The following is a 56,659-nucleotide window of genomic DNA, read 5'->3' on the forward strand; positions in this document are numbered from 1 at the left end:
TGGACGCCGGGCGCGGTGGGCGATCGCGAGATCACGGACAAGAACCTCCGCAAGCGCGCGCGAGAGGCCGGGAAGGCGGCTGAGGGCGCGCGGCTGGCGGCGGCATCGCGCGAATCCGAGCACACGACGGAATAGACTGGAGCGCGTGCGTAAAACGTCCGCCGTTCTGGCCTCCCTCAGCCTCGCCGCCCTCGCTCTGACGGGGTGCAGCGTGACCTCTTCGTCCGCCGACGCCGCGTGCGATCGCGGCGGACACGCCAACGGCATCGACAGCGCCGTCACGGTCTCCGGTGAGGTCGGCTCCGAGCCCGACGTCGAGATCTTCGCGCCGGTGCGCCTCACGGAGACGTCCTATGCGGACGTCGTCACGGGGGACGGCCGTGCACTCGTCGACGACGCCCAGCCGCTCGTCACCCAGATCTCCATCTACGACGGGGCGACCGGCAAGCAGGTTTTCGCGACCACGTACGACGAGGACACCACGCGCGCCTCGACCATCGGGTCCTGGGCCGCGCAGTCTCCCGGACTCGCCGAAGTCCTGGAGTGCGCGACCGGCGGCAGCCGCATCGTGGCGGGTCTGACCCCGGAGGACTTCGGGGAGACGAATCTCGGCGGCTTCGGCATGGGCCAGGACGACATCGCGGTGTTCGTCATCGACGTCGTCGACGCGTTCCTCCCGAAGGCCGAGGGCACGCTGCAGTTCAACGACGCGCAGGGCATGCCCACCGTCGTGCGCGCCGACGACGGCACTCCCGGCATCATCGTCCCCGACAGCGCCGCCCCGGACGAGCAGGTCGTCCAGACACTCATCCGCGGCGACGGCGAGGAGCTGACCGAGGAGCAGACGCCGCTCGTGCACTTCACCGCGGTGAACTGGGACGACAAGACCGTCGTGCAGAGCACCTGGGGCCAGTCCGCCACCGACGGCATCCGACAGATCGCCGCGCCGGTCGCGGATGCGCTGGTCGGGAAGCCGGTCGGCTCGCAGGTCCTCGTCGTGCTCCCCAAGACCGAGAGCTCCCCGGCCATGGCCGTCGTGGTCGACATCCTCGGCGTGTCCCCGGTCGCCGCACCCTGATGGCCGCCCGGATCCCTGCCGAAGAGCGCCTGACGAATCTCGTCGTGGCGCTGATGGCCACGGAGATCGGGCTCACCAAGCAGCAGATCCTCGACAACGTCTCCGGCTACCGCCAGCGCGCCGACGCGGGGACGCGGTCGGATGCGCTCGAGAAGATGTTCGAGCGGGACAAGGACGAGCTCCGCTCGCTGGGTGTCCCCATCGAGACCATCGGCGACGCGGCGGACCCGAACGACCTTCGTGAGGCGAGGTATCGCATTCCGCAGGCGGAATACGATCTCCCAGGGGACATCGAGTTCTCGCCTGCCGAGTTGGCCGTGCTCCGCCTCGCGGGCAGCGTCTGGAGTGCGGAGTCGGTCTCGGGAGACGCACAGTCCGGTGTCCGCAAGATCCGGGCCCTCGGCATCGACGGCGACGAACCGATCATCGGCTTCGCGCCGCGGATCACCGCCCGCGACCCCGCGTTCGCCCCGCTGCAGGACGCGATCGAACGCAGCAGGGTGGTGTCCTTCGACTACGTGAAGCCGGGCGAGGACGCTCCTCGACGGCGTCGGATCCGGCCCCTCGCCCTCGTGGACTACGAAGCGCGCTGGCACGTGTACGGCGTCGACGTCGACATCGACGAGGACCGGACGTTCCTGTTGAGCCGCATCGTCGGCGACGTCGTCGTCAGCACGAGCACCTTCGACCCCGCGTTGCGCGAAGGGGCGGGGGAGCGGGCTCTGCGAGGTCTGGAGCGCGTCGCCGCGGAGAACTCGGCACTCCTGGAGGTGACGCCCGGCACTGAGGCCGCGTTGCGGCTCGGGCGGCGGGCGACGCCCGCGGCGCAGGGTATCCACGTCCCCTTCGTCGATCTGCACATCTTCGCGGACGAGCTCGCGTCCTACGGTCCCGAGGTCCGCGTCGTCGAGCCCGCACGACTCCGCGATGCCGTGATCGGCCGCCTGCGCGCGGTGGTCGAAGCCCACACCGATGCGGAGGTGTCCGCATGAGCGCGGCTCCCAAGCCTCTCCTCGCCGCGGAGCGCGTGCGTCTCTACCTGACGCTCGTCCCGTACCTGCTCGAGCACGGACAGGTCTCGCTCGCCGAGGCCGCCGAGGAGTTCGGCGTGACTCCGCGGGAGATGCGGGCCATGGTCGAGAAGCTGACGGTCATCGGCCTGCCGGGCGAAGCGGGCTACTGGCAGCAGCCGCAGGAGATGTTCGACATCAACTGGGATCTCCTCGACCTCGAGGACGTCATCGAGATCACGAACGACGTGGCCCTCCGCCGCGTGCCGCGCTTCACCGCACGAGAGGCGGCAGCCCTGCTCGCCGGTCTGCAGATGGTCGCAGCCGTCCCGGCCGTATCCGACTCCGGCCTCGTCGCCGGCCTCATCTCGAAGCTCTCGCGCGGTGCCGCCGATGCGCCGGCCGACGTCGTCGTCGCCCCGACCGCGGTGGACGAGGTGCGTGAGGTCGTCGCGCGCGGTCTGCAGAACGGGGTGGCCGTGTCGTTCACGTACCAGGCTCCCGATGCCGAGCCCACCACCCGCACCGTGGACCCCGTGCAGATCCTCATCACGAACGGACAGTGGTACCTGCAGGGCTGGTGCCATATGCGCGAGGCGATGCGCACGTTCCACCTCGATCGCGTCAGCGCGCCCACCCTCACCGACATCCCCAGCACTCACGGCGGCGACCGGGTACCGGAGGCGTTCGCCGGGCTGGAGGAGGAGCGCGAGGTCACCGTCCGCGTCCCGGAGCGCCTCGCTCCGCTGCTCAGCGGTTTCGTGCCCACGGAGACGCTCCGCGCCGGCGACGGGATGGTGACGACGCAGCTCCACCTCGCGGACCCCCGCGGCATCAAACGGCTCGCGGCCCGTTTCGGCGGTGCGATGGAGGTCACGGATCCGGGGATCGCGCGGACCGCCACCCGGGAGTGGGCCGCCGCAGGACTCGCGCTCTACCACCGACCTGACGCCGAGGTTTGATCTGTAGACTGGGGCGGAAAGCCCCCCTACGACGGGATTGTCGATATGTTCGCTGGAATGCAAGGCTGGCACCTGCTCATCGTGCTGGCCGTTATCCTCCTCCTCTTCGGCGCTGCCAAGCTGCCGGCTCTCGCGAAGAGCATGGGCCAGTCGGCCCGCGTCTTCAAGGGTGAGATGAAGGCCATGAAGGAAGAAGACGCGGTTCGTGCCGAGTCGGCTCCCGCGGAGCCGACGACGGTGAAGGACTCGGGCACCGACCCTGAGACTCCGCCTCGCGCCTGACCGGCCGTGGCAGCCATCGAACCGACCGTGATGCCGACGGCGGATCGGGATCGGCGGATGTCGCTGGGCGCACATCTCGTCGAACTGCGCAAGCGCCTCATGTATGCGGCGATCGCTCTGGTCGTCGGCATGGTCGTGGCGTTCATCATCGCGGACCCGGTCATCCACTTCATCACCGGTCCCATCCGCATCATCTCGGAACAGCGAGGTGATGACTTCAGCGCCCTGAACTTCGCGACAGTGACGTCCGCGTTCGACATGCGTATGCGCATCGCCTTCACGATCGGCCTGTTCCTCTCTGCACCCGTCTGGCTGTGGCAGATCTGGGCCTTCATCATGCCCGGCCTCACCCGCAAGGAGATCCGCTACACCGTCGGCTTCGTCGTCGCCGCGGTGCCGCTGTTCTTCGCGGGGTGCTATCTCGGGGTGCAGATCATGCCGCACGTCATCGAACTCATGTGGAGCTTCACGCCGGAGGGCGGCACCAACTTCTACTCCGCGCAGGAGTACTACGACTTCGTGTTCAAGCTGATGATCGTCATCGGCATCTCGTTCGTCCTCCCCGTCTTCCTCGTCGCGCTCAACCTCGCCGGCGTGATGTCGGGCCGCGCCATCCTCAAAGGGTGGCGGGTGGCGATCCTCATCGCGACGATCTTCGCCGCGCTGGCGACCCCGGCAGCGGATGTGGTGAGCATGCTCATGCTGGCCGGCATCCTCATCGTCCTCTTCTTCGCAGCGGCAGGACTCTCCCTCCTCTTCGACCGACGCAAGCGCAAGCGGGACACCGCCGCCGGACTCGTCCCGGACGCCACATGAGTTCGCCGTCCGAGCGGTACGCGCAGGCTCAGGAGAGCGCCGCGCACCCGGAGACGGCGGCGTTCGCCGCGCGCCAGCGCTTCCAGCTCGATCCGTTCCAGCTCGCCGGCTGCCACGCCCTGGAGAACGGACGCAGCGTTCTCGTGGCCGCCCCCACGGGTGCCGGGAAGACCATCGTGGGGGAGTTCGCCATCCACCTGGCGATGCAGACCGCGACGGACAAGGCGTTCTACACCACGCCGATGAAGGCGCTGTCCAACCAGAAGTTCCGCGAACTCGTCGATGTGTACGGTGCGGACGACGTCGGTCTGCTGACGGGCGACACCAACATCAACGGCAACGCACGCATCGTGGTCATGACCACCGAGGTCCTGCGGAACATGATCTATGCCGACTCCGCGGCTCTGCGCGACCTGCGCTACGTCGTGATGGACGAGGTGCACTATCTGGCCGACCGCTTCCGGGGTGCCGTGTGGGAAGAGGTCATCATCCACCTCCCGCCCCGCGTGCGCCTGGTCTCGCTGAGCGCGACGGTGTCGAACGCCGAGGAGTTCGGCGACTGGCTCGACACGGTTCGCGGTGACACCGAGGTCATCGTCTCCGAGATCCGTCCGGTGCCGTTGGAGCAGCACGTGCTCGTGCGCGACGACCTGCTACCGCTCTTCGACGACCGTGCCGGCATCGCCACGGCTCAGGTGAACCAGGAGCTCATGCGCATCCGGTCGTTCACCGGCTCCACCTACGAGAGCAACCGTCAGGCGCAGTCGTATCGCAGCAACCGGCACGCCGGGCGGCAGGCCCCCCGACCGCCGCGGGGCGGGCGTCGCCCCGTGCGCGCGGCGAACGCGCGCCGGATCGAGCGCATGGACCGCCCGGACGTGGTCGAGCTACTGGAACGCTCGAACCTGCTCCCCGCCATCTTCTTCATCTTCAGCCGCGTGGGCTGCGACGCCGCGGTGCAGCAGGTACGGCGCTCCGGGCTCCGCCTGACCTCGGCGGAGGAGCGCGCCGAGATCCGGGCCATCGTCGAGGAGCGCACGCGCACTCTGCAGGACGAGGATCTCGGGGTGCTGGGCTACTGGGAATGGCTGGACAACCTCGAACGGGGCGTGGCCGCCCACCACGCCGGCCTCCTGCCGGCCTTCAAAGAGGTCGTCGAGGAGCTGTTCCAGCGCAAGCTGCTCAAGGTCGTCTTCGCGACCGAGACGCTGGCCCTCGGCATCAACATGCCGGCGCGGACGGTGGTGCTCGAGAAGATGGAGAAGTTCAACGGAGAGGCTCGCGTCGCGATCACCTCCGGTGAGTACACACAGCTCACGGGCCGCGCCGGGCGCCGCGGCATCGACGTCGAGGGGCACGCGGTCGTGCAGTGGAGCGAGGGCATGGACCCGCAGGCCGTCGCCGCCCTCGCGTCGCGGCGGACCTATCCGCTCAACTCCAGCTTCCGGCCGACGTACAACATGGCCGTCAACCTCATCGACCTGTTCGGCCAGGCGAGAGCCCGGGAGATCCTGGAGTCGTCGTTCGCCCAGTTCCAGGCGGACCGCGCCGTGGTCGGGCTGGCCAGACAGGTGCGGGAGGCCGAGGAGTCGCTGGCCGGCTATCAGTCGGCGATGGCGTGCGAGCACGGCGACTTCCCGGAGTACGCCGCCATCCGCCGCGAGCTGAGCGACCTCGAGAAGAAGAACCGGCAGGACACCCAGGCCCCGCGCGCTGCTCGGGACAAGCGGATGAAGCGGATCCAGACGCTCCGCACGCGGATGCAGCGCCACCCCTGCCACCGCTGTCCTGACCGCGAGAAGCACGCCCGGTGGGCCGAGCGCTACTGGAAGCTCAAGCGCCAGACCGATCGCACGCGCCGTCAGATCGAGACCAGGACCGGCACGGTGGCCCGCGTCTTCGACCGTGTCGTCGAGGTGCTGGAGACACTGGACTACGTCCGTCGCGACGAGGACGGGATGCACCTGACCGACGCCGGGCGCACGATGCGGCGGATCTACGGTGAGCGCGACCTGCTCGTGGCCGAATCGCTGCGTCAAGGCCTCTGGAAGGGGCTGGACGCGCCGTCGCTGGCCGCGATGGCATGCTGCCTCGTGTACGAACCGCGCCGCGACGAAGCGAATGCGGGGGAGCGGGGCCTCCCGAGGGGCGCCTTCCGAGCGGCATACGAGAAGACGACCGCTCTCTGGGCCGAGCTCGACGACCTGGAGCAGGACCATCAGCTCCCGGGAAGCGAGCCGCTGGCCGCCGGGCTCGCGGGTGCGATGCACGCCTGGGCGCGCGGCGGGATGCTCGACCGCGTCCTCATCGATGCCGACATGGCGGCCGGCGACTTCGTGCGGTGGGCGAAGCAGACCATCGACCTCCTGGATCAGCTGTCCATCGTCGCGGAAGACGCCGCGCTCGCACGCACCGCCCGGGCTGCCCTCGACGGTGTGCGCCGTGGCATCGTCGCCTACTCCTCGATGTGAGATCCGCCCGCATGACCGAAGCCTCCGTACGTCGACGCGCCCTCCTGCCCCTCTGGGCCGCCGTTCCCCTGGCCGGCCTGGCTGCGCTGCTCATGGACCTCGCGTTCCCCGAGGCGGCGATCTGGATCCTGGCCTTCCCTGCCACCGCCCTGCTTCTGCTCGCGCTGATCGGCCGTCGGGCCGGGGGAGCGCTGCTCGTGGGTCTCGTGTACGGCGTCGTGTTCTTCGCGCTGCTCGTGTCGTGGACGTCTCGATACCTCGGGCCGCTGCCCTGGGCGGCTCTGAGCGTCGTCGAGGGTGTCCTCACGGCCGTCGGACTCATCCCCGTGACCCTCGCGTACCGGTGGCTGCCCCGAGCCTGGCCGGGCGTGGCGGGACGTCTGCTGACCCTCCCGGCCGTCGTCGCGGCGCTGTGGGTGGGGCGGGAGCTGTTCCTCGGCTGGTGGCCGTACGGCGGCTTCCCCTGGGCTCGTCTCGGGATGAGCCAGGCCGAGAGCCCCCTCGCCGCGCTCTCCTCCTGGATCGGCGTGAGCGGGCTGAGCTTCCTCATGGTCTTCCTCGTCGCGATGGTGATCGAGATCATCCGGATGGGGCTCTGGCGGCGACCGATCACCCTGCTCGCGCCGGCCGCCCTCGTCCTGGTCCTCTTCTTCACGCCGCTGTTCCCGACCACGCCGTCCGGCTCGATGCGCATCGCTGCGGTGCAGGGGAACGGGCCGACCGGCTACTTCGACGAGCGCGAGCCCTTCGCCGTGATCCAGGCGCAGACGGAGGCGACCGATCCGCTGTACGGCGAGGACGTCGACCTGCTCGTGTGGCCGGAGGGCGGGCTCGATACGGATCCCTTCGCGAACTCCGCCATCGCGCGACGGATGACCCTGGTGTCGAACCGCATCGATGCGCCGCTGCTCGCCAACGCCGCCACCGGCCGCGGGAACCTCTACTACAACACCTCGATGCTCTGGCTGCCGGACGGCACAGCGCCGCAGAAGCACGACAAGCGTCATCCCGTGCCGTTCGGCGAGTACGTGCCGGATCGGCCCTTCTTCAACGCCCTGGTCCCGGATCTCATCGGGCTGATCCAGCGCGAATACACCCCGGGCACCAACCCGCCGATCGTCGAGGTGGGCGATGTCCGCGTCGGTCTGGCGATCTGCTTCGACGTGATCTACGACGACGTGATCACGGAGGGGTTGAACGGCGGCGCCGAGGTCCTGGTCTTCCAGACGAACAACGCCGATTTCCGCGGCACGGACGAGAATCTCCAGCAGCTCGCGTTCGCACGGATGCGCGCGATCGAGACGGGCCGGAGCGTCGTCAACATCTCCACGGTCGGCACGAGCCAGGTCATCCTCCCGGACGGGCGGACCGTCACGAGCCTGGACGCGGATGAGGCCGGAGCGATGCTCGAGGATGTCGAGCTCCGCTCCGGCCTCACGGCGGGAATCGTCCTGGGCCCCTGGCTGCAGCAGGTGCTGCTCTGGGGCGGTCTGGGCGCGCTCGGTCTCGGGTGGTGGCGCGCCCGTCGGCGCTAGGCGCCGATCTTCTCGCGGGTGGGGTCCTCGCCGGCACCGCGCCGGGCTCGGATGTACGCGAGGCGCTCTTCGAGAAGCTCCTCCAGCTCCGCACGGGTACGGCGCTCCATGAGCATGTCCCAGTGGGTGCGGGCGGCCTTCTCGTCGGTGACCTCGAGGGTGACGGCCTCGCCGTCGACCTTCAGGCGGGCTTCCGCTCCGCAGGAACGGCACTCCCAGGTCTGAGGCGGTTCGGCATCGGCGGCGAACATGAGCGTGGTGTCGTGTCCGCAGGTGTCACAGGTGTAGGTGGTTTCACGGCGCTCCATGAAAACGACGCCCTCTTCGCTCTGTAGGCTCTGGGCGCCGAGTCGGATGCCGCGCAGGCTGCGATCTGCCATTGTGTGGTCCTCTCGTCGCTGTCAGGTATAACGTTCGAGCCTGTGCGCTTCATCCACGTCGGGGCGTTCTGCGCGGTATTCACAGGGGAATCCCAGCGCCGGAGGATATGGGGCGCTCAGGGCTTCCGGAACGTGGCGACGGCGAGGTCGGCGCGGTCGGTCACGACGCCGTCCACACCCGCGTCGATGAGGCGCCGCATCTCGTCCGCGTCGTTCACGGTCCAGACGTGGACCTCGGTGTCGGCCCGGTGGGCGGCGCGGAGGAGTGCGGGCGTCAGCACCCTGATCGCGCCGTGACGCTCGGGGATCTGCAGGGCGTCGATCTCCCGGAGCAGTCTGCCGGGGGAGAGGCGCACCGCGGAGAGCGAACGCAGGGCCGCGATCGTCCGACTCCCGCCGGAGGTGGCGGGACGGAGCGCCGTGCCGGTCTGCCGTACGGCCTCCAGAGTCGCCCGCCGGTTGGCATCCGAGAAGCTGGTCACGAGGACACGATGCGTGTGCGCGGCGAGGATGGGGCCCAGCGGCGCCGCGGCGGCCGGTGTCTTCACGTCGATGTTGAACCGGGTCTCCGGGAATGCGGAGAGCGCCTCGGCCACCGTGAGCAGACCGCCGTGCTCGGCGAACAGCGCGCTCAGCTCCCGCGTCCTGACCTCGTGGACGGCGCGCGGATCGTCCACGAGACGGCGCAGATCGTGATCGTGGAAGAGCACGACGTCACCGTCGGCGGTGACCTGGCAGTCCGTCTCGATGTACTCGGCCCCGGCGGCATGCGCCGCGGCGAAGGCGGCCGCGGTGTTCTCCCAGACGCCGGATTCCCGCCCCTCGGCGGTCACCAGGCCCCGATGGGCCAGGATGCGGGGCTGCTCGGCCTTGACGAAGTACGGGTGCGTCACGCGCCGGCGGGGGGAGTGGTCGAACCCGGGCCCGTCTTGGGAGTGAAGGCCGTGCCGATGCCCTTGAGTGCCTCGGTCAGCTCGCTCGGGATGATCCAGAGCTTGCTGGACGGGCTTTCGCTGATCTTCGGGAGCATCTGCAGATACTGGTAGGCGAGGAGCTTGTCGTCCGGCGCGCCCTGGTGGATCGCGGTGAAGACGCTCTGGATCGCCTCCGCCTCACCCTGGGCGCGCAGGACGGCCGCCTGCTTGTCACCCTCGGCTCGGAGGATCTCCGCCTGACGAAGGCCCTCCGCTTCGAGAATCGCGGACTGCTTCGTCCCCTCGGCGGTGAGGATCGCGGCGCGGCGGTCCCGCTCGGCGCGCATCTGCTTCTCCATGGAGTCCTGGATGGACACGGGCGGGTCGATGGCCTTGAGCTCGACACGACCGACGCGGATGCCCCACTTGCCGGTCGCCTCGTCGAGGACCACGCGGAGCTGCCCGTTGATGTTGTCGCGGCTCGTCAGGGCCTCTTCGAGGTTCAGACCACCGACGACGTTGCGGAGAGTCGTGGTGGTGAGCTGTTCCACGGCGCCGAGGTAGTTCGCGATCTCGTACGTCGCGGCGCGGGCATCGGTCACCTGGAAGTAGACGACGGTGTCGATGGAGACGACGAGGTTGTCCTCGGTGATCACGGGCTGCGGCGGGAAGGACACCACCTGCTCGCGCATGTCGATCAGCGGCCGCAGGCGGTCGATGAACGGCACCAGGATGTTGAGGCCGGGGGAGAGGGTCTTGTGGTACCGGCCGAGCCGTTCCACCACGCCGGCTGTCGCCTGCGGGATGATGCGGATCGCCCGCGCGATCGTGACGATCACGAAGATGATGACCGCGATCACCAGGATCCAGATGATCACGGTCGGGATGATCGATGCGTCGTCCACGCGTGCTCCTAGTCGTTGAGGGGTCGGACGATGGCGGTCGCGCCGTTGATCGCACTGACGGCGACAGGCGCCCCCGCGGGGATGGCCATCGGGGTGGTCGTCCTGGCTGTCCAGGTGTCGCCGTTCGCGAGCTTCGCCTGGCCGGAGATCTGCGTGATCTCACTGAGCGCGATGCCGCGGAGGTCGACCAGCGCCTCGACGTTCGAGCGCGTGGGATCGGCTCCGCGGTGCAGGCGGCGCAGGAGGGGCGGCCGCAGGAAGAGGATGAACAGGGCGGATGCCAAGGCGGCGATGAGGATCTGGATCCAGACCGGGAGGCCGACGAAGTCGGTGACGAGACCGATCACGCTCCCGAAGCTCAGCATCAGGAAGGTGAAGTCGAGGGAGAGCATCTCGATGACGAGGAAGACGGCGATGAGGACCAGCCATCCGATCCATGCCCAGTGGTCGATGAACGTGACGAACGTCGAGAAGTTGTCCATGCGGCCTCCTTTGCCGTCAACGTACCACGCGCGGCGACAGCCGACCGGCCGCCACCGCGCCCCCTTGGTAATCTGTGAGAGCCGTGCGCTCACGGCGTTCCACGCACCATGAGGAGTCACCCGTGACCGACGTTCTTCCCGCAGGATCCCTCGACGGCAAGGTGGCCCTCGTCACCGGCTCATCGCGGGGGATCGGCGCCGACACCGTGCGGTACCTCGCCGAGGCCGGCGCCGACGTCGTGATCAACTACCGGAACAAGGCGCCGCGCGCGGAGAAGCTCGCGGCGCAGCTGCGCGAGCTCGGCCGTCGGGCGCTGGTCGTCGGTGCGGACCTCACCGACCCCGCATCGGTCGCCGAGATGTTCGACGCCGTCCGCGCCGAGTACGGGCGCCTCGATGTGCTCGTCCTGAACGCGTCGGGAGGCATGGAGTCGGGCATGGCCGAGGACTACGCCCTGAAGCTCAACCGTGACGCGCAGCTCAATGTGCTCGACGCCGCGACGCCGCTGCTGTCGGACGGCGCACGCGTCGTGTTCGTCACCAGCCACCAGGCGCACTTCATCCGCACGACGCCGACGATGCCCGAGTACGAGCCCGTCGCGCTCTCCAAGCGCGCCGGTGAGGACGCGCTGCGGGAGCTCATCCCCGGTCTCGCGGAGAAGGGGATCGGCTTCACGGTCGTCTCCGGCGACATGATCGAGGGCACGATCACCGCGACGCTGCTCGAGCGCGCGAACCCGGGTGCCATCGCCGAGCGCCGCGAGTCCGCCGGCCGCCTCTACAACGTGTCCGAGTTCGCCGCGGAGGTCGCCAGGGCCGTGATCGATCCCGTCCCCGCGGACAACACCCGCCTCGTCGGCGACGTGAGCGCCTTCGCCGCGGAGTAGTCGTCAGACGCCAAACGCCCCGGACCCGCTGCTGCAGGTCCGGGGCGTCTCGCGTCTGCGGATCAGACGGCGGCAGCGCCCGTGGTGAAGGCCTTCTCGTCCTTGCCGAGGGTGATCGCGCGGATGATCTGCACGATGCCGAGCACGACGAGCGAGATGCCCAGGAGCAGCCAGAGCGCGAAGCCGGCGATGACCGGCGAGAAGAGGACGATGATTCCGGCGATGATGCTGAGGATCGCGTAGATCAGCGTCCAGACCCGCGATCCGTCGCTGCCGAGCAGCGAGAGCGCCACGACGCCGTCGACGATCCAGCTCACGCCGATGAAGATCACGACGACCAGCGCGAGGGTGGCGGCGGCGACGTTCAGGTTGAAGAACGCGATGACGCCGGCGACGATGTAGAGCAGGCCGAGCACGATGTGTCCGACGCGCGACCAGCCGCCCTTCGCGCGGGAGAAGATGCCGAGGCCGATGTACACGACTCCCGCGACGATCAGGTAGGACGCGAAGATCGCCGTCACGATGACGGCCGACTTCACCGGCCAGACCAGCAGCGCGATGCCCGCGAGCAGCGCGAGAACGCCGGAGACCGCGAGAGCGACGCGGATGGATTTGAAGAACGACTTCGTTTCAGCGAGTGCTTCAGACATGGCGGGGAACCCCTTCTGAGAGAATCCTGTGAGGATGCCCCCAGGGTAGCGCCGGATCTCCGGCAGCGGGGGAGGAGGGCCTCCGCGCGTCGCGGATAGTCATTCCGCGTCTTCCGGCGTCATGGCAGGATCATGACGTGACACCGGTGGATGATGCTCGCCTGCGGGAGCTGGTCGTGATGCGGAAGGTCCGCGACCGCATCGATCGCGAGTACGCGAAGCCCTTGGACGTCGAGGCTCTGGCGCGGGGCGTGCACCTGTCGGCCGGCCATCTCAGCCGGCGGTTTCGCGAGACGTACGGCGAATCCCCGTACTCCTATCTGATGACCCGCCGCATCGAGCGTGCCATGGCGCTGCTGCGTCGCGGCGACCTCAGCGTCACCGAGGTGTGCTTCGCGGTGGGCTGCTCCTCGCTGGGAACGTTCAGCACCCGGTTCTCGGAGCTGGTCGGTGTCCCACCCAGCGTGTACCGTGAACGCGCCGCGAACGTCGAGGGCATCCCGTCGTTCCACGCCAAGCAGGTCACTCGACCGATCAGGAATCGAGAAGCGCCGCGCCCTGAGGCGCACCTAACGTGAGCATCATGAAGATCAGCATCCACTACGCTTTCCTCCCGCACACCGACGCCGACGCCGCCCTCGGCTTCTATCGCGACGCCCTCGGCTTCGAGGTGCGCAACGACGTCGGATACGACGGGTTGCGCTGGCTCACGGTCGGCCCGGTCGGCCAGCCCGAGACCTCGATCGTCCTCCACCCGCCGGCCACCGATCCCGGCATCACCGAGGCGGAGCGGCAGACCATCCTGGAACTCATCGCGAAGGGCAGCTATGGCGCTCTCACCCTCGCGAGCGATGACCTGGACGCCCTGTTCGAGCGGCTGGTCGCTGTCGGCGCCGATGTCGTCCAGGAGCCGATGGACCAGCCCTACGGCGTCCGCGACTGCGCGTTCCGCGACCCCGCCGGCAACCTGCTCCGTATCAACCAGGCCGCCTGACGGCGCCACCACCACGAAGGACCCCGCATGACCGCTGCCGAGCACCCCGCGGACACCCACGACCTCATCCGCGTGCAGGGCGCGCGCGAGAACAACCTCAAGGACGTGAGCGTCGACATCCCGAAAAGACGTCTGACGGTGTTCACCGGGGTCTCCGGGTCGGGGAAGAGCTCTCTCGTCTTCGACACGATCGCCGCCGAATCGCGTCGGATGATCGACGAGACGTACAGCGCCTTCGTGCAGGGCTTCATGCCATCGGTGCCGCGCCCCGACGTCGACGTGCTGGAAGGGCTCACCACGGCGATCATCGTGGATCAGGAGCGTCTCGGCGCGAACCCGCGGTCGACCGTCGGCACCGTGACGGATGCCAACGCCATGCTCCGCATCCTGTTCAGCAAGCTGGGCCAGCCCTACATCGGCGGTCCGACGGCGTTCTCGTTCAACATCCCGACGCAGAAGGCCAGCGGCGTCATGACCGGGCCGGGTGGCGAGAAGAAGATCGTGAAGGACGCGATCTACCTCGGCGGCATGTGCCCGCGATGTGAAGGCAGGGGAGTGGTGTCGGACCTCGACCTGTCCCAGATCGTCGATGAGTCCAAGTCCCTCGACGAGGGCGCGATCATGGTGCCCGGCTACACCGCCGACGGCTGGATGGTGAAGGGGTTCTCGCAGTCCGGGTTCTACCCGGGGGACAAGCCCATCTCGTCCTTCACCGACAAGCAACGCCACCTCTTCCTCTACGGAGAGGTCACGAAGGTCAAGATCTCGGGTATCAACATGACCTACGAGGGTCTGATCCCGAAGATCACGAAGTCCATGCTCTCGAAAGACCTCGATGCGCTCCAGCCGCACATCCGTGCCTTCGTCGAGCGCGTGGCCACCTTCGCGGTGTGCCCGGAGTGCGACGGTACTCGTCTCACCGAGGGCGCGCGATCCTCGAAGATCGACGGCGTGAGCATCGCCGACGCGTGCCGTATGCAGGTGACGGATCTCGCCGCGTGGGTCCGCGGCCTGGATCTCCCGGGAGCCGGGCCGCTGCTCCAGGCGCTGAGTGCCAACCTCGACGCCTTCGTGACCCCCGGCCTGGGGTACCTGAGCCTGGACCGGCCCTCGGGGACGCTGTCCGGGGGAGAGGCGCAGCGGATAAAGATGCTGCGGCACCTGGGGTCCTCGTTGACCGACGTCACCTATGTGTTCGACGAGCCGACCATCGGGCTGCATCCGCACGACATCCAGCGGATGAACGGCCTGCTGCTCCGACTCCGCGACAAGGGGAACACGGTACTCGTCGTCGAGCACAAGCCGGAGACCATCGCGATCGGCGATCACGTCGTGGACCTGGGGCCGGGTGCGGGAAGCGCAGGGGGAGAGATCTGCTATCAGGGGAGCGTCGAGGGCCTCACAGCCAGTGGAACACTGACCGGGCAGCACCTCGACGACCGTGCACAGCTGAAGGACGCCGTGCGTGGCCGCACCGGCGCGATCGAGGTGCGCGGCGCATCCACGAACAACCTCCAGAACATCGACGTCGACATCCCGACCGGCGTCCTGACCGTCGTCACCGGTGTCGCCGGCTCCGGTAAGAGCTCGCTCATCCACGGTTCGGTGACCGGACGCGAGGGCGTGGTGGCGATCGATCAATCCGCCATCAAGGGCTCGCGTCGCAGCAACCCCGCGACGTACACGGGGCTGCTCGAACCCATCCGGAAAGCCTTCGCGAAGGCGAACGGCGTGAAGCCCGCCCTGTTCAGTGCGAACTCCGAGGGCGCCTGTCCTACGTGTAAGGGCGCCGGTGTCATCATCACCGAGCTCGGGTTCATGGACACGATCGAGACCCCCTGTGAGGACTGCGGCGGTAAGCGCTTCCAGGCGGCGGTGCTGGAGTACAAGCTCGGCGGCAAGGACATCACAGAGGTGCTCGACCTTCCGGTCTCCGAGGCTCGTGTGTTCTTCAGCGAGGGCGAGGCCAAGCTCCCGGCCGCGGCTGCCATCCTCGGACGCCTGGAGGACGTGGGGCTCGGGTACCTGTCGCTCGGCCAGCCGTTGTCGACTCTGTCGGGCGGTGAACGACAGCGCATCAAGCTCGCGATCCAGATGGGCGAGAAGGGCGACGTGTACGTGCTGGACGAGCCGACGACGGGTCTGCATCTCGCTGACGTCGACACGATCCTCGGCCTGTTGGATCGACTCGTCGACGCCGGCAAGACGGTGGTCGTCATCGAGCATCACCAGGCCGTCATGGCACACGCCGATTGGATCATCGACGTCGGACCGGGAGCCGGCCACGACGGCGGCCGCATCGTGTTCGAGGGAACGCCTGCCGAGCTCGTCGCTGACCGGTCGACGCTGACGGGCGAACATCTCGCGGCGTACGTCGGTCGGTGAAGGGAAAGTCGAGCGTTCCGGGCCCTCTCTCGCGCTCCCCACCCCGCATGCGGATTATCCGATAATGCACATTATGTCAGGTTGAAGAAAGAACGCTACCGCGGTCATCTCCCCGTCATCCCTCGATCGCCCACCCCATGATCGCCTGCTGCACGCTCTTCAGGTGACGTTTGAACTCGTAGCCCACGAACGCGGGATGGTTGGCGGCAGCGACCGAGACCTCACGCCCGCGGACGAACGGCGGGCACGGCGCGAAACGGACGCCGTCAGGGGCGCTGTCGAGGAGATCCGCAGTGATCCGATAGGGCGCCATGGCCGCGGTGTGCTCCCCCGGCCCATCCGTGATGATTACGTCGGCCTCCTGCACGGCATCGCTGAGATCCTCCTTCCACGGCAGCGCGGGTGTGCGGACCTCCTCCGGGCAGGCCTGCACGACATCGATTCCGAAAGCCCGATGGGCTTCCTCCCAGGCTCGAGCGATGTTGCCGTCTGGTCCCACCACGAGGACTCGGAGTGAGCGGACATCCATCTCGCGCGAGAGCGCGAAGAGATCGGATAGCACCTCGCATGGGTGGTTCGCGTTGGTCATCGCGTTGACCACCGGGAGAATCCCAGGGGCAGCGAGCTCACGAAGCACGTGGAGATCGGCATGCCGGACGACGAGGAGTTCGACCCACGCCGACAGGTATCCGACGATGTCGACCGCGTCCTCGACGGTGTCGAGCGCCTCCGGAGGGAAGACGATCGGCTGCAAACCCATCTCCGCAGCGCCGCGTTCGAACGAGACACGCGTCCGCAGGCTCGAGGAAGGGAAGAACAGCGCGGCCGCGCCGTCCCTCCTCGCCAGGGTTCCCGCTTCGATCCGCGCGGCGCGCGCGAAGATCTCCCTCAGATCGTCCCCAGTGAGTTCGGTCAATGAGAGAAGGTGGCGCACTCCCCTATTGTCGCGGACGGCTCCAGCCTCATGATGTCGTGAAGATAACCTGTGCTCGCGCCACGATGTCATCCACTCGCGATTGGAGGAACGGGCCGGGACACTCCGTTCCCGACCACGTCTCCTGGTGGGTGATGACGTGCTCTCGGTCGATCCGGAAGCGCACCGGAACGCCGTCCAGGGTCCGGCCGTCGAAGCCTGCGAGCCACGCGATCATCTGCGCGATCTCCTCGACCTGCGCGGTGGTCACCGTGTACTCCGGCGCTCCGGTGAAATCCAGCGTCTCCACCGCCACGGAGCGCCAGTTCCAGTCCGCGCCGGTGGACGACGGCTTCGCTCCCGGGCGGATGGTCTCGATGACCGAGCCGTCGTGCCGAAGATAGAAGGTGGGAGCCGATGATCTCCTGTTGCAGCGGGAGAAGAAGTCCAACTGGTCCGTCGTCGTGCCGGTGTGGTGGATGATGAAGCGGTCGATGACCGGACTCACGGTTCGACGTTCGCTTCCCGCGATGCTCCGGTCAGCGCGCATCGTCGGATGGGCACAGTCCTCGAAACCGAGCGGTACCTCGAGACCCGTGACCGCGCGGTCGTAGACCGGCTCGTACTCTGGCAGCCCGCGGGGGTTGTCCGGGCGGCGTCCGGTGTCGTCTGCCTCTCCCCCGGAGCTCGTGGAGAGCCAGATGCCGACACCGGTCACCGCGATGCCGGTTCCGGCGGCGATGAGGAATCCCCGCCGCGTGTGCGCCGGCACGTGCTCATCGGCGTCCCGTGCTCCCGGGTCCTCCGGCTGCTGACCCTCCCCGCGCGTACTCACGCGGGCTGGTCGCCGTCTCAGGGTGCTCGGAACTCACGCGGCCGGCGTCGTCCTGGCCAGACGAAATGCGCGACCGAGAAGGCGAGGGCGGTCCACGAGACGAAGAACGCCCACCACGGGAGCGCCGCTCCCCCGCTTCCGCCCGCCAGCATGACCGACACGATGCAGGCGCTGAGTCCGACGACGACCCCGACGACGGTGATCTCGCCGTGCGCGAGCCACCGCGCGCGAAGCGCCGAGACGAGGCGAAGGGGCAGGCCGATCACCAGGGCGGTGATCATCGACACGACGGACAGGACGACGGCGATGATGCTCGCCCCGATGAAGGACGTCACCCCGTCGTACTCTTCCGCAGCTCCGAGCGCGAGGAAGAAAGCCACGATGAACAGGAAGAAGCCACCGACGAAGAACTGGCCGAGGATGAGCGAGGCGGTCGAGTCGTCGGCTCCCCGGAAGCCCCCGCGCTTCCGCAGATCTGCAGGGACACGGCGAGGCGAGGTCATATCGTGATCCTACGAGTCGTACACCTTCGCTGGGGGCATACTCGCGCTACCCTCATCCGTCTCAGGTCCGGCTCGCCAGGAACCAAGCCCATGCGGGGTACTGCCTCGTGATCCTGCGGGAGCACGTGACGGACATGGGTCACCTGACGACAGACCAGTTGCGCGGTTTCTGGGACGATGCGGAACGTGCGGGGCGAGCGATCGACTCCGTGTACAGTCCGCGGAAGATCGACTACCTGGTCATGGGCCATCGGATGCCGCATCTGCACGCTCACGTTTTCCCCCAGCACTCCCATGATGATCCGAAACGGGACGTGGACATCGCCGACGGGCCTGTGCTCCCCTCAGCTGACGATCTCCGAGGCGGGGTACACGCTCTCCGGAGGGCATGGAGTGCGATCGCAACAGGTCCTGCGGAACGGTAGGTTCATCCTCAGGAACAGGCACATTTCGGCCTCGGCAGGATAGAGGGGCCTGAACTTCCGCCTGCTGACTGGGGAGATGTGGGGCGGGCGGATGGACGCGCACGATGACAGGGGCGAAGGGCCGCTGAGGCCCGCCGTGGTGGGCCTGGCGCTGGCGATTTTCAGCGCAGCGGTGGCGGTGGCCTCGACATTCCTGATCGCCGATCCTGGAATCGGTGTTCTGGCGGCAGTGACGCTGTCTTTCGGATGCGTCGGAGTGGCGGCCGGCCTCCTGCTCACGAGGCGAAGGACATGGGGCGACCCCTCGTGGCCTCCAGGCCCGGGGCCGAAGCCCTGGACGGCCCGCCGCACCCGTCGGGTCTTCTTGCTCTACGGGGTCTTCCTTCTCCTCATCTCCGTGGGTGGAGTGGTCACACTGGCGGGGACCGATCAGAACGAGGCCGACGACCCGCTGCGCGGATGGGTGCTGTCCGCCGTGCTCGGTGTGCTGGGCGTGACGTCGATCATCAGAGGGGTGCGACGGCAGCCTCAACCGGTGCACTCGTCCGATCGCCCGGAGAGCGAGCCGAACGTCGACGTACAGGAGTGGATGCCGTTAGGGCCCTCTCGTTCGCGGACTCTCTTTCCCTGGTGGGCTCTTCACGTCTTCTCCGGACAGCCGCTTCTCCTTGCGATGATGATCGGCGCGCTCCTCATCCCGGTGGCGGCGGGACCGCTCGGCGCATGGACGTGGCCGCTCGCGGCTGCGCTGCTGGCGGCCGTGGCGATCACCGTCAGCGCCGTCGTGCGGCGACGTTCGCGACCGCCGCGCATCTCACGCGACGCCACCCGTCTGCTCGTCGGCACGAAGGAGATCCCGACCGCGACCATCACCACGGCCATGGTCATCGCACACCCCTGGGAGCCGGACGCCACAGCCCGGAGTATCGCGGTCGTCCTCACGGCATCGGATCACTCGCGAGCAGTGGTGGGCTTGCGAGAACGAGGTCTCCTCGTATTGACCGATGAACAGACGGAACTCCTCATCGCGGCGATCGAGCGAGCCCCCATCGATCTCCCCCGCGACAAAGACGATCCGCGCGGAAGGTTCTCCCGGACGCTGTACCCCAACCATCTGACGAAATCGGAGGCCCTTCACCTCGTGCAGGAGCCCCCGGGTGACGGCGAGCCGCTGCCGGTGGGGTCCTCAGTCACGTGAGCCAGAGCGCCGGCTCGGAGCCCGCTCTCACGTCGCGAAGAGAGTCCTGACAGTCAAGATGTTTCGACCGTGGACGGAGGACGGGCGTTCCCGTCCGGATTCGACGAAGCCGAGCTTCTCGAGCACGCGGCGGGATGGGAGGTTCCATTCCCAGACGCCGGCCCAGACGCGGTCGACACCCACCCCGGCTGCCCACGCCAGGACGCTCTGGGCAGCTTCGGTGGCGTATCCCCGGTTGTGCTCGGCACGGAGCAGCTCGAACGCGAGCTCCGGTTCCTCGCCCACCCCCTCGCCGCCGTAGACGAGACCGCAGTACCCGATCGGTTCCCCGGTGTCGATCCGTTCCACGGTGAGAAGTGGCGAGGCCTCAGCGCCCTGGATATGCGCACGGATGTCGTCCGTGTCGGGGCGGCCGTCCGTGTCGAGCCTTCGGTGCGCGGGGACTCGTTCGTCGCGTTCGGTCCACAGGTGCCGGAAGACGGGTGCGTCCTCGATCGTCTGCCGGCGCAGGCGGAGGCGCAACGTCTCCATCTCCGGGATGCGGGGCAGGTGACTCATCCTCGCAGTCTGGCACTCATCCGCCCCCGCGCTGTGATCTGCAGCGCCTAATGGGAGGACCAGACGCCGAGCTCGTTGCCGCTCGGGTCGGCGAAGTGAAGGCGCCGGCCACCGGGGAACGCATACGGCTCCTGCAGGATCCGGCCGCCTGCGTCCTGGATCGCCGCCTTCGTCGCATCGAGGTCATCGGAGTAGAGCAGCACGAGCGGACCGCCGACGGGTCGCGGTGCGTCCGCGAGCAGGAGGCCGCCGACCTCGCTCCCGGCTCCGCGGGGCGAGAGGATCCCTGCATAGCCAGGGCCGTAGTCCTGGAAGCTCCACCCGAAGGCGGTGGTGAAGAAGCGTTTCGCCACGTCGAGATCCGTGACGACGAGCTCGACATAGTCGAGGGCGTGGTGCTGCGAGGAGGCTGTCATGCGGGCACTCTAGCCACGGCGTCGGACATCGTCGGTCAGGAGTAGCGTGGAAGGGTGCCTCAGGTCTCCCACTCCCCCGTCTCCACGCCGGGGTGGCGGGCCTGGGCGATCTGGTCCGTCGGCGTCGCGGCCTACGTTCTCGCCATCACCAACCGCACCTCTCTCGGCGCCGTCGGTGTCGAGGCCGCCGACCGCTTCCAGGCGGACGCCTCGACGCTCGCGCTGTTCGCGGTCGTGCAGCTCGCCGTCTACGGCGGGATGCAGATCCCGGTGGGCGTCCTCCTCGACCGCTACGGATCCCGTCCGATCATCACGGCGGGGATGCTGCTCATGGCGGCCGGACAGCTCACCATGGCCCTCTCCCCCAGCATCGGCATCGCGATCGTCGCGCGTGTCCTCCTCGGAGCCGGCGATGCCGCCGTCTTCCCGGCCGTGCTGCGACTGGTGGCCACGTGGTTCCCCGCGCAACGAGGGCCCGTCATGGTCCAGTTCACCGGGATCATCGGGCAGGCCGGGCAGCTGATCGCGCTGGTGCCGGTCGCCGCCCTGCTGCACGCCACCACCTGGTCGATCACGTTCGGCAGCATCGCCGGTCTCGGCCTGCTCTTCACGATCCTCGTGTGGCTCATCGTGCGCAACAACCCCGCGGAGAGCGGCCCCGACGTGTCGGTGAACACGGACACCGGAGTCGTGCGTGTCGTGACGTCGGCGATCGACACGGGCGTCGGCATCCGGGCGGCATGGGCACATCCCGGCACGCGGCTCGCGTTCTGGTCGCACTTCACCACTCCGTTCGCCGGCACGGTGTTCGTGCTTCTGTGGGGCATGCCGTTCCTCACGGCAGGCGAGGGCCTGACCACCGCCCACGCGGCGGGGATCATCTCGATCTACGTGGTCGCGGGCATGATCCTTGGCCCGATCATCGGCGATCTCTCCCGCCGCCTGCCGAACCATCGCTCGCTCGCCCTCGTCCTTCCCGCTGTGGGTGTGCAGATGGCCGCCTGGATCGCGGTCATCGCCCTCCCCGGCCCTGCCCCGGACTGGCTCCTCTGGGTCCTGGCGATCGCTCTCGCGACCGGGGGCCCCGCGTCGATGATCGCCTTCGACCACGCTCGCACGCACAACCCCGCGCACCGCCTCAGCACGGCGACCGGAGTCACGAACGCGGGGGGCTTCATCGCAGCCCTGATCGCGGTCTTCGTGATCGGCCTCCTCCTCGACGCCCAGGGCGCCGGCACCCCGGACACCTACACGCTCGACGCCTTCCGTGTCGCGTTCCTCACCCCGATCCCCCTCTGGATCCTCGGGGTCGTCTTCATCCTCATCGAACGCAAACGGACGCGCATCCGCATGGGGCTGGATCCCGAGCGGCGTCGCTGAGCGCCCATAGGATGAGGCATGGCCTCCGCTCCCCCGTCGACCGCCCCCGTCTCGAGCGCCCGAGACGGCCGCACGAGGCCACCGGTGACGGCGGGGCTGCTCGCCGGCCTGCTCCTCGGCGCACTCTGGATCATCTCCGGCGCCATCGCACGACTGACTGGTTCCGACATCGTTCTGACACGGTTGCTGAGCTTCGCCGGTATCGGGCCGCTGCAGAGTCATGCCTGGCTGCTCCCCGGTGCGTGGGGCGTCCTGGTGCTGACGGTGACGGCCGCCGTGCTCTGCGGCGTCGTCTGGATTGTGGCACGCGGAGCACGGGGCGTCGGCCGGGCTCCCGCGTTCCTCGTGCTCTGGTTCGGTGCCGTCCTCGCCGGAACGGTCGTCGGGCTGTGCGACGACGTCACCCGGGTCCTGTCCTTCCTCCCTCTCTCGGGCCTGCACGGTCTCACGGCTGCGGTCGTCGAGTCCGCGCCGGACACTGCCTACTGGGGACTCGCCTGGGGCTGGATCCCCGCCTGGGCGTTCTCGCGCAGAGCCGGTGAGGAATCTGCGCGGCGGTGGTCCCCGGGCCTTCTCGGCGTCACCGTCGCGAGCGTGGTCGCTCTCGTCGTGGTCGGGAGCCTGGCCGATGCCGCGTGGCAGCGCCAGATCGTCGAGGAGAACGCCGCGCTGCAGGGCGCCACCGACGAGACGGGAGCCTTCGTCGATCCGGCGGCTGTGCGCGACCCTGTGCCGGAGCGCGCCCCGGGGGTCTCGACACCCCAGCTTCCCGCGGGCGCCTGCACCCTCGACCGAGCCACACTGCTGCTCGGAACCGCCAACGGGGCCACGGGGCACCGCGCCCAGAGCATCCGGCTGATGAACGTCGGTGAGGAGCCCTGCGTGGTCGAGGGGTATCCCGACATCGCGTTCGCGGACCAGAACGGCCATGCGCTCGACGTCGAGGTGCGCCCCGGTTCCTCATTCCTGGCGACCGACCCCGGTATCGCGCCCGTCACGGTACCGCCCGGCGGCGAGGCGACCGCGGTGATCGGCTGGGATGCCAATGCCACGGACGGCGCTCTCGTCGCCCGCGCCCTGCATGCCGCCGTGCTCCCCGGACTCGACCGCGGCTCGTGGCCGGTCGAGCTCGACATCGTCTCGGGCTCCGAGGTCGAGATCACCGCTTGGCACCTCGGCGCCGCACCCGCCGCGCCGTGACGGCACTCCGCGCCGTCAGCGCAGCAGGTGCTGCACCGTCTCCACGATCAACTCGACGCTGACGCGCTCCGGAACCTCCGCGTCGCCCGCCTCGAACTCGGCGAGCTCCACGCCGCGGACGTCGGCGACCGGGATGGCGGCGAACAGCGCGGCCACCTGGTGCGGCAGCAGACCGTCGCCGACCCGATAGGCCGCGGGGATGTAGCCGGGCTCCAGGACGTCCCAGTCGACATGGATCCACACCGGTCGCCCGGCGATGAGAGCGCTCAGCCGCTCCGGCGTGCTCTCCGCGGGGCTGAGGACGGTCACTCCCGCGCCGGCGAGGAGCTCTCCCTCGGCGGGGTCGATGTCGCGGCCGCCGACGACGATGACCTGCCGCGGGTCGATGCCCGCCCCGTGGCCGCTGTCCCACAGCCCGCAGGCGGCGGCGAGGACCATGCCGCCGAGGTAGCCGGAGTCGGTGGTGTCCGGCGTGTTGAAGTCGCCATGCGCATCGATCCAGAGCACCACCGCGTCGGGGTGGTGCTCGGCGACGCTCGGCAGCGTTCCGAGGCTCGCCGCACACGTGTTCGTCACGAGGAGCGGCGTCGTCTTCCCCGTGATCGCCTCCTGCACCGCGGCACGGAGGCCCGCGAGCGTGTCCGAGGCCTCGGGCAGCGCGACCGACCAGTCGTCGAGCCGACCGGGCTCCGGAGTGCCGACCACGACGGGCTCCCGCCGGAGAAGCGAGGACAGGGCGTCGGCGACGCGGCGCGCCCCGACGAGGGCTCCGTCCGTGCGGTCGGCGACGCGACCCTGGTTGAGGATGAGCGCGAAGGGCCTGGTCATCCGCTCAGTCTCCCACCCGGCGCAGACCGCGGCCAAAACCGCCGCATCCGGCCTGCGCTATCGCCGGCGCGGCGTCCATCCCGACGGCAACCCTCCGTCGACGAAGGCACGGTCCCGGTCCGCCGCTGCCGACCAGCCCTGCGCCTCCTCCTCGGTGTCGAAGGCGCCCCGGGCCACGCGGAAGCCGACGTCCTCGTGGTGCATGCGCGGCGCTCCCCCACGGCGGACCGAGGCGCGGACGCTCCAGGCGTCGTCGGCGAACCCGCCGCCGCGGAAGACCCGGTAGTCGTCGTACCGCGCGGGGTCGAGGAGGTCCCAGCACCATTCCCACACGTTCCCGAGCGTGTCGAACAGCCCGTGCAGGTTCGGGAGCTTCCCGCCCACGTCCTGCGGCGTACCGACTCCGTCGGCAGCGGTCCACGCGGCCTCGGCCAGCGGGGCGTAGTGCGGCCCGGTGGAACCGGCGCGGCAGGCGTACTCCCACTCGGCCTCGGTCGGCAGGCGGTAGCCGTCCGCCGTGGTGTCCCAGGCCACATCCTCACCCTCGAAGTGGTAGACGGGATCGAGCCCCTCCCACTCCGAGGCGGCGTTGCAGAAGTGGACGGCCCGCAGCCAGCTCACGTCGGCGACCGGGCGACGAGGATGCCGTGACGGGGTGCCCAGGACCTCGGTGACCTGTTCTTCGGTCACCGGGAAGACACCGAGGGCGAAGGGTTCGAGTTCCACGGTGCGGCGCGTGCGTCGCCGGGCGTCGTGCAGCGTCACCGTGCCGGCGGCGAGACGGACGAGCTCGATATCGCTCATGCGCGGGGTACGGCGACGCTCACGCCGGAGACCGTTCGACCCAGGTGGGGTACTTCGCTGCGCGGCCGTCTCCGGACGAGGTCCTCGTCACGCGTCGACGCACCCAGGGCCCGACGAACTCCCGGTAGTAGGCCAGACCCGCGGGGCCGGCGGTCCAGCGATCGAGCGGCGCCCACCAGGCTGCCGGCGGCTCGAAGCCGAGTCCATGCAGCACGCGGGCCGCGACACGATGGTGTCCGGCCGCGTTCATATGAAGCCGGTCCTCCGACCAGTACGCGGGCTTCGAGAGCTCCGTGTCCGGCCAGTTGAGGGCGCGGATCACGTCGGGGCGATCCTCGATCCGCCGCAGGACCGCCTCGGAGAGCAGGTCGCCTCGGCGCTGCACGAGAGAGCCCATCGGAAGCTGCCCGCTGGGGTTGGCGCCGGAGAGCAGGATCATCGTCACGCCCTCCTCGTCACACCGTCGCAGCACTCGGCTGAACGCATCGGCGATGTGCTCCACGTCGGTCCGTGGCCGCAGCATGTCGTTGCCGCCGCCGTTGAACGACAGGTGCGTGGGACGGAGGGCCAGCGCGGGTTCGAGCTGCTCCTCGACGATCGGCCAGGCCAGCTTCCCTCGGATCGCCAGGTTCGCGTACTGGATGGGGTGCCCCGCGGCATCCGCCCATCCCTGCGCGGCGATGTCGGCCCAGCCGCGCTCGCGCCCATCGGGGAGCACATCGCCCACGCCTTCGGTGAAGGAGTCGCCTATCGCGACGAAACGTACATCAGCCACGCGCCCAGCCTATTCCCGGTCCCGGACGTCACCGGTCGTCCAGCGCCGCTCCGCTCCGGTCGACGAGTCCCCAGGCGGCGGCCGCCGCGACGAGGAAGCAGGCCGCGAACACGACGAACAGCAGAGGAGCGCCGCCGGCGACGAGGAGGACAGGAACGGCGAGGGGCGCCACGATGGAGGCGATGCGTCCGACCCCCGCGGCCCAGCCCGCCCCGGTGCCGCGCAGCGAGGTCGGGTAGATCTCGGGCGTCACCGCGTACAGGGCGCCCCACGCGCCGAGGGTGAAGAACGACAGGGCCATGCCGGCGCCGATGATCATCGGCACGGTCGTAGCGGTGCCGAAGACGACGGCGGACGCGGTCGCCCCCAGCAGGAAGACCGACAGAGTGATGCGGCGTCCCCACACCTCGATGAGCCAGGCCGCCACGGCGTAGCCCGGGAGCTGCGCGAGCGTGATGATGAGGGTGAACCCGAACGAACGGACGAGGTCGAATCCGGCATCCACGAGAATGCTGGGGATCCAGATGAAGGCCCCGTAGTAGGCGAAGTTCACGGCCAGCCACACGAGCCAGAGGCACGCCGTCCGCACGCGGAACTCCGCGTTCCAGAGGGTCGCGAGCCGTGCCCGTGCCGTCTTCGCGATGGCCCGCGACGCCGGTTCCTTCCGGAGGGGCGGGGTGTACTCGACTCCCGCATCGGCCTCGAAGGCCGCCACGATGCGATCCGCTTCCGCGATGCGTCCGCGGGACGCCAGCCAGCGCGGCGACTCGGGCAGACCCCACCGCACGACGAGGGCGTAGACCGCGGGGATCGCGCCGAGCGCGAAGGCCCATCGCCAGCCCGCCTCGGAGGCGGGGATGACGAAGAACCCGATGAGCGCGGAGGCCGTCCAGCCGACGGCCCAGAACGCTTCCAGGATGACGATCAGCCGTCCGCGGATGCGCGCGGGAGCGAACTCGCTCACGTAGGTCGAGGCGACCGGCAGCTCCGCGCCGAGACCGAGGCCGACGAAGAAGCGCAGCACGAGCAGGGCCGCCACTCCCCCGACCAGAGCACTCGCTCCGGTGGCCACACCGTAGATGAGCAGCGTGAGGGCGAACACCTGCCGACGGCCGAAGCGGTCAGCGAGAAGACCGCCGAGGGTCGCGCCGACCGCCATGCCGACGAAGCCGAGCGAGGCGATCCAGCCGGCCTCCCCCTTTGTCAGATCCCACTGCTGTGAGAGCGCCGCGATGATGAAGGAGATGAGTCCGACGTCCATCGCGTCGAGCGCCCAGCCGACGCCGGAGCCCGTGAGCAGGCGCAGGTGCCGGCGGGTGAACGGGAGGACGTCGAGGCGCTCGGCGAGCGAGGTGCGGCTCGGCAGGGCGGTATCGGCCATGATTCTCATCGTAGGGCCGCCCGTCCCGCCGAGCCGCGAGATGACGCCCGCTCAGTCCCGGTCGGCGAGGAGCTTCCGCACCCGAGGGATCACCTCGGTGCCGTACAGCTCGATACTGCGCATCATCGACTCGTGCGAGAGGGTTCCCGTCGCGTACTTGAGGTCGAAGCGGCCGAGCCCGAGGGTCGTGATCGTGTCGGCGATCTTCGCGGCGACGCGCTCCGGCGAGCCGGCATAGAGGGAGCCCTCGGGACCGATGTCGTTCTGGAAACGCGCGCGGCTGTAGGGCGGCCAGCCGCGCTCGCGACCGATGGTGTTGTTCATCGCCTCGAAGCCCGGGTAGGCCTCGTCCCATGCCTCCGCGTCGGTGGGCGCAATGTGTCCCGGCGAGTGCACGGCCACCGGGTGAGGGGTCGTCCCGAAGGAGGCGACCGAGCGGTGGTACAGGTCGACGAACGGCTTGAATCGCCCGGCCGGGCCGCCGATGATCGCCAGCATGAGGCCGAGACCGTGACGCGCGACACGCACGACGGACTCGGGGCTGCCGCCGACGCCGACCCACGTGCGCAGACCCTTCTCGGTCTTCGGGAAGACGTCCGCGTTGTCGAGCGACGGCCGCAGCGACCCGGACCACGTCACGGGCTCCTCCTTGAGGAGCTCGACGAACAGCTCCAGCTTCTCCTCGAAGAGCCGGTCGTAATCGCGCAGGTCGTAGCCGAACAGCGGGAAGGACTCGATGAACGAACCGCGCCCGAGCACGACCTCCGCCCGCCCTCCGGACAGGGCGTCGAGGGTCGAGAAGCGCTCGAACACGCGCACCGGGTCGTCCGAGGACAGCACGGTCACGGCGGTGCCCAGCCGGATCCGTTCGGTGCGGGCGGCGATCGCCGCGAGCACCATCTCCGGAGACGAGACCGCGAACTCGCGCCGATGGTGCTCCCCCACGCCGAAGAAGTCCACGCCGACCGTATCGGCCAGCTCCGCCTGGGCGACGACGTTCCGGATGGTCTGCGCGCCGCTGAGCAGCTCGCCGTCCTGATCCCGGGTGATGTCGCCGAACGTGTCCAGCCCGAAGTCGATGTCCATGTCACACCTTCCTATTCAGGTGAATGGAACGCGCGGCGGGAGGCGGGCATTCCCATCACCGAGGCAGCAGCGCGCTCCGCAGCGTGTCGAGCCCGACGCCGCCCAGATCCAGGGCGCGCTTGTGGAAGCCCTTGAAGCTGAACGCGTCGCCCTCCGCCTGCTGGACGGCGTCGCGGACCTGCTCCCAGATGCGCTGACCGACCTTGTACGACGGCGCCTGACCCGGCCAGCCGAGGTACCGGTTGACCTCGAACTGCACGAACTGGTCCGACATGTTGACGTTGCGACGGAGGAAGTCGAGCGCGTAGTCGGCATCCCAGACGCCGTCACCGTCGAGACGGGGCTTGCCGAGGTGCACGCCGATGTCGAGGACCACGCGCGCCGCCCGCATCCGCTGCCCGTCCAGCATGCCGAGGCGATCCGCCGGGTCGTCCAGGTAACCGAGCTGCTCCATCAGTCGCTCCGCATACAGCGCCCAGCCCTCCGCGTGACCGGAGGTGCCGGCGAGCAGCCGTCGCCACGAGTTGAGCTCAGCGCGGTTGTACACGGCCTGGGCGATCTGCAGGTGATGCCCCGGCACACCCTCGTGGTACACGGTGGTGAGCTCGCGCCACGTGTCGAACTCGGTGACGCCCTCGGGGACTGACCACCACATGCGGCCGGGGCGCGAGAAGTCGTCGGTGGGGCCGGTGTAGTAGATCCCGCCCTCCTGCGTCGGCGCGATCATGCACTCCAGGGTGCGGATGGCCTCCGGGATGTCGAAGTGCGAGGCGCCGAGCTCGGCGACCGCGCGGTCGCTGGTCTCCTGCATCCACCGCTGGAGCGCCTCGGTGCCGACGAGCTTGCGGGCGGGGTCCGATTCCAGATGCGCGACGGCCTCCTCCACGGAGGCGCCGGGGAGGATCTCGTTCGCGATCGCCGTCTGCTCGGCCACCATGCGGGCGAGCTCTTCGCGACCCCACTCGTAGGTCTCGTCGAGGTCGATGGTGGCGCCGAGGAATCGACGGGAGTTGAGGGCGTAAAGGTCGCGCCCCACGGCGTCCGTCTCGCCGGCCTCGGGCGCGAGCTCCTCGGCAAGGAAGCGCCGCAGCTCCCCGTACGCGACCCGCGCAGCCGCGGAGTTGTCCGCCAGGGTGCGGGCGAGCGAGGCGGGAAGCTGGCCTTCCTCGGGATCGGCGTGCGCGACGAACGCCGCGAAGAAGCCGTCGTCGGCGATGTAGCGGTCGATCTGCGTCGCGACCTCCGCGACCTGGCGTCGTGCAGGAGTCACGCCCTCGGCGATGCCCAGGCGCAGCGTCTCGACGTATCCGCGCAGCGCCGCGGGAACCGCGGAGAGCCGGGTGGAGATGACCTCCCAGTCCTCGACCGTCGCCGTGGGCATCAGATCGAAGGCGGAGCGGACGTCCTGCGCGGCGGAGGCGATGACGTTCAGATCGCGCAGGTGCCACTTCGCTTCGTGCAGCTCGAGGTCGAGGCGCAGCTCCGCACTGAGGTCGGTCTTGGTCACCTCGTCGATCGCATCGACGGGCTCCAGCGCGGACAGCGTGTCGAGCGTGGCCCGCGTCGCCGCGGCGATCTCCTCATGACCTTCCGGGCTCAGATCGCCGAACCGGTCGTTGACCTCGGACCGACCGATGTAGGTGCCGAGAGTCGGCGCCAGGACGGCGATCGTGTCGACCCATTCATCGGCGACCCTGTCGATGGCGGAGGGGGTGCGGGGTGCTGAAGTCATGCCTTCCAGCCTAATCCCCGCCCCCGTCGGCCACCGGGATCAGTGCGCGGCTTCGTTCCAGTCCCGACCGCGGCCCACCTGCACGTCGAGCGGCACGGAGAGCTGAGCGGCATCCCCCATCCGCGTGCGGACGATCTGCTCCACCGCATCCCACTCCCCTGCTGCGACCTCGACGACGAGTTCGTCGTGGATCTGCAGCAGCACCCGCGACTCCAGCTTCGCGGCGTGGAGGTCGTCGTGGATGTGGAACAGCGCGATCTTCATGATGTCGGCCGCGCTGCCCTGGATCGGGGCGTTGAGCGCCGCCCGCTCGGCGTTCTCCCGCAGCACGCGGTTGGGGCTCGCGAGATCGGGGAACGGCCGCCGACGCCCGAAGATCGTCTCGGTGTAGCCGACCTCCTTGGCCTTCATCACCGAGGCCCGCAGGTAGTCGCGGACCGCGCCGAACCGTGCGAAGTACTCGACCATGAGCTGCTTGGCCTCGGACTGCTCGATGCGCAGCTGCTTCGAGAGCCCGAATGCGGAGAGGCCGTAGACGAGTCCGTACGACATCGCCTTCACCTTGGTGCGCATCGCCGGCGTGACCTCGGACGGATCGACGCCGAACACGCTGGCGCCGACGAAGCGGTGGAGGTCTTCACCGCTGTTGAACGCCTCGATCAGCCCCTCGTCGCCCGAGAGGTGCGCCATGATCCGCATCTCGATCTGCGAGTAGTCGGCGGTGAGCAGCGTCTCGTACCCCTCGCCGACCTCGAAGGCGCTGCGGATGCGCCGCGACTCCTCGGTGCGGACGGGGATGTTCTGCAGGTTCGGATCGGTGCTGGACAGGCGCCCGGTCTGGCTGCCCGTCTGCACGTACGTCGTGTGGACCCGGTGGTCCTCCCGGATCGCGGTGTCGAGGGACTCGATGATCTGCCGCAGCTTCGTCGCCTCACGGTGCTGCAGCAGCACGCTGAGGAACGGGTGCGGGTGCGACTCCTGCAGGTCGGCGAGCACCGCGGCATCGGTCGAGTACCCGGTCTTCGTCTTGCGCGTCTTGGGAAGCTGCAGGTCTTCGAACAGCACCTCCTGGAGCTGCTTCGGCGACCCGAGATTGAACTCACGACCGACGACCGAGAAAGCTTCCTGGGCCAGGGCGTCCGCCCGCGTCGCGAGTTCGGCCGAGAACGTCGACAGGACCTCGTGTGACACGGCGACACCGGCGAGCTCCATGTCGGCGAGCGTGCGGAGCGTCGGCAGCTCGATGTCGCGGAGCACGGCGTCGACCGGCTCCGGCAGATCGTCCCGCAGCGCCTCGGCCACCCGGAGGATGAACCATGCCTCCTGCGAGGGGGTGGCACCCTCGGTCTCCGGCACGAGCTGCGACGGATCGGCCTCGGGGAGCTTCTCCCCCAGGTAGCGCTGCACGAGGTCGGACAGCGTCTTGTCGGGGAAGCTGGGGCGCAGCAGCCAGCCCGCGAGGCTCGTGTCGTAGGCGAGCCCGCCCAGACGGATGCCCTGACGGAGCAACGCCTTCACCTGCGGCTTGGCGTCGTGCAGCACCTTCGGCGCGTCGGACTCCAGCCACGGGCGCAGCGCCGCGGCCGCCTCCTCCGACCAGTCGAGCTCGCGCAGCTCGCTCCCGGTGGCGACGCCGACGCGCACAGGTGCGCCCGACTGCACCACGACCCGGAGAGCGACGTCTCCGTCCTGCGCCGCGGCCCAGGTGGCCAGATCCGGGGCGGACACCTGTGCCGGCGTGGGCATCTCGACGACGGAGGCCGGGTCGTCGGCGACCTCGCCCGCTCCGACGGCCTCGAAGACCCGGGGCAGCAGCGTGCGGAACTCCAGCCGGGCGAAGATGTCGCGGACGGCCTCGGCGTCGATCGGGGCGACGGCGAGGTCGGCCGGGGCGACCGGCAGCTCCACGTCGGTCAGCAGGCGGTTGAGCTTGCGGTTGCGGCGGACGTCTTCGATGTGGTCGCGGAGGTTGCCGCCGACCACGCCCTTGATCTCACCGGCACGCTCGAGCAGCTCGTCGAGGGAGCCGAACTGCGTGAGCCACTTGACGGCCGTCTTCTCCCCCACCTTCGGCACGCCGGGCAGGTTGTCGCTGGTCTCACCCACGAGGGCGGCGATGTCGGGGTACTGCTCGGGACGGACGCCGTAGCGCTCCTGCACGGTCGCCGGATCGTAGCGCTTGAGCTGCGAGACCCCCTGGACGGACGGGTACAGCAGCGTGACGTCGTCGGTGACGAGCTGGATGGTGTCGCGGTCTCCCGAGACCACGAGCACGTCGTAGCCCTGGGCCGCCCCCTGCGTGGAGAGGGTGGCGAGGATGTCGTCGGCCTCGATGCCCTCCTGCGTCAGCACCGGGATCGACATCGCCGCGAGGCAGTCCTGCAGCAGCGGGATCTGGCCCTTGAACTCCTGCGGCGTCTCGGACCGGGTGGCCTTGTACTCCGGGTACTCGTCGGTGCGGAACGAGTGGCGGGAGGTGTCGAAGGCGATCGCGAGATGCGTGGGCTGCTCGGCCTTGATCAGGTTGACCAGCATGGACAGGAAGCCGTAGATGGCGTTCGTGTGCTGGTTGTCCTTGGTGGTGAAGTTGTCGACCGGGAGGGCGAAGAAGGCCCGGTAGGCGAGCGAGTGGCCGTCGACGACCATGAGGGTAGGCTTTGCGGAGTCCGTCACCCTGTCAGCCTAACGAGGAGCACGGACACCCGCAGAGGAGGATGCATGAGCGAGGTCGCCACCAGCGAGGGACTCGAGTGGGCGGCCGCCCGCGGCATGGGAGCGCTGGCCGAGAAGATGGGCATGGAGTTCGTCGAGTTCGGCATCGACCGCTGTGTGGCGACGATGCCGGTGGAGGGCAACACCCAGCCGGTCGGTCTCATGCACGGCGGCGCCTACGTCGTGCTCGGCGAATCGCTCGGCTCCATGGCGGCCAACCTGCACGCGGGCGCCGGCCGCCTCGCTGTCGGCGTCGACATCAACGCCACGCACACCCGGTCGGCCACCTCGGGCGTGGTCACCGGAGTCTGCACGCCCGTGCACCTGGGGCGCAGCATCACGGTGCACGAGATCGTCGTGACCGACGATCAGGGCCGGCGCTGCTCGACGATCCGCATCACCAACATGATCAAGGACGCTCCCGCCGCGGACTGAGCGGCTCCTCCAGCAGCAGCTGGAACAGGATGTGGTCCTGCCACTCCCCCGCGATCCGCAGGTACTTCGGGGCGATGCCGATGCGCTCGAAGCCGGTGGCGGCGAGGACCCGCTGCGAGGCGACGTTGTGGAGCAGCGTCGACGCCTGGAGGCGGTGCAGCCGCAGCTCGTCCCGCGCGTGCTCCGCCACGAGGGCGACCGCGCGCCCTGCGAGCCCGCGGCGCAGTCGGGTGGAATCGATCCAGTACCCGAGATCGGCGCTCCAGAACGCACCGCGCACGATGGTGTTCAGGTTGACCCGGCCGCGGATCTCGCCGTCGTCCGAGAGGATCACGAACCGGGAACTCCGCCCGAGGGCGGCCTCCGCGACGCACTGCTGCGCGTTCTGCTCCTGCCAGTCCTCGGTGAAGAACGCCTCGGAACGCTCCGGCTCCCACGGGGCGAGGTGCTCTCTGTTCGCGAGATACGCGCGCGCGATCGCCGCACCGTCGCCGGCGCGGACCGGCCGCAGAACGTGCTCTGCGTCCAGCCGGAGCACCGGAGTGCCTTACTTCTTGGGAGCGAGCTGCTCGATGATCGCCTTGGCGACGTCCTGCATCGTCAGGCGGCGATCCATCGATGCCTTCTGGATCCAGCGGAACGCCTCGGGCTCGCTCAGGCCCATCTTCTCGTTGAGGAGGCCCTTCGCGCGGTCGACGAGCTTGCGGGTCTCGAAGCGCTCGACCATGTCGGCGACCTCAGCCTCGAGGGTGATGATCTGCTCGTGGCGGGCCAGGGCGATCTCGATCGCGGGGAGGAGATCGTTCGGGGTGAAGGGCTTCACGACGTAGGCCAGGGCTCCGGCCTCGCTCGCGCGCTCCACGAGCTCCTTCTGGCTGAACGCGGTCAGCAGCACGACCGGGGCGATGTTGCCCTTGTGGAGCTTCTCGGCAGCGCTGATGCCGTCGAGCTGGGGCATCTTCACGTCCATGATGACGAGGTCGGGACGCAGCTCGGTGGCGAGGGCCACCGCCGTCTCGCCGTCGCCGGCCTCGCCGACGACATCGAAGCCGTTGTCGCGGAGGATCTCGACGATGTCGAGACGGATCAGCGACTCGTCTTCGGCGACGACGACGCGTCGGGGTGCGGATGCCGTGGGCTGCTCAGCCTGTTCTTGCTCGGTCACCCCTCCATCCTAACGGAGAGGTCCCCACCGCCGGCTGAAGACGGCGGGCGCGCGGGGAACCGTCCGTCGTCTGCGCTACAGTCGAAGTCGCGAGACACGGGCCGGCGTGGCGGAATGGCAGACGCGGAGCACTCAAAATGCTTTGTCCGAGAGGGCGTGTGGGTTCGAGTCCCACCGCCGGCACCAGCATCGCGGACCGCTCGCCCCGTTACTCGGCGAGGGCGGCGAGTTCGGCCATCACACGGGGGTGGGCGAGGATGCGGAAGTGCCCGCCCGTCTCCAGGACGACGTTCTTGGCCCCGGCGAGCTCACTCCCCTCGGGGATGTGCGGATCGAACGCGGCGTAGATCGAGACGATGCGCGCGTTCACATCGAGCTCCCGCCCCAGCGCGACGATCGAGGGGTCGTCGGGTGAGAACGCCCGCAGCACCCGACCGGGCAGCAGCCGCGCATATCGGGAGCCCCCGAACGGCGTCGCGATGGCGAGCATGCCGCGGATCCGGGCACCCTCCGGGCCGGTCATCACCAGCTTCCCGGCGAGGCCGCCCTTGCTGTGGGCGACGAGGAACACGCCCGAGAGGTCGTGCGCGCGCAGGTAGTCGGCCACCTGATCGGCCTCATCCTGCACGGGGAACTGGTTGCGGCGCAGCGCATCCACGACATGGACCGGGTGCCCCCGCTCGTGCAGCGCGACGATGAGCGGCTCCAGGAAGCGCCAGGTCTCGTAGACACCGGCGAGCACCACGATCGGGGCGCGGTCTCCGGTGGTGAAGTCATCCGCCTGGTCACGGCCGAAGAACGATCGGACCTGCCAGAACCCCGCGTAGGCGTAGTCCGCGGCCCACCAGCCCAGGATCCTCAGGACGCTGATCGTGCCCTCCCCCGCCGGATGGGTGCGGCCGGCACCGCCGTCGGCCATGCTCCCGTCGTGTGGGCCAGGATCGCGGAAGCCACCGCCCGGGGCGCGGACTGCTGCGCGACATGATGGTGACCGGGGATCTCCACCAATCGCGAGACGGCCGCCGCGTCGCGCAGGCGCCGGCACCACGCGCGTCCTGCGATCGGATCGTCACTCCCCCGGACGACGAGCACCGGCATGGTGAGAGCCGCGACCCTCTCCTCCAGGGGATACGCGAGCATGTGCCGGAGCTGGCGGAGATACCACCGCACGCCGCAGCGCAGGTAGTCGGTGAAGACGACCGTGTTGATCGCCGGGGTCTCGCCGACGGTGTCGACGGCCAGGGCCCGGGCCTGCGCGCCGAGAGTCCGGTGGGCGTCGTCGGTGACGGGTCCGATCGTCACGACGGTCCGGACGTACTCGGGATGCCGCAGCGCCGTCTCCACGGCCCACTGCACGCCCATCGAGTGCCCGACGAGCACGACGCGATCGTCGTCGAGGCTCGCCACCACCTGAGCCAGGCCTGCCGCCATCTGCGGGATGGAGACGTCGAACCGCGGCTTGGGCAGGCCGCCGAAGCCCGGGAGGTCGACGGAGACCACCCTCGTGGTGTCGGCGAGCACGGCGTGCAGCCGCGACAGGTACCGATGCGACATCCCGATCCCGTGCACGAGGACCACGGTCGGGGCGGTGCTGCCGGCGGGCCGCGGACTCTCCAGGATGCGGAACGTCAGCCCGGAGGTGACGAGGAGACGACGGAGGACCATGGCAGCACGCTAACCGAGGCCGCCGTCACGGCCGAGAGGCTTGACGCACCGGCCCGGAGATGACAGGGAGGGGCGAGGCCGAAGCCCCGCCCCTCCCGGAACGCCCTGCGTCAGACGCCGGCCTTGTAGATCGGCGCGGCGCCGCGGAGCGCATCGCCGACCTTGTGCACGCGCAGGTCGTTCGTGGAACCGATGATCCCGGGAGGGGACCCGGAGATGACGACGACCTTGTCCCCCTCGACGGCGAGGCCGTTCCCGAGGAGGTACTCGTCGACCTGGTGGTACATGAGGTCGGTGTGCTGCACCATGTCGACGAGGGTGGAGCGGAGACCCCAGGTCAGCGCCATACGACGACGGATGCCGGGCTCCGGCGTGAAGGCCAGCATCGGGATGCGGGAGCGCAGACGGGACAGGCGGCGCGCCGAGTCGCCCGACTGCGTGAACACGCACAGGAACTTGGCGTCCACGAACTCCGCGACCTCGAGGGCCGCGAGCGTGATGGCACCACCCTGCGTGCGGGGCTTCGTCGTGAGCGGCAGGATGCGCTCCAGACCGTGCTCCTCCGTCGACTCGATGATCCGGGCCATCGTCTCGACGACGACGACCGGGTAGTCGCCCACGCTGGTCTCGCCGGAGAGCATGACCGCGTCGGCACCGTCGAGGACGGCGTTGGCGACATCGGAGGTCTCGGCACGGGTCGGCACCGGGCTGTTGATCATCGACTCGAGCATCTGCGTCGCCACGATCACGGGCTTCGCGTTGCGACGGGCCAGCTCGACGGCGCGCTTCTGCACGATCGGGACGGCTTCGAGGGGCAGCTCCACGCCGAGGTCGCCACGGGCGACCATGATGCCGTCGAACGCGTCGACGATCTCTTCGAGCGCGTCGACGGCCTGCGGCTTCTCGATCTTGGCGATGACCGGGACGCGGACGCCCTCCTCCGCCATGATCTCGTGCACGCGGGTCACGTCCGAGGCGTTGCGCACGAACGACAGCGCGATGAGGTCGGCACCGGTCCGGAGGCCCCAGCGGAGGTCCTCCTCGTCCTTCTCGCTGAGCGCGGGGACGTTGACGGCGACGCCGGGCAGGTTGATGCCCTTGTTGTTCGAGACGGCGCCGGCGACGACGACACGCGTGGTGACGGTCACGCCGTCGGTCTCGACGACCTCGACGCGCACCTTGCCGTCGTCGATCAGCAGGAAGTCCCCGGGCTTGACGTCCTGAGGAAGGCCCTTGAACGTCGTGCCGCAGATCTCCTTGTTGCCGATGATGTCCTCGGTGGTGATCTTGAAGATGTCGCCCTTGGCGAGCTCGTAGGGTCCGTCCTCGAAGCGGCCCAGACGGATCTTCGGACCCTGGAGGTCCACGAGGATGGCGACGGCACGACCGGAGTCCTCCGCCGCACGGCGCACGTTCGCGTAGTTGTTCTCGTGCACGGAGTAGTCACCGTGGCTGAGGTTCAGTCGGGCGACGTCCACACCCGCATCGATCAGTGCGCGCACCGTCTCATACGTGGAAGTGGCGGGGCCCAGGGTGGCGACGATTTTCGCGCGTCTCAACATGTCTCCAGGGTAGAAGTGGGGGATTACAAACAGGCGACACTGCCGGCCTCAGCCTACGCGGGCTGGAGGCCGATCGCGACATCGCTCGGGCGCACCGGCTCCGGCAGCACGGTGGTGCCCATGAGGAAGCGGTCGACGTTCGCCGCCGCCGCCCGGCCCTCCGCGATCGCCCAGACGATGAGCGACTGCCCGCGGCCCGCGTCCCCGGCGACGAACACGCCGGGGATCGACGACTCGTAGCTCGCGGCGCGACGGAAGGCGCCGCGCTCGGTCACCTCCGGCCGGGTGTCCTCGGTGTAGCCGTCCTGCTCCGGCCCGGTGAAGCCCATCGCGATGAGCACGAGGTCGGCCGGGATCTCCCGCTCCGTGCCGCTCTTGGGCACGCGGCGGCCGTCGATGTACTCGGTCTCGGCCACGCGGAGCGCGCGGACCTCGCCCACGTCGTTCGACAGGAACTCCACGGTCGAGGCGAGGAAGACCCGCTCCCCGCCCTCCTCGTGAGCCGAGGCCACCTCGAAGATCGTCGGCATCATCGGCCACGGCTGGTGATCCGGCCGCGTCTCGCTCGGCTGCTTGCCGATGGCGAGGTTGGTGACGCTGAGCGCGCCCTGGCGGTGCGCGGTGCCGATGCAGTCGGCGCCCGTGTCGCCGCCGCCGATGACGATGACGTGCTTGCCCTCGGCGGTGATCTGGTCCGGGACGGTGTCGCCGGCGACCGCGTGGTTCGACTCGACGAGGTACTCCATCGCGAAGTGGACGCCGTCGAGGTCGCGACCGGGGATCGGCAGGTCGCGCGGGACCGTGGCGCCGGTGGCGATCACGACCGCGTCGTACCGCGCGCGCAGGTCGGCCCAGGAGATGTCCTTGCCGATCTCGACGCCGGCGCGGAACCGCGTGCCCTCCTCCTGCATCTGGCGCAGGCGAGCCTCGAGCTGGCTCTTCTCCATCTTGAAGTCCGGGATGCCGTAGCGCAGCAGGCCGCCGATGCGGTCGTCCCGCTCGAAGACGGCGACGGTGTGGCCGGCGCGGGTGAGCTGCTGGGCGGCGGCGAGACCGGCGGGGCCCGAGCCCACGACGGCCACGGTCTTGCCCGTCAGACGCTCCGGCGGCTCCGGCTCGACCCAGCCCTTGGCGAAGGCCTCGTCGATGATGGAGACCTCGATCTGCTTGATGGTCACGGCCGGCTGGTTGATGCCGAGGACACACGAGCTCTCGCACGGGGCCGGGCAGAGCCGTCCGGTGAACTCCGGGAAGTTGTTCGTCGCGTGCAGCCGCTCGATCGCCGCGCGGCCCTCCCCGCGCCAGGTGAGGTCGTTCCACTCCGGGATGAGGTTGCCCAGGGGGCAGCCGGAGTGGCAGAAGGGCACGCCGCAGTCCATGCAGCGACTGGCCTGGCGACGGAGCACCGCCTTGTCGCCGGGCTCGTACACCTCTTTCCAGTCCATGATGCGCACGGGCACCGGACGGCGAGCGGGAAGTTCCCGCTCGGTCACCTTCAGAAAGCCTTTGGGGTCAGCCACCGGTCACCTCCAGGATGCGGTTCCAGACGATGTCGCCGTCGGGGTCGATCCCCTCGGCCAGTGCCTCCTCGCGCATGCTGCGCACGGCGGCGAAGTCGCGCGGGAGCACCTTCACGAACTCCGCCGCGCTGGCGTCGAAGTCCTCCAGCAGGGCGGTGGCGCGCGGGGACGCCGTGCGCTCCACATGCTCCACGAGCAGCCCGCGCAGCACTTCGAGGTCGGCGCGGTCCAGCGGCTCGAGCCGCAGCTCGCCGCTGCCGAGCGACTGCGCGTTGACCTTCGCGGTGTCCAGAGCGTGCACGTAGGCCACTCCCCCGGACATGCCGGCGCCGAAGTTGCGGCCGGTCGATCCGAGGATCACCGCGAGGCCGCCGGTCATGTACTCGAGCGCGTGGTCGCCCACGCCCTCGACCACCGCGGTCGCACCGGAGTTGCGGACGAGGAAGCGCTCGCCCACCACACCGGAGATGAACATGGTGCCGGACGTGGCGCCGTACCCGATCACGTTGCCCGCGATGACGTTCTCGTGCGGGGCGATCGCGGAGCCGCGGGGCGGCCGGATCGTGATGTCCCCACCGGAGAGTCCCTTGCCGACGTAGTCGTTCGCGTCGCCCTCCAGCCGGAGGATGATGCCCGGCGGAAGGAACGCCCCGAGCGACTGTCCCGCCGTGCCGGTGAGGGTGACGTCGATGGTCTCCTTCGGCAGACCGGTGGCGCCGTGACGCGAGGTCACCTGGTGTCCGAGCATCGTGCCCACCGCGCGCTCGGTATTGGCGATCGGGAGCTCCACCACGACGGGGTCGCCGTTCAGCAGCGCTCCCTTCGCGATGTCGATGAGCTGCACGTCGAAGTGCTTGTCGAGTTCGTGGTCCTGGGCGCGGCCGCTGCGACGCGGCTCGCCCGCGGGGAACGCCGGTCCCTCCAGCACCGGGCTGAGGTCGAGTCCCTCGGCCTTCCAGTGCGCGATCGCCGCGTTGGTCTCCAGGAGCTCGGTGCGACCGACGATCTCGTCGATCGAGCGGTAGCCGAGCTCGGCGAGCAGCTCGCGCACCTCCTCGGCGATGAACTCCATGAAGTTCACGACGAACTCGGGCTTGCCGGTGAACCGGTCGCGCAGGACGGGGTTCTGCGTCGCGACGCCCACCGGACAGGTGTCGAGGTGGCAGACGCGCATCATGATGCAGCCGCTGACCACGAGGGGCGCGGTGGCGAAGCCGAACTCCTCGGCACCGAGCAGGGCGCCGATGATGACGTCCCGTCCGGTCTTGAGCTGCCCGTCGACCTGCACGACGACGCGGTCGCGCATGCCGTTGAGCATGAGCGTCTGCTGCGTCTCCGCGAGGCCGAGCTCCCACGGCGTTCCCGCGTGCTTCAGCGAGTTCAGCGGGCTCGCGCCCGTACCGCCGTCGTGACCGGACACGAGAATGACATCGCTGAGCGCCTTGGCGACACCGGCCGAGACCGCGCCGATGCCGGACTGGCTGACGAGCTTCGTGTGGATGCGCGCCTCGGGGTTCGCCCGCTTCAGGTCGAAGATGAGCTGCTTGAGGTCTTCGATCGAGTAGATGTCGTGATGCGGCGGCGGCGAGATGAGGCCGACCCCCGCGGTGGCGTGCCGGGTGCGCGCGACCCAGGGGTACACCTTGGTCGGCGGGAGCTGACCGCCCTCACCGGGCTTCGCGCCCTGGGCGAGCTTGATCTGGATGTCGTCCGCCTCGGTGAGGTAGAGGCTCGTGACGCCGAATCGACCCGAGGCCACCTGCTTGATCGCACTGCGCCGCTCGGGGTCGACGAGACGGTCGGGGTCTTCCCCGCCCTCCCCCGTGTTCGACTTGCCGCCGATCCGGTTCATCGCGATCGCGAGCGTCTCGTGCGCCTCCTTGGAGATGGAGCCGTAGCTCATCGCCCCCGTGGAGAAGCGCTTGACGATCGCCGAGACGGGCTCGACCTCGTCCAGCGGCACGGGCTTGCGCGTGCCGGTCCGCAGCGAGAACAGGCCGCGCAGCGTCTTCAGCTCGGCCGCCTGGTCGTCGACGAGCTTCGTGTATTCGCGGAAGATGTCGTAACGGCGGGTCCGCGTGGAGTGCTGGAGCTTGAACACCGTCTCCGGGTTGAAGAGATGCGGAGAGCCGTCGCGGCGCCACTGATACTCGCCACCGGTCCACAGCCGCTCATGGGCACGGGCCGCGGCGTCCTCCGGGTAGGCGTAGTCGTGGCGGGCCTGGTTCTCGGCGAAGATCTCCTCGATCCCGATGCCGCCCAGCTTCGACTCGGTACGCGTGAAGTAGGCGTCGATGAACTCCTGGCTGAGGCCGACCGCCTCGAACACCTGCGCGCCCGCATAGGACGACACCGTGGAGATGCCCATCTTCGACATGATCTTCAGCACGCCCTTGCCGAGCGCGTAGATGAGGTTCTTCACGGCCTTCTCCGGGGAGATGCCCGTGATGTAGCCGGTCCGCACGAGGTGCTCGACCGTCTCCATGGCGAGGTAGGGGTTGATCGCCGAAGCGCCGTAGCCGATGAGCGTCGCGACGTGGTGCACCTCGCGCACGTCGCCGGCTTCGACGATCAGACCGACCTTCATCCGGTTCTCGCGCCGGATGAGGTGGTGGTGGATCGCCGACACCATGAGCAGCGACGGGATCGGGACGAGATCCTTGTTCGAGTCGCGGTCGGACAGGATGATGAACTCCGCGCCGTCCTCGATCGCCTGATCGACCTCGGCGCACATCTCGGTGAGGCGCTCGGCGAGGGTGTGGGGTCCTGCGTCGAAGTGGTAGAGGCCGCGGATCGTGGCGCTCGAACGCCCGGGCAGGGCCTTGTCGATGTGCCGGATCTTCGCGAGCTCGTCGTTGTCGATGACCGGGAAGTCGAGCGACACCGTGCGGGTGTGCTCCGGACCCCAGGTCAGCAGATTGACCTCAGGGCCCAGACCGAGCTTGAGACTCGTGACAACCTCTTCGCGGATCGAGTCGAGCGGCGGGTTGGTCACCTGCGCGAACTGCTGCGTGAAGTAGTCGAAGAGCAGCCGCGGGCGCTTGCTGAGCACGGCGATCGGGGTGTCCGATCCCATGGCGCCCAGCGGCTCGACACCCGTCTGGCCCATCGGGGTGAGGAGGATGCGGACCTCCTCCTCCGTGTACCCGAAGGTGCGCTGCCGCCGGGTGATCGAGGCCGGCGGGTGCACGATGTGCTCGCGCTCGGGGAGGTCGGCCAGGCGGACGGAACCGGCGTCGAGCCACTCCTGCCACGGGTGCATCGTCGCGAGATCGTGCTTGATCTCCTCATCCTCGACGATCCGGCGCTGGGCTGTGTCGACGAGGAACATCTTGCCGGGCTGCAGCCGGCCGCGGCGCTTGATGCGCTCCGGCTCGAAGTGCAGGACGCCGGTCTCGGAGCCGATGACGACGAGCCCGTCGGTGGTCTCCGTCCAGCGTCCGGGGCGCAGGCCGTTGCGGTCCAGGGTCGCGCCGACGAGCGTGCCGTCGGTGAAGATGAGGGCGGCCGGGCCGTCCCACGGCTCCATCTGGTTGGAGTGGTACTCGTAGAACGCGCGCAGCTCCGGCGAGATGTCGGCCTGCTTCTCGTAGGCCTCCGGCACCATCATCATGATCGCGTGCGGCAGGCTGCGGCCGGTGAGGGTGAGCAGCTCCAGCACCTCGTCGAACGAGGCGGAGTCGCTGGCGCCGTCGGTGCAGATGGGCAGCAGGGGCGAGATGTCGCCGAGGAGCTCGGACTCGAGCTGCGACTGGCGGGCGCGCATCCAGTTGCGGTTGCCGCCGACGGTGTTGATCTCGCCGTTGTGGGCCAGCATCCGCAGCGGCTGCGCGAGCGGCCACGAGGGGAACGTGTTCGTCGAGTACCGCGAGTGCACGACGGCGAGCTCGGAGGCGAAGCGCTCGTCCTGCAGATCCGGGTAGAACGGCTCGAGCTGGAGCGTGGTGACCATGCCCTTGTAGCCGAGCGTGCGGCTGGACAGGGAGACGAAGTAGGCGCCGAGCTCGTGGCCCGCGCGCTTGCGGAGGCGATAGGCGACGCGGTCGAGCGCGATGCCGGTCAGCGGCGCATCGGCGAGAGTGGCGCCGCCGGCGCTCACGAAGAGCTGCTCGAAGGCGGGACGGGCCTCGTCGGCGAGCTTGCCGAGGTTCTCGTTGGCCGTGGGGACCTCGCGCCAGCCGAGGACGCGGAGCCCCTCCGCGCGGGCGATCTTCTCGATCCCTGCCTTCTGCTGGCGGCGCTCGCTCGAATCGCGAGGCAGGAAGGCCAGCCCGGCCGCGTACTCCCCCACGGGCGGCAGTTCGAAGCCGGTGACCGCGCGGAGGAATTCGTCCGGCATCTGGGTGAGGATGCCGGCTCCGTCCCCGGTGCCCGCGTCGGACCCGATGGCCCCGCGGTGCTCCAGGTTGCGCAGGGCCTCGAGGGCCAGCGCGATGATGTCGTGCCCGGCTTCGCCGCGCAGCGTTGCGACCATGGCCAGGCCGCAGGCGTCCTTCTCGAACGCCGGGTTGTACATGCCCTGCTTCGGGGGGTATGCGCCGGAGGCGCCGTAAGGGGGCTGGAAGTACACCAGTTACCGTCCTCAGATCTTCAGTGAAACCCGGGGACGTCGTCGGCCCGCTCGTTCAGTGCAATGGTTCTCCCGCCGCGAGTCGGCGTTATCGGGAGCCGTCCCCGCTCGAGGGAGCAGCGCTTGTGGCAGTGGCTCCGGCGGCGACTTCTTCGGCCGGAGGCTCGCTCACGTCCACGAAATCAGAGGGATTGTCCTGCGATTGTACATCAGCGTCCACGTCCTTCCGTCCGCGGCCCGGCTGGTACGGCGAGGGCTCGAGACCGGGGTGACGGCGCGTCTGCACCACGAGGATGACGAGGCCGAGGACGACGCCGATGATGGCGGCCCAGACGTTGCTGCGCAGGCCGAGGATGATCTCGCTCGGGTCGATGCGGATCGACTCCCACAGGATGCGTCCGGCGCTGTACCAGATGAGGTAGATCGCGAAGAGGCGCCCCCACTGGAAGAACAGCTTGCGTCCGAGCCACAGCAGCACGAGGACGCCGAGGCCGTTCCAGATGACCTCGTACAGGAAGGTCGGGTGGAAGAGGGTGCCCTCGGGGAGACCGGGAGGGAAGGCCGAGTTCGTGGACTCGATCTCCAGGCCCCACGGGAGCGAAGTCGGCAGGCCGAAGAGCTCGTGGTTGAACCAGTTGCCGAAACGTCCCATCGCCTGCGCGAGAAGCAGCCCTGGCGCGAGCGCGTCCGCGAACGTCCAGAAGCGGATGCCGGTCCACCGGCAGCCGAGGTAGGCGCCGACGGCGCCGCCGATGAGGGCGCCGAAGATCGCGATGCCACCCTCCCAGATCGCCCAGACCGAGCCCGGCTCGAAGGGGTTCCAGGTGTTCTTGCCCTCGCCGAAGTAGAAGTTCGGGTGGGTGAGGACGTGGAAGATGCGCGCGCCGATGATCGCGAGCGGCACCGCGAGGATCGCGATGTCGATGACCACCCACGGCTCCGCGCCCCGCTTGGTGAGGCGGTGATTGGTCATCAGGACGGCGACGATGATGCCGGCGATGATGCAGAGCGCGTAGAAGTGGATCCGGAGCGGACCGAGGTCGACGTACGACACGGGCGGGCTCGGGATGCTGGCGAGCACGCCGGCGGCGGTGCTGTGGAGCGCGGAGGACATGAGTGCGATCCTACTTCTCTGAGGCGAAGCGCGCCGACGCGGTGCCGGCGGCCAGGGTTCGGGTGACTTCGGCGAGAGCGGGCACACCGCCGTCGCGGAGGGCGCGGACGAGGGCGGTGCCCACGATGGCGCCGTCGGCGTACTCGGAGACGCCGGCGATCTGCTCCGGGGTCGAGATGCCGATGCCCACGCAGGCGCGACGGGCACCGTGGTCGCGGAGCCGCGACACGAGGGTGCGTGCCGCACGGTCGAGCTCGGCCCGCTCCCCCGTGATGCCCATGGTCGAGACGGCGTAGACGAAGCCCGTCGAGGACCGCACGACGAGGTCGAGGCGCTCGTCCGACGAGGTCAGAGCTGCGAGGAAGACCCGGTCGAGACCGAGCCGCTCGCTGGCCGCGATCCACTCGCCGGCGGCCTCCGGGGTGATGTCCGGGGTGATGAGACCCGCGCCGCCCGCGGCGAGCAGGTCCTCGGCATACCGGTCCACCCCGTACTGCAGCACGGGATTCCAGTAGGTCATCACGAGGACGGGGACGTCGGTCGCGGCGGTGATCGCGCGGATGGCGGTGAAGAGGTCCTTCATTCGGAAGCCCGCGGCGAGGGCCTTGGTCGTCGCCTCCTGGATGATGGCGCCGTCCATGACGGGATCGCTGTAGGGCGGCCCGAGCTCGATGATGTCCACGCCGTTCTCGGCGAGGGCGATCGCGGCCTGGATGCTCGTCTCCAGGTCGGGGAAGCCGACGGGCAGGTAGCCGACGAAGGCGCTGCGGCCGGCGTCGTGCGCGCGCTGAATGGCCTGTTCGACGCGGCTCACAGCTGCGGCTCTCCCTTCGAGGCCGCGTCCTCGGCGGCGCTCTCCTCGGACACGTCGTGCGCGAGGGCGTCCTCGTCGTAGAGCTCGAAGTAGCGGGCGGCGGTGTCCATGTCCTTATCCCCGCGGCCGGAGAGGCAGATGGCGATCAGGCCGTCCGGGCCGAGCTCGCGGCCGATCCGCAGGGCGCCGGCGAGGGCATGAGCCGACTCGATCGCGGGGATGATGCCCTCGGTCCGGCTCAGCAGCCGCAGCGCCTGCATCGCCTCGTCGTCCGTCGCCGGGATGTACTCGGCGCGGCCGATGTCGGCCAGCCACGAGTGCTCGGGGCCCACGCCCGGGTAGTCGAGACCGGCGGAGATCGAGTGCGATTCGACGGTCTGGCCGTCTTCGTCCTGCAGCACGTACGTCTTCGCGCCGTGCAGCACGCCGGGGCGGCCGCGCTCGATCGAGGCGGCGTGCTTGTCGGTGTCGACGCCGTCGCCGGCCGCCTCCACGCCGTACAGGCGCACGCCCTCGTCGTCCAGGAACGCGTCGAACATGCCGATCGCGTTGGATCCGCCGCCGACGCAGGCGACGACCGCGTCGGGAAGCCGGCCGACCTCGTCGAGGATCTGGGCGCGAGCCTCTTCGCCGATGATCTTCTGGAAGTCGCGGACCATCGCCGGGAACGGGTGCGGGCCGGCGGCGGTGCCGAAGATGTAGTTGGTGGTCTCGACCGAGGCCACCCAGTCGCGGTAGGCGTCGTTGATCGCGTCCTTCAGCGTGCGCGAGCCCGAGGTGACCGCGACGACCTCGGCGCCCAGCAGACGCATGCGGGCGACGTTCAGCGCCTGGCGCTCGGTGTCGACCTCGCCCATGTAGATGGTGCAGTCGAGGCCGAACAGCGCGGCGGCGGTCGCCGTGGCGACGCCGTGCTGACCCGCTCCGGTCTCGGCGATGACCCGGGTCTTGCCGAGGCGCTTGGTGAGCAGAGCCTGGCCCAGCACGTTGTTGATCTTGTGCGAACCGGTGTGGTTGAGGTCCTCGCGCTTGAGGAAGACCCGCGCGCCGCCCGCGTGCTCCGCGAACCGGGGCACCTCGGTGAGCGCGGACGGACGCCCGGCGTAGGAGGACAGCAGGTGGGCGAGCTCGGCACGGAACTCCGGATCGGCGATGGCCTCCTCGTAGGCGACCGTCAGCTCGTCGATCGCGGCGACCAGGGACTCCGGCATGTACCGTCCGCCGAACTCGCCGAAGAACGGACCGTGCTGGTCGCGCAGACTCACTTCGCCTCCAGGAAGCTCTCGAGAGTGGCGACCGGGTCTCCGGTCACCAGGGCCTCGCCGATCAGCACGACGTCGGCACCGGCCGAACGGTAGTGCGCGACATCGGCGGGGGTGAGCACCGCGGACTCCGCGATCTTGATCGCCGAGTCGGGGATGCGGTCCACGAGCCGGCCGAACAGATCGCGGTCGAGCTCGAGGGTCTTGAGGTTGCGGGCGTTCACGCCGATCAGGGCGGCGCCGAGGTCGATCGCGGCCTCCAGCTCCTCCGCCGAGTGGGTCTCGACGAGCGGCGTCATGCCGAGCTCGAGGATGAACCCGTACAGGTCGCGGAGGACGTCCGGCTCCAGGCCCGCCACGATCAGGAGGACGAGGTCGGCACCGGCGGCACGCGCCTCGAGCACCTGGTACCGGGTGGCGATGAAGTCCTTCCGGAGCACGGGCAGCGAGACCCGGGCAGTGACCGCCTCCAGATCGGCGAGACTGCCGCCGAAGCGGCGCTCCTCGGTGAGGACGCTGATCGCGGAGGCGCCACCGGTCTCGTAGAGCGCGGCCTGGTGCGCGGGATCCGGGATCTCCGCGAGGGCACCGCGGGATGGACTCGCCCGCTTCACCTCGGCGATGATCTTCACCCGGTCGGCGGGAGCGAGGTACGACAGCGCGTCCTTCGCCGCGGGGCGCGCGAGGGCGTCACGCTCGACGACCGCGAGCGGACGGGACTGGGAGCGACGCTCGGCGTCTGCGACAGCGCCGGCCGTCAGGTCGGCGAGGACCACTAGTGCGCCTTCGGAGCGTACTTGGGACCCTTCACGCCGTATCCCGCCTTCGCGAGCACCCAGCCGACGATCGCCCCGATCGGGATCAGTGCGGCGGCGATCCACACCAGGGTCGGCTGCTCGAAGCAGAACGCGACGGTCGCGGCAGCGAAGCCGACGAGCATGATCACGACGGCGGTCCAGGCCGCAGGCGAGTGTCCGTGGCCGGGGTCAGCGATCGGGTTGGTCATGTTCTCCTCCGGGGACGACGTGGGGATCTGGGTTCAGTCTATCGGGGTCAGCGCGTCGGGTCGGACCCGCGGGACAGCTCGTCCCAGGAATCGACCGCGTCGACGGGACCGTCGTGCGGCGCGTCGCTCGGCGCGTCGGTGCGATAGCGACGGCCGCCGGCCTTCCAGCGCCGCCAGGTGGTCAGCACGACGACGGCGGCGACGAGCAGGATCGCCCAGCCGACGAGGGCGAGGAACGGCCAGGCCGACGGCACGATGCTCGCCGCGACCTCGTGGACGGCTCCGCTCCCGGCGAGTCCCGTCGTCTCGGTGACGGTCGCAGCGACTGCGCCGTACGCGTCGCCGAGGAGGAGTTGCAGCGTGGACCAGCCCAGGAACAGCGCGGCCGCGGCGGCCAGCACCCCGAAGACGACGCGCACGACCCGGCCGGCGATCGCGAGGGCGGCACCGAGCGCCAGGACCGCGAGGCTCAGCGGGGCGAGGAGCACGAGGGCGGAGGCTCCGGGGACGAGGATGTCCTCCCCCGCGTCCGCGCGCTGCACCGTGAACCAGGTCTGCGTGGAGGAAACGATCCCGATGGCGCCGGCCAGCAGGAACCCCGTCAAGGAGAGGGAGCGTCCGCGCTGCGCGATGCTCACGAGGCGGCCACCCCGTCGAGGGCGCCCAGGTCCGTCGTGTCGAAGCACGTCCGCGTGCCGGTGTGGCACGCGGGGCCGGTCTGGTCGACGAGGAGCAGGAGCGCATCCCCGTCGCAGTCGAGCCGGGCCTCCCGCACGACCTGGATGTGGCCGGACGTGTCGCCCTTGCGCCAGTACTCCTGCCGCGAGCGGGACCAGTAGGTCGCACGACCGGAGGTGAGCGTGCGGCGCAGCGCCTCGGCATCCACCCACGCGAGCATGAGCACCTCACGCGAATCCCACTGCTGCACGATGACCGGGGCGAGCCCGTCGGCGTTGAAGGCGACCTGCGCGATGCGGTCGTCGACGGAGACCTCGTCCTGCTTCGGCGTGTCGGTCATCGGACGAGCACTCCTTCCGCGCGCAGCGCATCCTTCACGTCGCCGACGGTCAGGGCTCCGGTGTGGAACACGCTGGCCGCGAGCACGGCGTCGGCGCCCGCCTTGATGGCCGGAGCGAAGTCGGTCGCCCGTCCCGCACCGCCGGAGGCGATCACGGGGATCGGCGCGACTTCGCGCATGAGTCGGACGAGCTCGAGATCGAAGCCGTCGCGAGTGCCGTCGGCGTCGATCGAGTTCACGAGCAGCTCCCCCGCCCCGCGCTCCGCGGCCTCGCGCGCCCAGTCGAGCGCGTCCAGCGTGGTCTGCGTGCGACCGCCGTGCGTGGTGACGACGAAGCCGGAGCGCGTCGTGTCGGCGCGCTTGACGTCGAGCGAGAGCACGAGCACCTGGGCACCGAAGCGATCCGCGATCTCGCCGATGAGCTCGGGACGGGCGATCGCCGCGGAGTTCACGCCGACCTTGTCCGCACCGACGGCGAGGAGTCGCGCGACGTCGTCAACGCTGCGCACCCCGCCGCCCACCGTCAGCGGCACGAAGACCTGCTCCGCGGTGCGCTGCACGACGTCGTAGGTCGTGGCCCGCGCGTCCACCGTCGCGGTGACGTCCAGGAACGTGATCTCGTCGGCACCCTGGGCGGCGTAGTGGCGGGCGAGCTCCACCGGATCGCCCATGTCGCGGAGGTTCTCGAAGTTGACGCCCTTGACGACGCGACCGTCGGCGACGTCGAGGCACGGGATGACGCGACTCGCGAGGGCCATCAGAGCCTCGCCGCGTGGATCGCCGTGACGAGGATGGCCCGGGCGCCCAGGGCGTACAGGTCGTCCATCACCTGGTTGACCCGGCGACGCGGGATCATGACGCGCACGGCCACCCAGGCCGGGTCGCGGAGCGGCGAGATGGTCGCGGACTCGCGACCCGGGGCGATGGCCACGGCCTGATCGACGAGCTCGGTGGGGAGGTCGTAGTCGAGGAGCACGTAGCGCCGCGCGACCATGACGCCGCGGAGTCGGCGCAGCAGCGTCTCCACGCCGTCGGCCTCACCGGGACGGCTGATCAGCACGGCCTCGGACTCCAGGATCACGGGGCCGAAGATCTCCAACCCCGCCTGGCGCAGGGTGGTGCCGGTGGACACCACGTCGGCGACCGCGTCGGCGACACCGAGGCGCACGGCGGACTCCACGGCACCGTCGAGCTGCACGAGCTCGGCGTTCACCCCCTGGTCGCGGAGGAAGGAGCCGACCAGACCCGGATAGGCGGAGGCCACGCGGACGCCGTCGAGATCCTGGACGGAGGTGAAGCGTCCGGGAGGACCCGCGAAGCGGAACGTGGACGCCCCGAAGCCGAGCTGCTCGATCTCGCGCGCCGGCTGCTGCACGTCGAGGAGGAGATCACGACCGGTGATGCCGACGTCGAGGGCGCCGGAGGCCACGTAAGTGGCGATGTCGCGCGGGCGGAGGAAGAAGAACTCGACGTCGTTCTCGGCGTCGATGACATGCAGGGTCTTGGGGTCGCGGCGGCCGGCGTAGCCCGCCTCCGCGAGCATCTCGGCGGCGGTCTCGGAGAGCGAGCCCTTGTTGGGAACGGCGATGCGCAGCATGAACGGCTTTCAGTTCGAAGGAGTGGGACCGGAGCGCATCACAGATGTCGGTAGACGTCCTGCAGGGTGAGGCCCTTCGCGAGCATCATCACCTGCAGGTGGTAGAGGAGCTGGGAGATCTCCTCGGCGGCAGCGGCATCCGACTCGTACTCCGCCGCCATCCAGACCTCGGCGGCCTCTTCGACGATCTTCTTGCCGATCGCATGCACGCCGCCGTCGAGCTCCGCCACGGTGCCCGATCCCTCGGGTCGGGTCTCGGCCTTGACGCTGAGCTCGGCGAACAGCTCGTCGAAAGTCTTCACCCCTCCAGGCTACCGGCTCGCGCGAGGTCCCTGAGCCGGGTGACGGCCGCCTCCACGTCGTCCGCCCCGTAGACCGCGGATCCGGCGACGAAGGTGTCGGCTCCCGCTTCGGCCGCCTGGGCGATCGTCGCGTCGGAGATGCCGCCGTCGACCTGGAGCCAGACGGACGAGCCGCGGCGCCGCGCCTCCGCGGACAGCGCCTGCAGCTTCGGCATGGTCTCGGGCAGGAAGCCCTGTCCGCCGAACCCCGGCTCGACGGTCATCACGAGGATCTGGTCGAACTCGTCCAGCAGGTCGAAGAGTCCCTCGACAGGAGTCGCGGGCTTGACCGCGACCCCGGCACGGGCGCCGATGTCGCGCAGCCGCCGCGCGAGAGCCACCGGCTCCCCCGCCGCCTCCAGGTGGAAGGTCACGCTCGCGGCGCCGAGCTCGGCGTAGCCCGGGGCCCAGCGATCCGGATCCGTGATCATGAGATGCACGTCCAGCGGGACCGGACTGGTCTCCTGGATGCGCTGGACCATCTGCGGGCCGAACGTGAGGTTCGGGACGAAATGGTTGTCCATGACGTCGACGTGCGCGAAGTCGGCGGTCGCGATGCGGGCGAGCTCCGCCTGCATGTTGACGAAGTCGGCGGCGAGGATGCTGGGGTTGATGCGCGGGGCGCGGGGCAGATCCATGGTCTCAACCTTCCTTCGGGGCGTCTGTCGCCTCCAGCGGGCGCTGCAGGAGTGCGAGGAACATCGCGTCGGTGCCGTGCCGATGCGGCCAGAGCTGAGCGCTGCCCGTCTGCGCCCGCCCGTCGTCGGCGAGATCGATCAGCGACTGCGCCACGCCGTGCAGCACCGCGCGGGCATCGAGCTCGACGAGCTCCGGCCGGATGCGCCGCACCTCCTCGACCACCGCCGTGGTCTCCGCGAGATGGGGCGAACAGGTGACATACGCGACGACGCCTCCCGGTGCGAGAGCGTCCACAGCCGCCGTGAGCAGACCGACCTGCAGCGGCACGAGCTCGGCGACGTCCGCCGGGGACTTCCGCCACCGGGCCTCCGGGCGCCGTCGGAGGGCGCCGAGGCCGGTGCAGGGGGCGTCCACGAGGATCCGGTCGAACGCCTCCGGCCGCTCGGCCGCCAGCTCCCGGCCGTCGCGCTCGTGCACGGTGACGTCGCCCGGGACAGCGCGCAGCGCGTTGCGCACGAGCCGGGCGCGGGTCGGCACCACCTCGTTGGCTTCCAGGACCGCGTCGTTCTGCCGGGCGACGGCGGCGAGCAGGGCCGTCTTCCCGCCGGGTCCTGCGCACAGGTCGAGCCACCGCTCCCCCGTGCGCAGCGGCGCCGCCGCGGTCAGCGCGAGCGCGACGAGCTGAGATCCCTCGTCCTGCACCCGGACCGCACCGTCGGAGGCGGCCAGCGCGAGACGCGGATCGCCTCCCGGAGACGCGAACGCCGTGGCGGCGTAGGGCCGGCGGGGCTCCTGCGGCTCCGCGAGCCCGGGGAGGGCGACCAGGGTGACCTCGGGCGAGACGTTGTCGGCCTCCAGCAGGGCGTCCAGCTCCTCGACGCGCCCCTCGGCGGCGAGGGCGCGCCGCAGCGCCCGGATGATCCACACCGGGTGCGCGGCTCGGAGGGCCAGACGTTCGTCGTCCGATCGCGCCGCCGCCTCGATGCGCGCGAGCCACTCGCCCGGCGACTCGCGGGCGATCCGCCGGAGCACCGCGTTGGCGAAGCTCGACGCGCCACGCCCCGCCGTGAGGGCCACGAGGTTCACGGACTCGTTCACGGCGGCGTGCGAGGCCACCCGCGTCGCGAGGAGCTGATGCACCGCGAGCCGGAGGGCGTCGAGCACGGCGGGGTCGATCGCGTCGGCGGGGCGGTCGGCGGCGGCGGCGATGATCGCGTCGTAGGTGCCCCGGCGACGGAGCGTGCCATAGGTCAGCTCGGTCGCCAGAGCCGCGTCCTGCGGGTCCAGCCCCGCCTCGGCGATCGCCGTCGGGAGGAGCAGGTTGGCGTAGGCGTCGGAGTCCGACACCGCCCTGATCACGTCGTAGGCCACGCGGCGCGCCGGCTGGATCGACCGGTTCGGGCCGCGGCCGTTCCGCGCCCGGCCTGCGTGCTGACGCCCCGAGCCGGGGCGCCGTCCGTCGTTCGGGTTCACGAGCCGGCCACCGGAGTCGTGCCCTGCAGACCCCGCCACCAGTCGGCGGCTTTCATGGGGCCCTTGCCCGCGGGCTGCAGCCGGGTGACGGCCAGCGGCGAGGTGGCCGTCCCGATCAGGACCTCCGCTCGCGTGCCCGCCATGGCACCCGGTCGCAGGTCCTCCGCCTCGGCACCGGCGGGTCGCGCCTCGAGGATCTTCAGCCGCTGACCGTCGATCGTCGTGTGCGCTCCCGGCTCCGGCGTGACTCCGCGGAACCGGGCGTACACGGCGTCGAACGGCTCGCGGAAGTCGAGGAGACCGTCCTCGAGCGTCAGCTTGCCGGCGAACGTCGGCTCGCCTTCCTGCGGGACGGCGCGGGCGCTGCCGTCCGCGATCGCGGCGACCACGTCGGCGGTGAGACCGGCGCCGTCGAGGGCCAGAGCCTCCAGCGCCTCCCCCGCCGTAGCGGTCGCCGGGAGCTCGACGGTACGCATCGCGAACACGTCGCCGGCGTCGAGCTCGGGGACGAGCTGGAAGACGCTCGCGCCGAGGACGGCATCTCCCGCGATCAGAGCGCGCTGCACCGGCGCAGCTCCGCGCCAGGCGGGCAGGAGCGAGAAGTGCAGGTTGATCCACCCGGCATCCGGCACCGACAGGAGCGGCTCGCGCACGAGTCCGCCGTACGCGACGATCACGCCGAGCTCCGGGCGCAGGGCCGAGATCTCCGTCGTCACCGCCTCGTCCAGCCGGGCAGCGTGGATGACCGGCAGGCCGAGCTCAACCGCAGCCTGAGCGACCGGCGACGGGGTCAGCACACGCTTGCGCCCGAGGGGGGCGTTGGGGCGCGTCACCACCGCGACGATGTCGTGCTCGGCGGCGAGGCGTCGCAGAGTGGGGACCGCGGCGGCGGGAGTGCCGGCGAAGACGAGGCGCATGAAGGTTCTCCGGAAGGGTCAGAGTTCTGGATCGAGGATATCGAGGCGGACCGAGAGCGTGCTGCGGGCGACCTTGGTCCGGCCTCGGCGGCCGCTCACCGCCTCCGCCACGACAGCAGCGCGGAGGGTGGTCGCGACGCGACTCCCCGCGCCGTAGTCGAAGCGCACGAGCGCCCGCACTCGGGGCGGGACGTCATCCGATTCGACGGGGACGGGACCGAGCACCGCGTCGGAGGGCAGCGAGAGTTCGGACAGGGCCTCCAGAGCGCGCGCCACGGCGGCGGACGAGCCTTCCACGAGCGCGACGCGCGCGGTCGGCGGCATGTGCAGCGGCGCGCGCTGCTCCAGCTCGGTGCGTGCGTAGGCGGGGTGGTTCCAGGTGGCGAGGGCTCTGGCGACGGCGCCGTCGACGCCGACGAGGTGGACGGGGGCGCCCGGCGCGGCGAGGGCGGCGGCGTTCGACCACCACCGCAGACACGCTTCACCGATGCGCAGATCCGGCGCCTGCAGCATCCGCGGGCCGTCGAGCAGGACGACCGCCCGGTAGCCGCCCTCCGCGAGGGGCTCGGCGCCGCGCGTAGCGACCACGAGGGCCGGGCGCGCGTCGACGCGCTCCACCGGATGGCTGCCGTCGGCGACGATGACGCGGACGCCGGGGAAGGCGCGTCCGAGCTCGTCGGCGGTCCGCTCGCTGCCGGATGAGGCGAGCCGGAGACGGGTCGAGGAGCACGCCGGGCAGGTCCACGCCCTGGCACCACGCCCGCACCACCCGCATACCGGGACCGCGCCACGATGGCGGGCGCCGAGAGGACCGCCGCAATGAGGGCATCGGGCGGGAGCCCGGCAGTCGGCGCAGACGAGGGACGGCGCGAAGCCGGGCCGCGAGACCTGGATGAGCACCGGCCCTTCCGCGGCCGCGTTCCGGGCGGCGAGGAAGGCCGACGACGGCATGCGCTGGGGCGTCGGCTGCTCCATCTCCTGCGGTGTGCTCAGCACCACACGCGGGAGCACGCGCCGGGTCGCGCGGATATCCCGCAGCCAGCCGTGCACGACGAGCCGCTCGACCTCGGTCGTCCGCGTGTGACCGGCGAAGAGCAGGGCCGAGCCCTCCGCCTCCTGCCGCAGCAGCGCCGCATCCCGGGCGTGGACGTAGGGTGCGAGCGGCTCGCCCAGCAGGCTGTCGCCGTCGTCCCACAGCGCCACGAGACCGGCGACGACAGGGGCGTACACGGCGGACCTGTTCCCGACGACGATGCAGGGCGCGTCCTCGAGCGTGCGCAGGAAGGAGCGATAGCGATCCGGGTTCGGCTGTCGGGAGTCGTACCGCGCGATCGCCTCCGCCGGGACGAACCTGTCGAGGGCGGCCAGCAGCCGATCGAGGTCACGGTGGTCGGGCACGACGAGGATGGTCGACTTCCCCGCCGCGAGCGTCGTCGCGGCGGCAGCAGCGAGCATCCGCGCCCAGCCCGGTGTGTCGTCGCTGAGCTGCGGGATGGCCTCGACGGCCGCCCGTCCGTTCTCGTCGAGCACCGCCTGCAGTCCGTCGTACAGTCCGACGACGGACGCGGCCGCGTCGCGGGCCTCGGGTTCGAGGAGCGGCGTCGGAGCGTCGGCGGTCCAGGCCTTCTCGACCCGCACCTGCCGCTTCGGGATCACCAGCCGCAGCACGTCGGCTGCTGACCCTGCCGCGCGATCGGCGACGCGCCGCGCCAGTCGGTACAGGCGATCCGGCAGTACGGGAACGGCGGACACGATGCTCTCGACCTCGGAGAGCGGCCGATCGGCGTCGTCCTCCACGTCCAGCTCCACCACGAATCCGTCGACCACGCGCCCCGCGGTCCGCAGGGGCACGCGCACGCGGACCCCGGGCTCGACGTCACCGAGCTCCGGCGGGAGCGCGTAGTCGAACAGGCGGTCGAGCTGCGGCAGCGGCGACTCGAGGAGCACCCGCGCGATGCGCCGGCTCTCCGGAGAGATCAGCACCGCGGACCCGTCAGAGCCCGGCAGCGCGCCGCAGCTCCTCGGCCCGGTCCGTCCGCTCCCACGTGAAGTTCGGCAGCTCCCGACCGAAGTGCCCGTACGCGGCCGTCTGCGCATAGATCGGCCGCAGCAGGTCGAGCTGCTCGATGATGGCCTGCGGCCGGAGGTCGAACACCTCGTCGATGGCGCGGGTGATGACCTCGTCGGACACCCGTCCGGTGCCGAAGGTCTCCACGTACAGGCCGACGGGGCGGGCGACGCCGATCGCGTAGGCGACCTGCACCTCGAGGCGGTCGGCGAGGCCCGCGGCGACCGCGTTCTTGGCGACCCAGCGCGTCGCATAGGCGCCGGAGCGGTCGACCTTCGACGGGTCCTTGCCGCTGAAGGCACCACCGCCGTGCCGTGCGGCGCCGCCGTAGGTGTCGATGATGATCTTGCGGCCGGTGAGCCCGGCGTCTCCCTTGGGGCCGCCCGTGACGAAGGGGCCCGCGGGGTTGATGTAGTAGGTGACGTCGTCGAGGTCGAGGCCGGTCGTGGCGAGGACCGGATCGATGACGTGCTCGCGGATCTGCGCCTTGAGGTCGTCCTGGGCGATGTCCGGGTTGTGCTGCGTGGACAGCACGACGGCGTCGACGGTCTTCGGGGTGAAGCCGTCGTAGCCGAGGGTGACCTGCGTCTTCCCGTCCGGGCGCAGGAAGGGCAGCAGCCCGCTGCGGCGCGCCTCGGTCAGCCGCTCGGCGATGCGGTGCGCGGTCCATGCGGCCATCGGCATGAGCTGCGGGGTCTCGTTGGTGGCGAACCCGAACATGATGCCCTGGTCCCCGGCGCCGAGGCCGTCGAGCGGATCGACCGACGAGCCGTCGCGGTGCTCCTGGGCGTTGTCGACCCCGTGGGCGATGTCGGTGGACTGCTCCCCCACCGAGACGCTGACGCCGCACGAGTCGCCGTCGAAGCCGGTGTCGGACGACGTGTAGCCGATGCCGTTCACGACCTGGCGGACGATCGTCGGGATGTCGACGTAGGCGTCGGTGCGGATCTCGCCGGCCACATGCACGAGCCCGGTCGTGACGAGCGTCTCGACCGC

Annotated in this window: 56 protein-coding genes and 1 tRNA gene (2 of these 57 running past the window's edge); 18 read left to right on the plus strand and 39 right to left on the minus strand. The window is 69.9% G+C overall.

Going from position 1 to position 56,659, the window contains the following annotated elements; genetic code table 11:
- The 8 genes in view from IZR02_RS08035 to lnt are tightly spaced (at most 57 nt apart) and all read left to right on the plus strand, a layout consistent with a single transcriptional unit that may run on beyond the window.
- On the plus strand, positions 1-135 hold the 3' portion of the coding sequence (locus tag IZR02_RS08035; RefSeq protein ID WP_025103434.1) for a tRNA (adenine-N1)-methyltransferase. Its footprint begins 885 nt before the window's first position; the window shows 135 of its 1,020 coding nt (coding positions 886-1,020); its start codon lies off the left edge, out of view; its stop codon occupies positions 133-135.
- A gap of 10 nt (positions 136-145) precedes the next feature.
- A complete protein-coding gene (locus tag IZR02_RS08040) occupies positions 146-1,078 on the plus strand; it encodes a hypothetical protein (protein ID WP_025103435.1) in 933 nt (310 codons plus the stop codon).
- Positions 1,078-2,070 carry a helix-turn-helix transcriptional regulator gene (locus IZR02_RS08045; RefSeq protein ID WP_025103436.1) on the plus strand — a complete coding sequence of 331 codons (993 nt, stop codon included), beginning with the start codon at positions 1,078-1,080 and terminating at the stop codon, positions 2,068-2,070. Before IZR02_RS08040 ends, IZR02_RS08045 begins: the two co-directional genes overlap by 1 nt.
- Positions 2,067-3,050 (plus strand): helix-turn-helix transcriptional regulator, encoded by a 984-nt coding sequence (locus IZR02_RS08050; protein ID WP_025103437.1) that lies wholly within the window; start codon positions 2,067-2,069, stop codon positions 3,048-3,050. The genes IZR02_RS08045 and IZR02_RS08050 overlap by 4 nt, the downstream gene beginning before the upstream one ends.
- Positions 3,051-3,095: 45 nt before the next feature.
- Positions 3,096-3,332: a twin-arginine translocase TatA/TatE family subunit gene (gene tatA / locus IZR02_RS08055; protein ID WP_025103438.1), complete on the plus strand. Its 237-nt coding sequence runs from the start codon at positions 3,096-3,098 to the stop codon at positions 3,330-3,332.
- A 57-nt stretch (positions 3,333-3,389) separates the two neighbouring features.
- The gene (tatC, locus tag IZR02_RS08060; protein ID WP_025103439.1) at positions 3,390-4,148 is read left to right on the plus strand and encodes a twin-arginine translocase subunit TatC; all 759 of its coding nucleotides are present in this window, start codon (positions 3,390-3,392) and stop codon (positions 4,146-4,148) included.
- A complete protein-coding gene (locus tag IZR02_RS08065) occupies positions 4,145-6,619 on the plus strand; it encodes a DEAD/DEAH box helicase (protein ID WP_025103440.1) in 2,475 nt (824 codons plus the stop codon). The genes tatC and IZR02_RS08065 overlap by 4 nt, the downstream gene beginning before the upstream one ends.
- Before the next feature lie 11 nt (positions 6,620-6,630).
- Entirely contained in the window at positions 6,631-8,154 is a 1,524-nt protein-coding gene (gene lnt / locus IZR02_RS08070; protein WP_025103441.1) for an apolipoprotein N-acyltransferase, read from the plus strand.
- On the opposite strand, the gene IZR02_RS08075 is transcribed toward lnt, so the two are convergent.
- The 4 genes from IZR02_RS08075 to IZR02_RS08090 all read right to left on the minus strand — a co-directional run bounded on the left by IZR02_RS08075 (position 8,151) and on the right by IZR02_RS08090 (position 10,835).
- A complete protein-coding gene (locus IZR02_RS08075; protein ID WP_025103442.1) occupies positions 8,151-8,534 on the minus strand; it encodes an RNA polymerase-binding protein RbpA in 384 nt (127 codons plus the stop codon). The genes lnt and IZR02_RS08075 overlap by 4 nt on opposite strands.
- A gap of 116 nt (positions 8,535-8,650) precedes the next feature.
- On the minus strand, positions 8,651-9,427 hold the full coding sequence (locus tag IZR02_RS08080) for a glycerophosphodiester phosphodiesterase family protein (protein ID WP_025103443.1): 777 nt from the start codon (positions 9,425-9,427) through the stop codon (positions 8,651-8,653).
- Positions 9,424-10,353: an SPFH domain-containing protein gene (locus IZR02_RS08085; RefSeq protein WP_025103444.1), complete on the minus strand. Its 930-nt coding sequence runs from the start codon at positions 10,351-10,353 to the stop codon at positions 9,424-9,426. Before IZR02_RS08085 ends, IZR02_RS08080 begins: the two co-directional genes overlap by 4 nt.
- An 8-nt stretch (positions 10,354-10,361) precedes the next feature.
- A complete protein-coding gene (locus IZR02_RS08090; RefSeq protein ID WP_025103445.1) occupies positions 10,362-10,835 on the minus strand; it encodes an NfeD family protein in 474 nt (157 codons plus the stop codon).
- A gap of 122 nt (positions 10,836-10,957) precedes the next feature.
- On the opposite strand from IZR02_RS08090, the gene IZR02_RS08095 reads away from it, so the two are divergent.
- The gene (locus IZR02_RS08095; RefSeq protein WP_025103446.1) at positions 10,958-11,722 is read left to right on the plus strand and encodes an SDR family oxidoreductase; all 765 of its coding nucleotides are present in this window, start codon (positions 10,958-10,960) and stop codon (positions 11,720-11,722) included.
- A gap of 62 nt (positions 11,723-11,784) precedes the next feature.
- Here IZR02_RS08095 and IZR02_RS08100 read toward each other — a convergent pair whose 3' ends face one another.
- The gene (locus tag IZR02_RS08100; RefSeq protein WP_025103447.1) at positions 11,785-12,372 is read right to left on the minus strand and encodes an HdeD family acid-resistance protein; all 588 of its coding nucleotides are present in this window, start codon (positions 12,370-12,372) and stop codon (positions 11,785-11,787) included.
- A gap of 179 nt (positions 12,373-12,551) precedes the next feature.
- On the opposite strand from IZR02_RS08100, the gene IZR02_RS08105 reads away from it, so the two are divergent.
- Genes IZR02_RS08105 through IZR02_RS08115 form a run of 3 tightly spaced genes read left to right on the plus strand, consistent with a single transcriptional unit; the run spans position 12,552 to position 15,751 of the window.
- On the plus strand, positions 12,552-12,950 hold the full coding sequence (locus IZR02_RS08105; RefSeq protein ID WP_051582213.1) for a helix-turn-helix transcriptional regulator: 399 nt from the start codon (positions 12,552-12,554) through the stop codon (positions 12,948-12,950).
- 5 nt (positions 12,951-12,955) lie between these two features.
- Positions 12,956-13,366: a VOC family protein gene (locus IZR02_RS08110; protein ID WP_025103449.1), complete on the plus strand. Its 411-nt coding sequence runs from the start codon at positions 12,956-12,958 to the stop codon at positions 13,364-13,366.
- A 27-nt stretch (positions 13,367-13,393) separates the two neighbouring features.
- On the plus strand, positions 13,394-15,751 hold the full coding sequence (locus tag IZR02_RS08115) for an ATP-binding cassette domain-containing protein (RefSeq protein WP_217316592.1): 2,358 nt from the start codon (positions 13,394-13,396) through the stop codon (positions 15,749-15,751).
- 115 nt (positions 15,752-15,866) lie between these two features.
- Here the strand turns inward: IZR02_RS08115 and IZR02_RS08120 are convergent, their stop codons facing one another.
- The 3 genes from IZR02_RS08120 to IZR02_RS08130 are packed head-to-tail and all read right to left on the minus strand — an operon-like array spanning position 15,867 to position 18,002.
- Positions 15,867-16,685, minus strand: a complete 819-nt coding sequence (locus IZR02_RS08120) for an ornithine carbamoyltransferase (protein ID WP_025103451.1) — start codon at positions 16,683-16,685, stop codon at positions 15,867-15,869.
- 28 nt (positions 16,686-16,713) lie between these two features.
- On the minus strand, positions 16,714-17,499 hold the full coding sequence (locus tag IZR02_RS08125) for a peptidoglycan recognition protein family protein (protein ID WP_157544457.1): 786 nt from the start codon (positions 17,497-17,499) through the stop codon (positions 16,714-16,716).
- 17 nt (positions 17,500-17,516) lie between these two features.
- On the minus strand, positions 17,517-18,002 hold the full coding sequence (locus tag IZR02_RS08130; RefSeq protein WP_062766597.1) for a hypothetical protein: 486 nt from the start codon (positions 18,000-18,002) through the stop codon (positions 17,517-17,519).
- Between the two features lie 29 nt (positions 18,003-18,031).
- On the opposite strand from IZR02_RS08130, the gene IZR02_RS18100 reads away from it, so the two are divergent.
- Together IZR02_RS18100 and IZR02_RS08140 are read left to right on the plus strand one after the other, a co-directional pair.
- Positions 18,032-18,427 (plus strand): HIT family protein, encoded by a 396-nt coding sequence (locus tag IZR02_RS18100; protein ID WP_367997128.1) that lies wholly within the window; start codon positions 18,032-18,034, stop codon positions 18,425-18,427.
- 397 nt (positions 18,428-18,824) lie between these two features.
- Positions 18,825-19,625 (plus strand): hypothetical protein, encoded by an 801-nt coding sequence (locus tag IZR02_RS08140; protein WP_157544459.1) that lies wholly within the window; start codon positions 18,825-18,827, stop codon positions 19,623-19,625.
- Between the two features lie 27 nt (positions 19,626-19,652).
- On the opposite strand, the gene IZR02_RS08145 is transcribed toward IZR02_RS08140, so the two are convergent.
- Together IZR02_RS08145 and IZR02_RS08150 are read right to left on the minus strand one after the other, a co-directional pair.
- Positions 19,653-20,183, minus strand: coding sequence for a GNAT family N-acetyltransferase (locus tag IZR02_RS08145; RefSeq protein WP_036292416.1), 531 nt, complete (start codon positions 20,181-20,183; stop codon positions 19,653-19,655).
- 47 nt (positions 20,184-20,230) lie between these two features.
- On the minus strand, positions 20,231-20,599 hold the full coding sequence (locus IZR02_RS08150; RefSeq protein ID WP_025103457.1) for a VOC family protein: 369 nt from the start codon (positions 20,597-20,599) through the stop codon (positions 20,231-20,233).
- A gap of 54 nt (positions 20,600-20,653) precedes the next feature.
- Between IZR02_RS08150 and IZR02_RS08155 the strand changes: the two genes are divergently transcribed.
- Together IZR02_RS08155 and IZR02_RS08160 are read left to right on the plus strand one after the other, a co-directional pair.
- Positions 20,654-21,979, plus strand: a complete 1,326-nt coding sequence (locus IZR02_RS08155) for an MFS transporter (RefSeq protein WP_025103458.1) — start codon at positions 20,654-20,656, stop codon at positions 21,977-21,979.
- Positions 21,980-21,997: 18 nt separating this feature from the next.
- Complete coding sequence (locus IZR02_RS08160) at positions 21,998-23,179, plus strand: DUF4232 domain-containing protein (protein ID WP_081811557.1); 1,182 nt, start codon at positions 21,998-22,000, stop codon at positions 23,177-23,179.
- Between the two features lie 15 nt (positions 23,180-23,194).
- Here IZR02_RS08160 and IZR02_RS08165 read toward each other — a convergent pair whose 3' ends face one another.
- Genes IZR02_RS08165 through polA form a run of 7 tightly spaced genes read right to left on the minus strand, consistent with a single transcriptional unit; the run spans position 23,195 to position 32,458 of the window.
- Positions 23,195-24,007 carry an arginase family protein gene (locus IZR02_RS08165; protein WP_025103460.1) on the minus strand — a complete coding sequence of 271 codons (813 nt, stop codon included), beginning with the start codon at positions 24,005-24,007 and terminating at the stop codon, positions 23,195-23,197.
- Between the two features lie 57 nt (positions 24,008-24,064).
- Positions 24,065-24,811 carry a formylglycine-generating enzyme family protein gene (locus tag IZR02_RS08170; protein ID WP_025103461.1) on the minus strand — a complete coding sequence of 249 codons (747 nt, stop codon included), beginning with the start codon at positions 24,809-24,811 and terminating at the stop codon, positions 24,065-24,067.
- Positions 24,812-24,830: 19 nt separating this feature from the next.
- Positions 24,831-25,586 carry an SGNH/GDSL hydrolase family protein gene (locus IZR02_RS08175; protein WP_025103462.1) on the minus strand — a complete coding sequence of 252 codons (756 nt, stop codon included), beginning with the start codon at positions 25,584-25,586 and terminating at the stop codon, positions 24,831-24,833.
- Positions 25,587-25,614: 28 nt separating this feature from the next.
- Positions 25,615-26,967: an MFS transporter gene (locus IZR02_RS08180; protein WP_025103463.1), complete on the minus strand. Its 1,353-nt coding sequence runs from the start codon at positions 26,965-26,967 to the stop codon at positions 25,615-25,617.
- Positions 26,968-27,018: 51 nt separating this feature from the next.
- Entirely contained in the window at positions 27,019-28,053 is a 1,035-nt protein-coding gene (locus IZR02_RS08185) for an LLM class flavin-dependent oxidoreductase (RefSeq protein WP_025103464.1), read from the minus strand.
- 55 nt (positions 28,054-28,108) lie between these two features.
- Entirely contained in the window at positions 28,109-29,785 is a 1,677-nt protein-coding gene (locus IZR02_RS08190; RefSeq protein WP_025103465.1) for a DUF885 domain-containing protein, read from the minus strand.
- 39 nt (positions 29,786-29,824) lie between these two features.
- Complete coding sequence (gene polA, locus IZR02_RS08195) at positions 29,825-32,458, minus strand: DNA polymerase I (protein WP_217316373.1); 2,634 nt, start codon at positions 32,456-32,458, stop codon at positions 29,825-29,827.
- Between the two features lie 45 nt (positions 32,459-32,503).
- Between polA and IZR02_RS08200 the strand changes: the two genes are divergently transcribed.
- Positions 32,504-32,932: a hotdog fold thioesterase gene (locus tag IZR02_RS08200; RefSeq protein ID WP_025103467.1), complete on the plus strand. Its 429-nt coding sequence runs from the start codon at positions 32,504-32,506 to the stop codon at positions 32,930-32,932.
- Here IZR02_RS08200 and IZR02_RS08205 read toward each other — a convergent pair.
- Together IZR02_RS08205 and IZR02_RS08210 are read right to left on the minus strand one after the other, a co-directional pair.
- Complete coding sequence (locus IZR02_RS08205) at positions 32,907-33,470, minus strand: GNAT family N-acetyltransferase (protein WP_025103468.1); 564 nt, start codon at positions 33,468-33,470, stop codon at positions 32,907-32,909. The two genes, IZR02_RS08200 and IZR02_RS08205, sit on opposite strands and share 26 nt — an antisense overlap.
- A gap of 9 nt (positions 33,471-33,479) precedes the next feature.
- Positions 33,480-34,097, minus strand: coding sequence for an ANTAR domain-containing response regulator (locus IZR02_RS08210; protein ID WP_025103469.1), 618 nt, complete (start codon positions 34,095-34,097; stop codon positions 33,480-33,482).
- A gap of 100 nt (positions 34,098-34,197) precedes the next feature.
- On the opposite strand from IZR02_RS08210, the gene IZR02_RS08215 reads away from it, so the two are divergent.
- Positions 34,198-34,283: transfer RNA gene (locus tag IZR02_RS08215), tRNA-Leu, on the plus strand.
- A gap of 22 nt (positions 34,284-34,305) precedes the next feature.
- On the opposite strand, the gene IZR02_RS08220 is transcribed toward IZR02_RS08215, so the two are convergent.
- From IZR02_RS08220 to metK, 20 genes are all read right to left on the minus strand, one after another.
- A complete protein-coding gene (locus tag IZR02_RS08220; RefSeq protein ID WP_051582192.1) occupies positions 34,306-35,016 on the minus strand; it encodes an esterase/lipase family protein in 711 nt (236 codons plus the stop codon).
- Positions 34,956-35,762 (minus strand): alpha/beta fold hydrolase, encoded by an 807-nt coding sequence (locus tag IZR02_RS08225; RefSeq protein ID WP_025103471.1) that lies wholly within the window; start codon positions 35,760-35,762, stop codon positions 34,956-34,958. Before IZR02_RS08225 ends, IZR02_RS08220 begins: the two co-directional genes overlap by 61 nt.
- Before the next feature lie 110 nt (positions 35,763-35,872).
- A complete protein-coding gene (gene pyk, locus IZR02_RS08230) occupies positions 35,873-37,321 on the minus strand; it encodes a pyruvate kinase (protein ID WP_025103472.1) in 1,449 nt (482 codons plus the stop codon).
- Positions 37,322-37,377: 56 nt separating this feature from the next.
- On the minus strand, positions 37,378-38,844 hold the full coding sequence (locus IZR02_RS08235) for a glutamate synthase subunit beta (protein WP_025103473.1): 1,467 nt from the start codon (positions 38,842-38,844) through the stop codon (positions 37,378-37,380).
- Positions 38,837-43,360 (minus strand): glutamate synthase large subunit, encoded by a 4,524-nt coding sequence (gene gltB / locus IZR02_RS08240; protein WP_115642547.1) that lies wholly within the window; start codon positions 43,358-43,360, stop codon positions 38,837-38,839. Before gltB ends, IZR02_RS08235 begins: the two co-directional genes overlap by 8 nt.
- Positions 43,361-43,502: 142 nt before the next feature.
- On the minus strand, positions 43,503-44,528 hold the full coding sequence (lgt, locus tag IZR02_RS08245; protein ID WP_025103475.1) for a prolipoprotein diacylglyceryl transferase: 1,026 nt from the start codon (positions 44,526-44,528) through the stop codon (positions 43,503-43,505).
- A gap of 10 nt (positions 44,529-44,538) precedes the next feature.
- The gene (trpA, locus tag IZR02_RS08250) at positions 44,539-45,342 is read right to left on the minus strand and encodes a tryptophan synthase subunit alpha (RefSeq protein WP_217316374.1); all 804 of its coding nucleotides are present in this window, start codon (positions 45,340-45,342) and stop codon (positions 44,539-44,541) included.
- Positions 45,339-46,607, minus strand: coding sequence for a tryptophan synthase subunit beta (gene trpB / locus IZR02_RS08255; RefSeq protein WP_025103477.1), 1,269 nt, complete (start codon positions 46,605-46,607; stop codon positions 45,339-45,341). Before trpB ends, trpA begins: the two co-directional genes overlap by 4 nt.
- Positions 46,604-47,380: an indole-3-glycerol phosphate synthase TrpC gene (trpC, locus tag IZR02_RS08260; protein WP_025103478.1), complete on the minus strand. Its 777-nt coding sequence runs from the start codon at positions 47,378-47,380 to the stop codon at positions 46,604-46,606. Before trpC ends, trpB begins: the two co-directional genes overlap by 4 nt.
- A complete protein-coding gene (locus tag IZR02_RS08265) occupies positions 47,380-47,610 on the minus strand; it encodes an HGxxPAAW family protein (RefSeq protein ID WP_025103479.1) in 231 nt (76 codons plus the stop codon). The genes trpC and IZR02_RS08265 overlap by 1 nt, the downstream gene beginning before the upstream one ends.
- A gap of 47 nt (positions 47,611-47,657) precedes the next feature.
- The gene (locus tag IZR02_RS08270; RefSeq protein WP_217316375.1) at positions 47,658-48,248 is read right to left on the minus strand and encodes a Trp biosynthesis-associated membrane protein; all 591 of its coding nucleotides are present in this window, start codon (positions 48,246-48,248) and stop codon (positions 47,658-47,660) included.
- Positions 48,245-48,628 (minus strand): phosphoribosyl-AMP cyclohydrolase, encoded by a 384-nt coding sequence (gene hisI, locus IZR02_RS08275; protein ID WP_025103481.1) that lies wholly within the window; start codon positions 48,626-48,628, stop codon positions 48,245-48,247. The genes IZR02_RS08270 and hisI overlap by 4 nt, the downstream gene beginning before the upstream one ends.
- The gene (hisF, locus tag IZR02_RS08280) at positions 48,625-49,386 is read right to left on the minus strand and encodes an imidazole glycerol phosphate synthase subunit HisF (RefSeq protein WP_025103482.1); all 762 of its coding nucleotides are present in this window, start codon (positions 49,384-49,386) and stop codon (positions 48,625-48,627) included. The genes hisI and hisF overlap by 4 nt, the downstream gene beginning before the upstream one ends.
- Positions 49,386-50,225, minus strand: a complete 840-nt coding sequence (hisG, locus tag IZR02_RS08285; RefSeq protein WP_025103483.1) for an ATP phosphoribosyltransferase — start codon at positions 50,223-50,225, stop codon at positions 49,386-49,388. The genes hisF and hisG overlap by 1 nt, the downstream gene beginning before the upstream one ends.
- 38 nt (positions 50,226-50,263) lie before the next feature.
- The gene (locus tag IZR02_RS08290) at positions 50,264-50,527 is read right to left on the minus strand and encodes a phosphoribosyl-ATP diphosphatase (protein WP_025103484.1); all 264 of its coding nucleotides are present in this window, start codon (positions 50,525-50,527) and stop codon (positions 50,264-50,266) included.
- Positions 50,524-51,204 (minus strand): ribulose-phosphate 3-epimerase, encoded by a 681-nt coding sequence (gene rpe, locus IZR02_RS08295; protein ID WP_025103485.1) that lies wholly within the window; start codon positions 51,202-51,204, stop codon positions 50,524-50,526. Before rpe ends, IZR02_RS08290 begins: the two co-directional genes overlap by 4 nt.
- Before the next feature lie 4 nt (positions 51,205-51,208).
- Complete coding sequence (locus IZR02_RS08300) at positions 51,209-52,594, minus strand: RsmB/NOP family class I SAM-dependent RNA methyltransferase (RefSeq protein ID WP_051582214.1); 1,386 nt, start codon at positions 52,592-52,594, stop codon at positions 51,209-51,211.
- Positions 52,595-52,674: 80 nt separating this feature from the next.
- Complete coding sequence (gene fmt / locus IZR02_RS08305) at positions 52,675-53,595, minus strand: methionyl-tRNA formyltransferase (RefSeq protein ID WP_025103487.1); 921 nt, start codon at positions 53,593-53,595, stop codon at positions 52,675-52,677.
- Positions 53,596-53,613: 18 nt separating this feature from the next.
- A complete protein-coding gene (locus IZR02_RS08310) occupies positions 53,614-55,572 on the minus strand; it encodes a hypothetical protein (protein ID WP_025103488.1) in 1,959 nt (652 codons plus the stop codon).
- A 16-nt stretch (positions 55,573-55,588) separates the two neighbouring features.
- On the minus strand, positions 55,589-56,659 hold the 3' portion of the coding sequence (gene metK, locus IZR02_RS08315; RefSeq protein ID WP_025103489.1) for a methionine adenosyltransferase. 123 nt of this gene lie beyond the right edge of the window; 1,071 of the gene's 1,194 nt are visible here — the last part of the coding sequence; its start codon lies beyond the right edge, outside the window; it ends in the stop codon at positions 55,589-55,591.

The sequence above is a fragment of the Microbacterium paraoxydans genome, from assembly GCF_019056515.1.
Taxonomy (GTDB): Bacteria; Actinomycetota; Actinomycetes; order Actinomycetales; family Microbacteriaceae; genus Microbacterium.

What these genes read in the sequence shown, in the direction of transcription:
- IZR02_RS08190 (WP_025103465.1), bottom strand. Translation starts at nt 29,785, where the DNA reads ATGACTTCAGCACCCCGCACCCCCTCCGCCATCGACAGGGTCGCCGAT.
- IZR02_RS08150 (WP_025103457.1), bottom strand. Translation starts at nt 20,599, where the DNA reads ATGACAGCCTCCTCGCAGCACCACGCCCTCGACTATGTCGAGCTCGTC.
- IZR02_RS08170 (WP_025103461.1), bottom strand. Translation starts at nt 24,811, where the DNA reads ATGAGCGATATCGAGCTCGTCCGTCTCGCCGCCGGCACGGTGACGCTG.
- hisI (WP_025103481.1), bottom strand. Translation starts at nt 48,628, where the DNA reads ATGACCGACACGCCGAAGCAGGACGAGGTCTCCGTCGACGACCGCATC.
- tatA (WP_025103438.1), top strand. Translation starts at nt 3,096, where the DNA reads ATGTTCGCTGGAATGCAAGGCTGGCACCTGCTCATCGTGCTGGCCGTT.
- IZR02_RS08075 (WP_025103442.1), bottom strand. Translation starts at nt 8,534, where the DNA reads ATGGCAGATCGCAGCCTGCGCGGCATCCGACTCGGCGCCCAGAGCCTA.
- rpe (WP_025103485.1), bottom strand. Translation starts at nt 51,204, where the DNA reads ATGGATCTGCCCCGCGCCCCGCGCATCAACCCCAGCATCCTCGCCGCC.
- lgt (WP_025103475.1), bottom strand. Translation starts at nt 44,528, where the DNA reads ATGTCCTCCGCGCTCCACAGCACCGCCGCCGGCGTGCTCGCCAGCATC.
- IZR02_RS08050 (WP_025103437.1), top strand. Translation starts at nt 2,067, where the DNA reads ATGAGCGCGGCTCCCAAGCCTCTCCTCGCCGCGGAGCGCGTGCGTCTC.
- tatC (WP_025103439.1), top strand. Translation starts at nt 3,390, where the DNA reads ATGTCGCTGGGCGCACATCTCGTCGAACTGCGCAAGCGCCTCATGTAT.
- IZR02_RS08115 (WP_217316592.1), top strand. Translation starts at nt 13,394, where the DNA reads ATGACCGCTGCCGAGCACCCCGCGGACACCCACGACCTCATCCGCGTG.
- IZR02_RS08265 (WP_025103479.1), bottom strand. Translation starts at nt 47,610, where the DNA reads ATGACCAACCCGATCGCTGACCCCGGCCACGGACACTCGCCTGCGGCC.
- IZR02_RS08200 (WP_025103467.1), top strand. Translation starts at nt 32,504, where the DNA reads ATGAGCGAGGTCGCCACCAGCGAGGGACTCGAGTGGGCGGCCGCCCGC.
- IZR02_RS08180 (WP_025103463.1), bottom strand. Translation starts at nt 26,967, where the DNA reads ATGGCCGATACCGCCCTGCCGAGCCGCACCTCGCTCGCCGAGCGCCTC.
- IZR02_RS08100 (WP_025103447.1), bottom strand. Translation starts at nt 12,372, where the DNA reads ATGTCTGAAGCACTCGCTGAAACGAAGTCGTTCTTCAAATCCATCCGC.
- IZR02_RS08045 (WP_025103436.1), top strand. Translation starts at nt 1,078, where the DNA reads ATGGCCGCCCGGATCCCTGCCGAAGAGCGCCTGACGAATCTCGTCGTG.
- IZR02_RS08225 (WP_025103471.1), bottom strand. Translation starts at nt 35,762, where the DNA reads ATGGTCCTCCGTCGTCTCCTCGTCACCTCCGGGCTGACGTTCCGCATC.
- fmt (WP_025103487.1), bottom strand. Translation starts at nt 53,595, where the DNA reads ATGCGCCTCGTCTTCGCCGGCACTCCCGCCGCCGCGGTCCCCACTCTG.
- IZR02_RS08165 (WP_025103460.1), bottom strand. Translation starts at nt 24,007, where the DNA reads ATGACCAGGCCCTTCGCGCTCATCCTCAACCAGGGTCGCGTCGCCGAC.
- IZR02_RS08130 (WP_062766597.1), bottom strand. Translation starts at nt 18,002, where the DNA reads ATGACCTCGCCTCGCCGTGTCCCTGCAGATCTGCGGAAGCGCGGGGGC.
- hisF (WP_025103482.1), bottom strand. Translation starts at nt 49,386, where the DNA reads ATGGCCCTCGCGAGTCGCGTCATCCCGTGCCTCGACGTCGCCGACGGT.
- lnt (WP_025103441.1), top strand. Translation starts at nt 6,631, where the DNA reads ATGACCGAAGCCTCCGTACGTCGACGCGCCCTCCTGCCCCTCTGGGCC.
- IZR02_RS08090 (WP_025103445.1), bottom strand. Translation starts at nt 10,835, where the DNA reads ATGGACAACTTCTCGACGTTCGTCACGTTCATCGACCACTGGGCATGG.
- IZR02_RS08160 (WP_081811557.1), top strand. Translation starts at nt 21,998, where the DNA reads ATGGCCTCCGCTCCCCCGTCGACCGCCCCCGTCTCGAGCGCCCGAGAC.
- hisG (WP_025103483.1), bottom strand. Translation starts at nt 50,225, where the DNA reads ATGCTGCGCATCGCCGTTCCCAACAAGGGCTCGCTCTCCGAGACCGCC.
- IZR02_RS08220 (WP_051582192.1), bottom strand. Translation starts at nt 35,016, where the DNA reads ATGGCCGACGGCGGTGCCGGCCGCACCCATCCGGCGGGGGAGGGCACG.
- IZR02_RS08185 (WP_025103464.1), bottom strand. Translation starts at nt 28,053, where the DNA reads ATGGACATCGACTTCGGGCTGGACACGTTCGGCGACATCACCCGGGAT.
- gltB (WP_115642547.1), bottom strand. Translation starts at nt 43,360, where the DNA reads ATGTACAACCCGGCGTTCGAGAAGGACGCCTGCGGCCTGGCCATGGTC.
- IZR02_RS08065 (WP_025103440.1), top strand. Translation starts at nt 4,145, where the DNA reads ATGAGTTCGCCGTCCGAGCGGTACGCGCAGGCTCAGGAGAGCGCCGCG.
- IZR02_RS08145 (WP_036292416.1), bottom strand. Translation starts at nt 20,183, where the DNA reads ATGAGTCACCTGCCCCGCATCCCGGAGATGGAGACGTTGCGCCTCCGC.
- IZR02_RS08110 (WP_025103449.1), top strand. Translation starts at nt 12,956, where the DNA reads ATGAAGATCAGCATCCACTACGCTTTCCTCCCGCACACCGACGCCGAC.
- IZR02_RS08105 (WP_051582213.1), top strand. Translation starts at nt 12,552, where the DNA reads ATGCGGAAGGTCCGCGACCGCATCGATCGCGAGTACGCGAAGCCCTTG.